This window comes from Alexandriicola marinus, from assembly GCF_004000435.1.
Classification (GTDB): domain Bacteria; phylum Pseudomonadota; class Alphaproteobacteria; order Rhodobacterales; family Rhodobacteraceae; genus Alexandriicola; species Alexandriicola marinus.
On the sequence record NZ_RBVZ01000002.1, the window covers coordinates 1 to 55,650 of the forward strand.

Annotated in this window: 60 protein-coding genes and 1 pseudogene (1 of these 61 only partly in view); 27 read left to right on the forward strand and 34 right to left on the reverse strand. The window is 65.0% G+C overall.

Annotated elements, in window-relative coordinates; genetic code table 11:
- Positions 1-84 precede the first annotated feature (84 nt).
- Positions 85-804, forward strand: coding sequence for an SDR family oxidoreductase (locus EP376_RS06425; protein WP_127654754.1), 720 nt, complete (start codon positions 85-87; stop codon positions 802-804).
- A gap of 4 nt (positions 805-808) precedes the next feature.
- Here the strand turns inward: EP376_RS06425 and ccoS are convergent, their stop codons facing one another.
- The 11 genes from ccoS to fnrL form a co-directional block, all read right to left on the reverse strand.
- Positions 809-988 (reverse strand): cbb3-type cytochrome oxidase assembly protein CcoS, encoded by a 180-nt coding sequence (gene ccoS / locus EP376_RS06430; protein ID WP_127654755.1) that lies wholly within the window; start codon positions 986-988, stop codon positions 809-811.
- The gene (locus tag EP376_RS06435) at positions 985-3,123 is read right to left on the reverse strand and encodes a heavy metal translocating P-type ATPase (protein ID WP_127654756.1); all 2,139 of its coding nucleotides are present in this window, start codon (positions 3,121-3,123) and stop codon (positions 985-987) included. Before EP376_RS06435 ends, ccoS begins: the two co-directional genes overlap by 4 nt.
- The gene (locus EP376_RS06440; protein ID WP_203330968.1) at positions 3,120-3,569 is read right to left on the reverse strand and encodes a FixH family protein; all 450 of its coding nucleotides are present in this window, start codon (positions 3,567-3,569) and stop codon (positions 3,120-3,122) included. Before EP376_RS06440 ends, EP376_RS06435 begins: the two co-directional genes overlap by 4 nt.
- Complete coding sequence (gene ccoG / locus EP376_RS06445; protein ID WP_127654758.1) at positions 3,562-5,130, reverse strand: cytochrome c oxidase accessory protein CcoG; 1,569 nt, start codon at positions 5,128-5,130, stop codon at positions 3,562-3,564. The genes EP376_RS06440 and ccoG overlap by 8 nt, the downstream gene beginning before the upstream one ends.
- 257 nt (positions 5,131-5,387) lie before the next feature.
- Positions 5,388-6,260, reverse strand: coding sequence for a cytochrome-c oxidase, cbb3-type subunit III (gene ccoP / locus EP376_RS06450; protein ID WP_127654759.1), 873 nt, complete (start codon positions 6,258-6,260; stop codon positions 5,388-5,390).
- Complete coding sequence (locus EP376_RS06455; protein WP_127654760.1) at positions 6,253-6,450, reverse strand: cbb3-type cytochrome c oxidase subunit 3; 198 nt, start codon at positions 6,448-6,450, stop codon at positions 6,253-6,255. Before EP376_RS06455 ends, ccoP begins: the two co-directional genes overlap by 8 nt.
- Before the next feature lie 9 nt (positions 6,451-6,459).
- On the reverse strand, positions 6,460-7,185 hold the full coding sequence (gene ccoO / locus EP376_RS06460) for a cytochrome-c oxidase, cbb3-type subunit II (RefSeq protein ID WP_127654761.1): 726 nt from the start codon (positions 7,183-7,185) through the stop codon (positions 6,460-6,462).
- Between the two features lie 12 nt (positions 7,186-7,197).
- Entirely contained in the window at positions 7,198-8,802 is a 1,605-nt protein-coding gene (gene ccoN / locus EP376_RS06465) for a cytochrome-c oxidase, cbb3-type subunit I (protein WP_127654762.1), read from the reverse strand.
- A gap of 99 nt (positions 8,803-8,901) precedes the next feature.
- On the reverse strand, positions 8,902-9,336 hold the full coding sequence (locus tag EP376_RS06470) for a universal stress protein (RefSeq protein ID WP_127654763.1): 435 nt from the start codon (positions 9,334-9,336) through the stop codon (positions 8,902-8,904).
- Between the two features lie 3 nt (positions 9,337-9,339).
- The gene (locus EP376_RS06475) at positions 9,340-9,576 is read right to left on the reverse strand and encodes an HP1242/YdcH family protein (RefSeq protein ID WP_127654764.1); all 237 of its coding nucleotides are present in this window, start codon (positions 9,574-9,576) and stop codon (positions 9,340-9,342) included.
- A 63-nt stretch (positions 9,577-9,639) separates the two neighbouring features.
- Positions 9,640-10,374, reverse strand: a complete 735-nt coding sequence (gene fnrL / locus EP376_RS06480; RefSeq protein WP_127654765.1) for a transcriptional regulator FnrL — start codon at positions 10,372-10,374, stop codon at positions 9,640-9,642.
- Positions 10,375-10,426: 52 nt separating this feature from the next.
- Here fnrL and hemN point away from each other — a divergent pair, with 52 nt between their 5' ends.
- Together hemN and EP376_RS06490 are read left to right on the forward strand one after the other, a co-directional pair.
- Positions 10,427-11,782 (forward strand): oxygen-independent coproporphyrinogen III oxidase, encoded by a 1,356-nt coding sequence (gene hemN / locus EP376_RS06485; protein ID WP_127654766.1) that lies wholly within the window; start codon positions 10,427-10,429, stop codon positions 11,780-11,782.
- Between the two features lie 79 nt (positions 11,783-11,861).
- Positions 11,862-13,112 (forward strand): aminotransferase class V-fold PLP-dependent enzyme, encoded by a 1,251-nt coding sequence (locus EP376_RS06490; RefSeq protein ID WP_127654767.1) that lies wholly within the window; start codon positions 11,862-11,864, stop codon positions 13,110-13,112.
- A gap of 7 nt (positions 13,113-13,119) precedes the next feature.
- On the opposite strand, the gene epmA is transcribed toward EP376_RS06490, so the two are convergent.
- Positions 13,120-14,160, reverse strand: coding sequence for an EF-P lysine aminoacylase EpmA (epmA, locus tag EP376_RS06495; RefSeq protein ID WP_127654768.1), 1,041 nt, complete (start codon positions 14,158-14,160; stop codon positions 13,120-13,122).
- A gap of 64 nt (positions 14,161-14,224) precedes the next feature.
- Between epmA and efp the strand changes: the two genes are divergently transcribed.
- On the forward strand, positions 14,225-14,791 hold the full coding sequence (efp, locus tag EP376_RS06500; protein WP_127654769.1) for an elongation factor P: 567 nt from the start codon (positions 14,225-14,227) through the stop codon (positions 14,789-14,791).
- A gap of 85 nt (positions 14,792-14,876) precedes the next feature.
- Positions 14,877-15,251: a hypothetical protein gene (locus EP376_RS06505; protein ID WP_127654770.1), complete on the forward strand. Its 375-nt coding sequence runs from the start codon at positions 14,877-14,879 to the stop codon at positions 15,249-15,251.
- Here the strand turns inward: EP376_RS06505 and EP376_RS06510 are convergent.
- From EP376_RS06510 to EP376_RS06525, 4 genes are all read right to left on the reverse strand, one after another.
- On the reverse strand, positions 15,243-16,118 hold the full coding sequence (locus EP376_RS06510) for a carbohydrate kinase family protein (protein ID WP_127654771.1): 876 nt from the start codon (positions 16,116-16,118) through the stop codon (positions 15,243-15,245). The genes EP376_RS06505 and EP376_RS06510 overlap by 9 nt on opposite strands.
- A 92-nt stretch (positions 16,119-16,210) precedes the next feature.
- Positions 16,211-18,103, reverse strand: a complete 1,893-nt coding sequence (locus EP376_RS06515) for an acyl-CoA synthetase (protein ID WP_127654772.1) — start codon at positions 18,101-18,103, stop codon at positions 16,211-16,213.
- Between the two features lie 130 nt (positions 18,104-18,233).
- A complete protein-coding gene (locus EP376_RS06520; protein ID WP_127654773.1) occupies positions 18,234-20,027 on the reverse strand; it encodes an ABC transporter transmembrane domain-containing protein in 1,794 nt (597 codons plus the stop codon).
- 96 nt (positions 20,028-20,123) lie between these two features.
- The gene (locus EP376_RS06525; protein ID WP_127654774.1) at positions 20,124-20,879 is read right to left on the reverse strand and encodes an alpha/beta fold hydrolase; all 756 of its coding nucleotides are present in this window, start codon (positions 20,877-20,879) and stop codon (positions 20,124-20,126) included.
- A gap of 78 nt (positions 20,880-20,957) precedes the next feature.
- Here EP376_RS06525 and EP376_RS06530 point away from each other — a divergent pair, with 78 nt between their 5' ends.
- From EP376_RS06530 to EP376_RS06555, 6 genes are all read left to right on the forward strand, one after another.
- Positions 20,958-21,329, forward strand: coding sequence for a hypothetical protein (locus tag EP376_RS06530; RefSeq protein ID WP_127654775.1), 372 nt, complete (start codon positions 20,958-20,960; stop codon positions 21,327-21,329).
- A gap of 1 nt (position 21,330) precedes the next feature.
- Positions 21,331-22,305: a methylmalonyl Co-A mutase-associated GTPase MeaB gene (gene meaB, locus EP376_RS06535; protein WP_127654776.1), complete on the forward strand. Its 975-nt coding sequence runs from the start codon at positions 21,331-21,333 to the stop codon at positions 22,303-22,305.
- Positions 22,302-23,111: an alpha/beta fold hydrolase gene (locus EP376_RS06540; protein WP_127654777.1), complete on the forward strand. Its 810-nt coding sequence runs from the start codon at positions 22,302-22,304 to the stop codon at positions 23,109-23,111. Before meaB ends, EP376_RS06540 begins: the two co-directional genes overlap by 4 nt.
- A gap of 133 nt (positions 23,112-23,244) precedes the next feature.
- Complete coding sequence (gene rpmB, locus EP376_RS06545) at positions 23,245-23,532, forward strand: 50S ribosomal protein L28 (protein ID WP_127654778.1); 288 nt, start codon at positions 23,245-23,247, stop codon at positions 23,530-23,532.
- Between the two features lie 107 nt (positions 23,533-23,639).
- Entirely contained in the window at positions 23,640-26,075 is a 2,436-nt protein-coding gene (gene hrpB / locus EP376_RS06550) for an ATP-dependent helicase HrpB (protein WP_127654779.1), read from the forward strand.
- A gap of 60 nt (positions 26,076-26,135) precedes the next feature.
- Positions 26,136-26,603, forward strand: coding sequence for an NUDIX hydrolase (locus EP376_RS06555; protein ID WP_238928683.1), 468 nt, complete (start codon positions 26,136-26,138; stop codon positions 26,601-26,603).
- A gap of 68 nt (positions 26,604-26,671) precedes the next feature.
- Here the strand turns inward: EP376_RS06555 and argF are convergent, their stop codons facing one another.
- The 4 genes and pseudogenes from argF to EP376_RS06575 form a co-directional block, all read right to left on the reverse strand.
- On the reverse strand, positions 26,672-27,598 hold the full coding sequence (gene argF / locus EP376_RS06560; protein ID WP_127654780.1) for an ornithine carbamoyltransferase: 927 nt from the start codon (positions 27,596-27,598) through the stop codon (positions 26,672-26,674).
- A 66-nt stretch (positions 27,599-27,664) separates the two neighbouring features.
- Positions 27,665-28,847: pseudogene (locus EP376_RS06565) on the reverse strand (acetylornithine transaminase).
- 191 nt (positions 28,848-29,038) lie between these two features.
- Positions 29,039-29,539 (reverse strand): ClbS/DfsB family four-helix bundle protein, encoded by a 501-nt coding sequence (locus tag EP376_RS06570; protein WP_127654781.1) that lies wholly within the window; start codon positions 29,537-29,539, stop codon positions 29,039-29,041.
- A 97-nt stretch (positions 29,540-29,636) separates the two neighbouring features.
- A complete protein-coding gene (locus tag EP376_RS06575) occupies positions 29,637-30,452 on the reverse strand; it encodes an ABC transporter permease (protein ID WP_238928684.1) in 816 nt (271 codons plus the stop codon).
- Positions 30,453-30,589: 137 nt separating this feature from the next.
- On the opposite strand from EP376_RS06575, the gene EP376_RS06580 reads away from it, so the two are divergent.
- The 3 genes from EP376_RS06580 to rimO all read left to right on the forward strand — a co-directional run bounded on the left by EP376_RS06580 (position 30,590) and on the right by rimO (position 33,454).
- Positions 30,590-31,201, forward strand: a complete 612-nt coding sequence (locus tag EP376_RS06580) for a GcrA family cell cycle regulator (protein ID WP_127654782.1) — start codon at positions 30,590-30,592, stop codon at positions 31,199-31,201.
- Positions 31,202-31,310: 109 nt separating this feature from the next.
- Positions 31,311-32,030, forward strand: a complete 720-nt coding sequence (locus tag EP376_RS06585) for a ZIP family metal transporter (protein ID WP_240652439.1) — start codon at positions 31,311-31,313, stop codon at positions 32,028-32,030.
- 53 nt (positions 32,031-32,083) lie between these two features.
- Complete coding sequence (gene rimO / locus EP376_RS06590; protein WP_127655872.1) at positions 32,084-33,454, forward strand: 30S ribosomal protein S12 methylthiotransferase RimO; 1,371 nt, start codon at positions 32,084-32,086, stop codon at positions 33,452-33,454.
- Here the strand turns inward: rimO and EP376_RS06595 are convergent.
- On the reverse strand, positions 33,451-33,987 hold the full coding sequence (locus tag EP376_RS06595; protein ID WP_164744880.1) for a tetratricopeptide repeat protein: 537 nt from the start codon (positions 33,985-33,987) through the stop codon (positions 33,451-33,453). The genes rimO and EP376_RS06595 overlap by 4 nt on opposite strands.
- Before the next feature lie 127 nt (positions 33,988-34,114).
- Between EP376_RS06595 and EP376_RS06600 the strand changes: the two genes are divergently transcribed.
- Both EP376_RS06600 and EP376_RS06605 read left to right on the forward strand, forming a co-directional pair.
- A complete protein-coding gene (locus EP376_RS06600; protein WP_127654785.1) occupies positions 34,115-34,384 on the forward strand; it encodes a hypothetical protein in 270 nt (89 codons plus the stop codon).
- A 39-nt stretch (positions 34,385-34,423) separates the two neighbouring features.
- Positions 34,424-34,819 carry a thiol-disulfide oxidoreductase DCC family protein gene (locus EP376_RS06605; RefSeq protein ID WP_338068382.1) on the forward strand — a complete coding sequence of 132 codons (396 nt, stop codon included), beginning with the start codon at positions 34,424-34,426 and terminating at the stop codon, positions 34,817-34,819.
- On the opposite strand, the gene EP376_RS06610 is transcribed toward EP376_RS06605, so the two are convergent.
- Together EP376_RS06610 and EP376_RS06615 are read right to left on the reverse strand one after the other, a co-directional pair.
- Positions 34,816-35,166: a diacylglycerol kinase gene (locus EP376_RS06610; RefSeq protein ID WP_238928685.1), complete on the reverse strand. Its 351-nt coding sequence runs from the start codon at positions 35,164-35,166 to the stop codon at positions 34,816-34,818. The genes EP376_RS06605 and EP376_RS06610 overlap by 4 nt on opposite strands.
- Positions 35,163-35,525, reverse strand: a complete 363-nt coding sequence (locus EP376_RS06615; protein WP_127654786.1) for a YigZ family protein — start codon at positions 35,523-35,525, stop codon at positions 35,163-35,165. Before EP376_RS06615 ends, EP376_RS06610 begins: the two co-directional genes overlap by 4 nt.
- 101 nt (positions 35,526-35,626) lie before the next feature.
- Between EP376_RS06615 and trhA the strand changes: the two genes are divergently transcribed.
- A complete protein-coding gene (gene trhA / locus EP376_RS06620) occupies positions 35,627-36,286 on the forward strand; it encodes a PAQR family membrane homeostasis protein TrhA (RefSeq protein WP_127654787.1) in 660 nt (219 codons plus the stop codon).
- Between the two features lie 162 nt (positions 36,287-36,448).
- A complete protein-coding gene (locus EP376_RS06625) occupies positions 36,449-36,790 on the forward strand; it encodes a CBU_0592 family membrane protein (protein ID WP_203330970.1) in 342 nt (113 codons plus the stop codon).
- Between the two features lie 3 nt (positions 36,791-36,793).
- Here EP376_RS06625 and EP376_RS06630 read toward each other — a convergent pair whose 3' ends face one another.
- Positions 36,794-37,558 (reverse strand): M48 family metallopeptidase, encoded by a 765-nt coding sequence (locus tag EP376_RS06630; RefSeq protein WP_127654788.1) that lies wholly within the window; start codon positions 37,556-37,558, stop codon positions 36,794-36,796.
- Positions 37,559-37,696: 138 nt separating this feature from the next.
- Between EP376_RS06630 and EP376_RS06635 the strand changes: the two genes are divergently transcribed.
- From EP376_RS06635 to EP376_RS06645, 3 genes are all read left to right on the forward strand, one after another.
- Positions 37,697-37,945 carry a hypothetical protein gene (locus tag EP376_RS06635; RefSeq protein WP_127654789.1) on the forward strand — a complete coding sequence of 83 codons (249 nt, stop codon included), beginning with the start codon at positions 37,697-37,699 and terminating at the stop codon, positions 37,943-37,945.
- An 89-nt stretch (positions 37,946-38,034) separates the two neighbouring features.
- Complete coding sequence (locus EP376_RS06640) at positions 38,035-38,613, forward strand: nitroreductase family protein (RefSeq protein WP_127654790.1); 579 nt, start codon at positions 38,035-38,037, stop codon at positions 38,611-38,613.
- A complete protein-coding gene (locus EP376_RS06645) occupies positions 38,613-39,299 on the forward strand; it encodes an EI24 domain-containing protein (RefSeq protein ID WP_127655875.1) in 687 nt (228 codons plus the stop codon). Before EP376_RS06640 ends, EP376_RS06645 begins: the two co-directional genes overlap by 1 nt.
- A gap of 3 nt (positions 39,300-39,302) precedes the next feature.
- Here the strand turns inward: EP376_RS06645 and EP376_RS06650 are convergent, their stop codons facing one another.
- Positions 39,303-39,593: a DUF1467 family protein gene (locus EP376_RS06650; RefSeq protein ID WP_127654791.1), complete on the reverse strand. Its 291-nt coding sequence runs from the start codon at positions 39,591-39,593 to the stop codon at positions 39,303-39,305.
- Positions 39,594-39,602: 9 nt separating this feature from the next.
- Positions 39,603-40,007, reverse strand: coding sequence for a methylmalonyl-CoA epimerase (gene mce / locus EP376_RS06655; protein WP_127654792.1), 405 nt, complete (start codon positions 40,005-40,007; stop codon positions 39,603-39,605).
- 157 nt (positions 40,008-40,164) lie between these two features.
- On the opposite strand from mce, the gene EP376_RS06660 reads away from it, so the two are divergent.
- The 4 genes from EP376_RS06660 (at position 40,165) to EP376_RS06675 (ending at position 45,429) form a co-directional block, all read left to right on the forward strand.
- Positions 40,165-40,881: a response regulator gene (locus tag EP376_RS06660; protein WP_127654793.1), complete on the forward strand. Its 717-nt coding sequence runs from the start codon at positions 40,165-40,167 to the stop codon at positions 40,879-40,881.
- A gap of 232 nt (positions 40,882-41,113) precedes the next feature.
- A complete protein-coding gene (locus EP376_RS06665; RefSeq protein ID WP_127654794.1) occupies positions 41,114-41,821 on the forward strand; it encodes an ABC transporter ATP-binding protein in 708 nt (235 codons plus the stop codon).
- Positions 41,818-44,181: an ABC transporter permease gene (locus EP376_RS06670; protein ID WP_240652440.1), complete on the forward strand. Its 2,364-nt coding sequence runs from the start codon at positions 41,818-41,820 to the stop codon at positions 44,179-44,181. Before EP376_RS06665 ends, EP376_RS06670 begins: the two co-directional genes overlap by 4 nt.
- A gap of 3 nt (positions 44,182-44,184) precedes the next feature.
- Entirely contained in the window at positions 44,185-45,429 is a 1,245-nt protein-coding gene (locus EP376_RS06675) for an efflux RND transporter periplasmic adaptor subunit (protein WP_127654796.1), read from the forward strand.
- A 6-nt stretch (positions 45,430-45,435) separates the two neighbouring features.
- Here the strand turns inward: EP376_RS06675 and EP376_RS06680 are convergent, their stop codons facing one another.
- Positions 45,436-45,927, reverse strand: coding sequence for a L,D-transpeptidase family protein (locus EP376_RS06680; RefSeq protein ID WP_127654797.1), 492 nt, complete (start codon positions 45,925-45,927; stop codon positions 45,436-45,438).
- A 79-nt stretch (positions 45,928-46,006) separates the two neighbouring features.
- Between EP376_RS06680 and mnmH the strand changes: the two genes are divergently transcribed.
- Positions 46,007-47,059 carry a tRNA 2-selenouridine(34) synthase MnmH gene (mnmH, locus tag EP376_RS06685; protein ID WP_127654798.1) on the forward strand — a complete coding sequence of 351 codons (1,053 nt, stop codon included), beginning with the start codon at positions 46,007-46,009 and terminating at the stop codon, positions 47,057-47,059.
- Here the strand turns inward: mnmH and selD are convergent.
- The 7 genes from selD to EP376_RS06720 are packed head-to-tail and all read right to left on the reverse strand — an operon-like array spanning position 47,046 to position 55,213.
- Entirely contained in the window at positions 47,046-49,211 is a 2,166-nt protein-coding gene (gene selD / locus EP376_RS06690) for a selenide, water dikinase SelD (RefSeq protein ID WP_127654799.1), read from the reverse strand. The two genes, mnmH and selD, sit on opposite strands and share 14 nt — an antisense overlap.
- A 54-nt stretch (positions 49,212-49,265) precedes the next feature.
- Positions 49,266-49,823, reverse strand: coding sequence for a pyridoxamine 5'-phosphate oxidase family protein (locus tag EP376_RS06695; protein WP_127654800.1), 558 nt, complete (start codon positions 49,821-49,823; stop codon positions 49,266-49,268).
- The gene (locus EP376_RS06700; RefSeq protein WP_127654801.1) at positions 49,816-50,847 is read right to left on the reverse strand and encodes a lipocalin-like domain-containing protein; all 1,032 of its coding nucleotides are present in this window, start codon (positions 50,845-50,847) and stop codon (positions 49,816-49,818) included. The genes EP376_RS06695 and EP376_RS06700 overlap by 8 nt, the downstream gene beginning before the upstream one ends.
- Complete coding sequence (locus tag EP376_RS06705; protein WP_127654802.1) at positions 50,837-53,239, reverse strand: ABC transporter permease; 2,403 nt, start codon at positions 53,237-53,239, stop codon at positions 50,837-50,839. Before EP376_RS06705 ends, EP376_RS06700 begins: the two co-directional genes overlap by 11 nt.
- On the reverse strand, positions 53,236-53,904 hold the full coding sequence (locus EP376_RS06710) for an ABC transporter ATP-binding protein (RefSeq protein WP_127654803.1): 669 nt from the start codon (positions 53,902-53,904) through the stop codon (positions 53,236-53,238). Before EP376_RS06710 ends, EP376_RS06705 begins: the two co-directional genes overlap by 4 nt.
- A 40-nt stretch (positions 53,905-53,944) precedes the next feature.
- On the reverse strand, positions 53,945-54,205 hold the full coding sequence (locus EP376_RS06715) for a hypothetical protein (protein ID WP_127654804.1): 261 nt from the start codon (positions 54,203-54,205) through the stop codon (positions 53,945-53,947).
- A gap of 54 nt (positions 54,206-54,259) precedes the next feature.
- Positions 54,260-55,213, reverse strand: coding sequence for a PLP-dependent cysteine synthase family protein (locus EP376_RS06720; RefSeq protein ID WP_127654805.1), 954 nt, complete (start codon positions 55,211-55,213; stop codon positions 54,260-54,262).
- Positions 55,214-55,331: 118 nt separating this feature from the next.
- Between EP376_RS06720 and EP376_RS06725 the strand changes: the two genes are divergently transcribed.
- Positions 55,332-55,650, forward strand: partial view of a hypothetical protein gene (locus EP376_RS06725; RefSeq protein WP_127654806.1) — the beginning only. The gene runs 470 nt beyond the window's last position; the window shows 319 of its 789 coding nt (coding positions 1-319); the start codon lies at positions 55,332-55,334; its stop codon lies off the right edge, out of view.

The window sequence follows — 55,650 nt, forward strand, 5'->3', positions numbered from 1 at the left end:
TCTGCAAACATTATGCAACGGTGATTGCCGACCCGCGGCAGCTCATGATTTGAGTTCAGCGCAACAGGCAGAGGGGCAGCGATCATGACGGACTTGAGCGGCAGGACGGCACTCGTGACCGGTGCGAGCCGGGGGATTGGCGCGGCCATTGCGACCGCCCTGAGGGACGCGGGCGCGGAGGTGATCGGTATCGGGACCTCGATCTCAAAGGCCCCGCCCGAGGGGATCGAACCCATCGATTGCGACCTGTCCGACAGGGCCGCCATCGAAGCGCTTCTGGCACGTCTGGACGGTCGCGAGATCGACATCCTCGTCAATAATGCCGGCATCATCCGCCGCGCGCCCATTGCAGAGCACACGACCGAGGATTGGGACGCGGTGATGGCCGTGAACCTCGACGCGCCGTTCCTGCTGACCCGTGCGCTTGGCGCAAAGATGCTGGAACGCGGCCATGGCAAGGTGATCAACGTGGCGTCCGTCCTGAGCTTCGAAGGCGGCGTGACGGTGCCGGGCTATGCGGCATCGAAGGCCGCGATCGCCAACCTCACCCGGTCCTTCGCGAATGAATGGGCCAGCCGGGGCGTCAACGTGAACGCCATCGCACCGGGCTACGTCACCACCGACAACACGGCCGCCCTGCGGTCAGATCCCGAGCGGGAGGCCCAACTAATGGCGCGCGTGCCGCTGGGCCGCTGGCTGAGACCCGAAGAGATCGCGGCGCCGGTGGTCTTCCTCGCAAGCGATGCGGCCTCGGCGATCCATGGCGCGGTGATGGCCGTCGATGGCGGCTGGGGCGCGCGGTAGCGGCTCAGTTTTCCTTGCTGTCCTCGATCGGACCCGCGTCGGGGCCATCCTCATCCAGAAGGATCCGCGCGGCATCGCCGGCCGGGTCGTCATATTGGTCCGTCTTGAGCGTCCAGATAAAGGCCGCGGCCCCGATCCCGCCAAGGATCAGGGACACCGGGATCAGGAAGACGAGGACATTCATTTGACCCACCTCACGCGGAGCGCATTGAGAAGCACCGTGATCGATGAGGACGACATCGACAAGGCCGCGATGAGTGGCGTGGCAAAGCCCGCGAGCGCGACCGGAACGGCGATCATGTTATAGACCGTGGCGATGCCGAAATTCTGCCGCGACAGATGGGTCGCGGCCCGCGCGGTGCGGAAGGTCTTGGGGATGTCGGCGAAGGTCTCGCGCAGCACGACGATATCGGCCGCGTTTCGGGTTGCATCAAGCGCGCTGGAGGGTGCGATCGAGGCATGGGCCGCGGCCAGCGAGGCCGCGTCGTTCAGCCCGTCGCCGACCATGGCGACCTTGTGGCCCGCCTCCGCCAGACGGCCGAGGATGGCGTGTTTTTCCTCGGCACTGACGCCGGCGTGAAGATCGGGGATCGACAGCCGGGCCGCGACTTCCTCGACGGCGGCGGTGCGGTCGCCCGACATCAGGATGACGTCGTATCCCATCGCCTTCAGTTCTCCGATCGCCTCGGGCGCCCCGGGGCGGAGTTTTTCGGACTGGACGATCTCGGTCGCGGCATCGCCTATCCCGAGGCCGAGGCCCCGGAACGACGCGCCAAGCCACGTCCCGTGGCCAAGGCGCACCGTCTTGCCGTTCCAGCGGCCCACGACGCCGTGGCCGGACACCTCCTCGATATCGGTGACGGTGGCGGGAGCGACCCCGCTCAATGCCTCGGTCAACGCGCGGGAGGCGGGATGGCTGGAAGATTGCGCAAGCGCGCGCGCGACGGCGCGTTGATCGGGATCGAGGTCCGAAACCGTCAGGTCGAACCCGGGCAGCGTCAGCGTGCCTGTCTTGTCGAACACGACCGTATCCACCTCGGCCAGTCGTTCGAGCGCGGTGCCAGATTTCACGAGGAAACCCAGATCGTAGAGCTTGCCGATCGCGGCGGTCGACACGGCGGGCACCGCAAGACCCAGCGCGCAGGGGCAGGTGATGATCAGAACCGCGATGGCGATGTTGATCGCGTGACGGACGTCGCCGGTGGCCGCCAGCCATGCGACGAACGCCGCCAGGGCCAGAAGATGAACGGTCGGCGCATAGACGCGCGCGGCCCTGTCAGCCAGCGCGGTATAGCGGTTGCGCGCGCCTTCGGCCGTCTCGACCAAAGCCGCGACCCGGCGCAGCGTCGTATCCTCGCCCACAGCGGTCGCACGGATGCGGAAGGGCTGACCGAGGTTCACCTCGCCGGCCTGAACCGCCTCGCCGCGCTGCAGATGGACGGCATCGCTCTCGCCGGTCAGGAAGGACCGGTCGGTCCGGGCCTGCCCGCTGAGCAATTCGCCATCGGCGGGAACGCGCACGCCGGTGGGGATCAGCACCTCGTCCCCGATGGCGAGGTCGGTCACGTCGACGATTTCGGTCGCCTCGCCGCGCATCCGGGTCGCTGTCCGCACCTCGAGCGCCGACAATTCACTGGCCGCCGAGCGCGCGGCAGACCTGCTGCGATGATCGAGATATCGTCCGATCAGCAGGAAGAATGTCAGCGACAGCGCCGCGTCGAAATAGGCGTGTTCGCCACCGTTGAGCGTCTCGAACAGAGACATACCCGCCGCCAGCAGGATCGCAAGCGAGATCGGCACATCCATGTTGAGCGTCCGGACCTTCAGCGCGGACCATGCGTTGTGAAAGAACGGCTGCCCCGCGATCAGAACCACCGGTAGCGCGATCGCGGCCGAAATCAGGTGGAACATGTCGCGGGTGACCGCCTCGGCGCCGGACCAGACCGAAACCGACAGCAGCATGACATTCATCATGGCAAAGCCCGACAGGCCCAGCCGGAACAGCAGGGCCCGCCCCTGCGGATCGGCACCGGTGTCCAGCAGCTTGGAATCGAGGGGATGGGCTTCGTAGCCCGCCTTCTCCAGCGTCTCGACAAGGGTGGCGACAGGCAGATCGGTCGCGATCGCCACCCGCTTGAGCGACAGGTTGACCCGTGCGTTGCGCACACCGTCCAACCCGTTCAGCGCGCGTTCGACCTTGCCGATGCAGCCAGCGCAATGGATCTCGGGCAATGACAGAAAGACGTTGGCCTGCGCATCCTCGGCCTGGCTGACCGCCAGAGACGAGGTGGAACAGGCGGGGCAGACAGCGGTTGTCACCTGTGCACCCTCACTACGATACGCTGCTGGAAGAGCGTGCCGTCATCGGCCAGCATCTTGATCCGCAGGTTCCAGTTGCCCGGACCCGCCTCCACCGGGGCGACCCATGCAGAGCCACGGTCCGTAAACTCGGGAACCTGATCCTGCATCACGCTGGTGGCCCGGCCAAAGGTCGCCTCGACGATTTCGGGCGTGATCGCCGAACCATCCTCAAGGATCTCGAGCCGTAGAAGGCCATCCGTCACATCGGCCGAGACATCCCAGCCCAGGGCCAGCTGGGCATCGCGGTTTTCGTCAAAGACCTGACTGGCGACGTAGGAATTCTTGACCTCGAGCCCCGGAAAGGTCCGGACCGCGTTGAAGGCCAGTGTCAGGTTGACGGTGACAATGACACCGAAAGCCAGAATGAATCCCGTCAGAACATGCCATCCCTTGATCTCAGTCATCGCTTTCACCCGTCCCGTTGAATGTGGAGGCCTTGCTGGCCCGTTCGCCGCTTTCGAGGTCCTCGACCCAGAACCGCAGATCCGTCACGTCGGCGTCCGATGCCGGATCCTGATCGCGTGCCGTGACATAGACACGCTGCAGGTAGGTGCTGTTGGCCGGCACCGTGACCACGCGGGTCTGTTCACCCTCAAGCTCGATCCGGAGGATCTCGTCCGAGGTCAGCGACATGCGGAATTGTCGATCACTGCCCGCCTTGTTGCGCAGACGGATGTCATAGATGTTGCGGATCGAACCGTCGGACTGCGTCACGTAGGTGGGATTGCGCACCGGCGCGACGGTCAGCTCGATATCCGTGCGGATGAACAGCGCATAAAGGAGCCCGATCCCCACCGCCGACCAGATCGCGGTATAGATCAGGGTGCGCAGGCGGAAGACGTGCTGCCAGATCGGACGCGGCGGTTCGCCCGCGCGTTCGCGCGGCTCGTCCGACAGCGCGAGGTAGTCGATCAGGCCGCGCGGCTTGCCGACCTTTTCCATCACCTCGTCGCACGCATCGATGCACAGGGCACAGGTGATGCATTCCATCTGCTGCCCGTCGCGGATGTCGATCCCCATCGGGCAGACGTTCACGCAGGCCATGCAATCGATGCAATCGCCGGGCCCGGCGGCTTCGGCAAGCGTCGGCGTCTTCGGTGCCTCTTCCACGGTGCGCTGGCCCGGATAGGGGGTCGCCCGGTAGACGGCCGCCCCACGGCCCCGTGCGGCCTCTTCGGCAGCGATCCGCTCCGCTTCCTCGGCCATGTCACGGCGTTTGCGGCCCTTGGCACGCGGCTCGCCGCGCCAGTCGCGATAGGCCACGGTGATCGTGTCGGAATCCATCATCGCGGCCTGGATGCGGGGCCAGGGGCACATGTAGATGCAGACCTGCTCGCGCATGAAACCGCCGAAGATAAAGGTCGTGGCCGTCAGGATCCCGATCGTGACATAGGCCACGGGCGGGGCGCTGAACTGGACAAGGTCCATCGCCAGCGCCGGCGCATCGGTGAAATAGAATACCCACGCCCCGCCGGTCGCCACGGCAATCAGCAGCCAGACGATCCATTTCGTCAGACGCAGGCTCCATTTGCGGGCGTCCCACTTGGCGTGATGCAGGCGCACCCGCGCGTTGCGGTCGCCCTCGATCCAGCGTTCGACAAGAATGAAGAGATCGGTCCAGACCGTCTGCGGGCAGGTATAGCCGCACCAGACACGGCCCAGCGCCGCAGTGAACAGGAACAGCCCCAGCCCCGCCATGATCAGCAGGCCCGCCACGAAATAGAATTCATGCGGCCAGATCTCGATCCAGAAGAAATAGAACCGCCGGTTCGCAAGGTCGATCAGGACCGCCTGATCGGGGAGTTGCGGCCCTCGATCCCAGCGAATCCAGGGCGTGAGGTAGTAGATGCCCAGCGTCACCAGCATGATCCACCACTTCAGTGTTCGGAACTTGCCTTTGACACGTCGCGGAAAAATCGGTTCCCGGGCGGCATACAGCTTAGGGGCGTCGGGAGTCCCTGTCATTTGGTATCACCTGAATCTGTTCGCACTGTCTGGCCCGGAACCTGCGCGGATGGGCCGGATTTTTCCTTGATGTGGATCAACTGTGCCGGGCTGCGGCGTTTTGCCCGATCCGGTCAGACCCGGACGTCATGAAAAAATCCGCCCGCGCCAGGGGAAGCGCGGGCGGGTGGGTCAAGGCCCCGGGGTCGATCAAAGGTGCGAACAGTATCGCCCCGGGGCACCGGTTCGCCGGGAATGAGCCGACGAACCTGACCGCCTTACTCCCCTCCTCCCAGGGAGTGGACGTAGGCGGATACCGCACGGACATCGGCTTCGCTGATCCGAAGTCCCCAAGCCGGCATGACGCCGAACCGGGAATTCATCACCGTCTCGGTCAAAGTGTCGCGGTCCCCGCCGTAGAGCCAGATCGCATCACTCAGGTTGGGCGCGCCCAGATCGGGATTGCCCATCGCGTTGTCGCCGTGGCAGGCCGCGCAATTGTCGAGGAACAGGGTCGAGCCCGTTTCCGCAAGAGCCGCGTCGTGATCGTCGGACGTGAGGCTGTAGACGTATTCCACGACGGCCTCGGTCTCTTCGCGGCTGAAGATGTCGGCAAAGGCCGGCATCTCGGACCAGCGCGCATCCGGGTCGGTTTCGTTGCGGATGCCGTGGCGCACCGTATAGGCGATCTGGTCGATCTCACCGCCCCAGAGCCAGGCATCGTCCAGAAGGTTGGGATAACCCGCCGCCTGAACGCCCGCCGCACCCGAGCCGTGGCACTGAGAGCAGTTGGCGATGAACACCGCCTGCCCCCGCGATGTGGCATAGCGCAGCAGATCGGAACCGGTCTCGAGCGTGGTCAGATCGGCCGCGACCAGCGCATTGGCCAGATCGGCGTTCAGCGCCTCGTGTTCCTCGATGTCGGCCGCGACATTGGCGCGGGTCGACCAGCCCAGAACACCCTCGGTCGCACCCCTGACCATCGGCCATGCCGGATAGGCGATGGTATAGCCGATGGCCCAGATGATGGTGAGGTAGAAGGTCCACAGCCACCACCGGGGAAGCGGTGAGTTCAACTCTTCGATGCCGTCCCAGCTATGACCTGTGGTTTCGACACCGGTCTCTTTGTCAACTTTCGGAGCGTCACTCATCATCGCTCTCCTCACGGGTCGCACTTTTCTGTGCGGCAGTTTCGTTGCGGAACGGGATCTGGCTGGCATCGCGCCGTTCCGGGGTCAGCCCGGGCCAGAAGGCCCAGACGACGGTTCCCAGGAAGAACGAGAACAAGAACAGAAGAACCCAGCTGTCCGCCAATTGGCGCAGGAGGGAATAGGTATCCATCATATCCTCCTAGCGGCTCGGGACCGGCGTGAAGGTCGAGAAATCGACCATCGTGCCCAGCACCTGAAGATAGGCGATCAGCGCATCCATCTCGGTCAGGGCGTCCTGCCCGTCGAAATTGCTGATCGTCACGTTGCCGTAGCGCTCTTCCAGCCCGTCGATGTCGCCGAAGGGATCGGCCTGGGCGTAGAAATCGGCAGAGGCCTGCTCGATCATCTCGTCGGTATAGGGAACGCCGACGAACCGATGGGTCGAGAGAAGATCCTCGATATGTTCGGGCTCGATCGTGCGGTCCAGAAGGAACCCATATTTCGGCATGATCGATTCCGGCACCACCGACTGCGGATCGGTCAGGTGATCCACGTGCCACGCATCCGAGTAGCGACCACCGACCCGGGCGAGGTCGGGCCCCGTCCGCTTCGATCCCCATTGGAAGGGGTGGTCATACATGCTCTCGGCGGCGAGGCTGTAGTGGCCATAGCGTTCCACCTCGTCGCGCATCGGCCGGATCATCTGGGAGTGGCAGACATAACAGCCCTCCCGGACGTAGATATCCCGGCCTGTCAGCTCGAGCGGGGTGTAGGGGCGCACCCCGTCCACCTCTTCGATCGTGTTCTCGAGCCAGAACAGGGGCGCGATTTCCACGATGCCGCCGATCGTCACGACAAGGAACGAGAAGATGAAGAGGAGCGTCGGGCTTCTTTCGAGAGCCTTGTGCTTGTCAATAACAGCCATTCGTCAGTCTCCTCACTCGGCCGGCGTTGCACTGGGGACGGGCGTCACGGCGGGCTTGGCCCCCCGGATCGTCATCCACATGTTCCAGACCATGATCAGCGCACCGGTGAGATACATCACCCCGCCCAGACCACGGACCACATACATCGGGAACTTCGCGCTGACGGTGTCGGCAAAGCTGTTGACGAGGAAACCCTGGTCATCGACTTCGCGCCACATCAGGCCTTCCATGATCCCGGTGACCCACATCGAGGCGGCGTAGAGAACGATGCCGATCGTCGCGAGCCAGAAGTGCCAGTTGATGGCGGGCATGGAGTACATCTTGTCACGTCCCCAAAGCCGCGGCGTCAGGAAGTAGAGCGCCCCGAAGGTGATCATGCCGTTCCAGCCAAGCGCGCCGGAATGCACGTGCCCGATCGTCCAGTCGGTGTAGTGCGAGAGCGAGTTGACCGCGCGGATCGACATCATCGGACCTTCGAAGGTCGACATGCCGTAGAAGCCGAGCGAGATCACGAACATCCGCATGATCGGGTCGGTGCGCAGCTTGTCCCACGCGCCCTGAAGCGTCATCAGACCGTTGATCATGCCACCCCACGAGGGCATCCAGAGCACGATCGAAAACACCATGCCCAGCGTCGAGGCCCAGTCGGGCAGCGCGGTGTAATGCAGGTGGTGCGGACCGGCCCAGATATACAGGAAGATCAGCGCCCAGAAGTGGATGATCGACAGCTTGTAGCTGTAGACCGGGCGGCCGGCCTGCTTGGGCACGAAATAGTACATCATGCCGAGGAAGCCCGCCGTCAGGAAGAAGCCCACGGCGTTGTGGCCATACCACCATTGCGTCATGGCATCCTGAACGCCGGCAAAGACCTGAACCGATTTGGACCCCCAGATCGAGACCGGGATCGACAGGTTGTTGACGATGTGAAGCATCGCCACGGTGACGATGAAACTCAGCAGGAACCAGTTGGCGACGTAGATATGCTTTTCTTTACGGGTGAAGATCGTGCCCATGAAGACGATGAGATAGACGACCCAGACCAGCGTCAGCCAGATGTCGACATACCATTCGGGCTCGGCATATTCCTTCGACTGTGTGGCCCCCAGAAGATATCCGGTCGCCGCCAGCACGATGAACAGCTGATACCCCCAGAACACGAACCAGGCGGCCTTGCCGCCAAACAGCCGCACGCCGGACGTCCGCTGCACGATGTAGAACGATGTCGCGATCAGCGCGTTGCCGCCGAAGGCGAAGATCACCGCCGATGTGTGCAGGGGACGCAGGCGCCCGAAGTTGGTAAAGGGTTGTCCCCAATCGAAATTAAGCGCTGGAAACGCCAGCTGAAACGCAATGAAGGTCCCTGCAAGGAACCCGACCACGCCCCAGAAGGCCGTTGCGATAACCCCGGCCCGGACGACATCGTCCATGTACCCGGTATCGGTTACCGCCGCCCCGACAGGTTCGTCAGTGCGCCGCAGCGTCCAGATGAACATGCCGGCCGCGACGGCCAGAATGATGAGTGCGTGTACCCGGTAGGCAATGTCGTGCCCCCAGTCCGCTGCGATCGCCGACACTAGCATCACCAGCGCCAACGCAACGAGTTTGAAATAGTCCATAAGACAACCTTTGATTGTTCCCAGCGCTCTGTGGCGCCTGCTGGCAGGATCGAATTACGGTTCCGGTCCTGCCATCGCCTTGATCTGCATCAAGTCCGTTCAGACGATCGACAGACAGGCGCAATGCGCGCCATGAATGATGCGCTGCGAGGTGCTGCCCAGGACGAGGCTTGCCAGCCCCCCCAGCCCGCGCCGCCCTGTCACGATCAGATCGGCGTCGATCTCTTCGGCCAGTTCGATCACCCGCGCGGCGGCATCGCCTTGCCGGACATAGACCTCTGCCGGCATGCCGGCAGCCTTGGCAGCCTGGTCGACGACCTGCTTGCCGGCCTCCATGAGGCCCTCTTCCTGGGGCAGAGGCGTCAACGGCACATAGCCGCCGATGCCCGATGTGACGAGCGCCGTCGTTTCATAGGCCGGGACATTGATGAGGTGCAGTTCAGCACCGCACATCCGGGCCAGCTCGGCGGCCTGCTTGACCGCATGCACCGACGGGTCAGACCCGTCGACGCCCACAACGATTTTCCTGAACATGATCTATGCCGCCAGCATGCCCGCAATCTGATCCTTCAGATGCAGACGCTTCTTGCGCATTTCAGCCATGTGGAGATCATCGGTCGGCTCGACATCCGTCTCGGCCCGATGAATGGCACGGTTGATCTCGTGATAATCATCGGCAAGCCGCGAGAAATGGGCGTCAGACGCCTTCAGCTCGGAGATCCGGTCAGCCTTGTCCGGAAACTCTTCGTGCAGTTCGTGGGGGGTGTGGGACATGTTCGCCTCCTTTGATGTCGAGGCGAACATGCGATGACGGCGCGACAGCCGCCTTGATTCAAGTCAAACCGGAAGCCCGCCGTCGGCGTCATCTCCGGTCGCTTCGTGCAGGGCCAGCAGATCGACCACCTCGAAGTGGCGCCGATCGACGAATCGAATCATTCCCTCGTTCTTGAGCGCGTTGAGCTGTCGGCTCACCGTCTCAAGCGTGAGGCCCAGATAATTGGCGATCTCGTCGCGGGTCAGCGGAAGTGTCAGGTCCGATGAATTGGCATCGATTCCATGCACATTCGTCCGGCGCACCAGCATCTCGAGGAAGGTCGCGATCTTTTCCCGGGCCGTCTTGCGCCCCAGAAGAAGCATCCAGTCGCGCGCCGCATCCAACTCGTCCAGCGCGATTTCCATCAGCCGCTGGGCGATATGCGGGGTGGTCTGGATCATCTCTTCGAAGGGTTTGCGCCGGAAACAGCAAAGCGTGACATCTGTAATCGCGGTAATATCGAATTCGACCGTCTCTCGGCCCGGACGGCCAATAAAATCAGACGGCAGGAGAAGACCCACCATCTGGGTTCTGCCGTCCTCGAGGGTCTTCGACAGGCTCGCCACTCCTTTGACCACGGAGGCCACGAATTGAAGATCGTCGCCACGCCAGAGGATGGTCTCCCCGGGCTTGTAGCTACGGTACATCTTCATCGATTCGAGAAGCGTAATTTCTTCATCATCGCATCTTGAGCATACAGCCCTGTGACGTATCGGGCATTCGCTGCACTTGATGCGCTCATTCAGCATCAGGTTCATCGGTTGATCTGTATCAATGTTCGCACACTGGTATCAGTATACATAAGTTGACATGACAAAACACCTCCTCCTTGAAAAATATGGCCTGTTCTCGGCGAAAGTGCCGCGATACACGAGCTATCCTCCGGCCAATCACTTCCAGGCCGATCTGGGGCATCGCAACCAAGCCAACTGGCTTGCAGCCGTGCCCGAAGGTGCGGCGGTGTCGCTATACTTCCATATCCCCTTTTGCAGAAGGCTTTGCTGGTTCTGCGCCTGCCGAACGCAGGGCACCAGCACGCTGCGGCCGGTCGATGTCTATATCGAAAGCCTGCTGTCCGAACTGCGCGAGGTCCGTTCTCGGCTGCCGGGGCGCGTCGATATGGCGCGGCTCCATCTGGGCGGCGGAACGCCCACGCTGCTGTCGCCCGAGACGATGACACGGCTCCTGACAGAGGTGTTCGAGGCCTTCTCGACGGCACCGGGATTCGAATTCTCGGTCGAGATCGATCCCACCGAGGCCGCGCCCGAACTGATCGACGTGTTGGCCGAATTCGGCATGAACCGCGCCAGCATCGGCGTTCAGGATTTCGAACAGAAGGTGCAGGAGGCGATCGGCCGGCTGCAGACCTTCCAGGAAACGCAGCGGGTCGTGCGCAGGTTGCGCGATGACGGGGTCAAGAGCCTCAACCTCGATCTGCTTTACGGCCTGCCCTACCAGAACAAGTCAACGCTTGGCGCCACGCTCGAGCAGGTTCTCGACCTCGCCCCCGACAGGCTTGCGCTTTATGGCTATGCCCACGTCCCGTGGATGTCGAAGCGCCAGATCATGATCCCCGATGCGGCGCTGCCGTCGACGGAGGAACGGTATGACCTGTCGACATTCGCACGCGACGTGCTGGTCGGCGCAGGATATCGCCCCCTCGGCATCGACCATTTCGTCCTGCCCACTGACAGCCTGTCGCTGGCGGCCGATACCGGTCAGATGCGCCGGAATTTCCAGGGATATACCGACGATCCGGCCGACACTCTGATCGGCATGGGTGCTTCTGCGATCTCGCGCTATCCGCAAGGCTATGTCCAGAATGCCGTCTCGACATCGGCCTATGCCGAACGCGTGGCGGCCGACGGTCTGGCCGGTCACAAGGGATATGTCCTGTCGCCGAAGGACGAGTTGATCGGCGACATGATCGAGGAATTGCTCTGTGACGGCACCCTGACGGAGGCGCGCCTGATCACCAATCACCGCGACATGGCCGCAGAGATTTCGAACTCCATCGCAAGCCTGCACGCGGCCTATCCCGACGTGACGGTCCTCGAGGACGGTGTCCTGAGGCTTTCGGCCGAATACATCGCGCTGAGCCGGGTCATTGCCGGTGCCCTAGATCAGACCATCACGCCCGAGGCCGCGCATTCCGCCGCTGTCTGAAGCTGCGCCGAAATAGCGGTTGCACCCGGGCGAGCCCCGGCGCAGTTTTGCCCCGAACGCAACAAGGCCGGGGCGAAGAATGCTCGACGATACTCTGCTGGACGACGTCCGCGACAGGTTTGCCCATGTCGATCATTGCCCGGTTCAGGGACCACGGATCTTTTTCGAGAATGCGGGCGGTGCTCTGACGCTGAAAACCGCGGTCGAGACCTCGGCCCGTTATGCGGCGATCCCCGACAATCAGGGCCGCGCGAACCCGGGCAGCCTTGCGCTTGTCGATACGATCGCGCGGGCCCGCGCCGATCTGGCAGAGTTCATGAATGCACCCGGCGGACAGTTCTTCGTCGGCGAATCGGGGACGGAGCTTCTGTTCCGGCTCATCATGAATGCCTGTCTTGGCACAGCCGAAGGCGGCGTCGTTCTGGGATCGACGCTCGAGCATCCGGCCACGCGGTCGGCCTGCGCCCGCTGGTCGCGGATCGCCCGTCAGAGCCATGTGCTGATCCCCCACGATGACGCCACCGGCACCGTCACCGCAGAGGCTTATGCCGCGGCCGTCACCCCCGACACAGTGGTCGCCACGATCCTCCATGCCTCGCCCGTGACGGGCATGGGCGTCGATGTGGCCGCCTGTGCGGCAGCGATTCGCAAGGTCGCGCCCGACTGCGTCATCATCGTCGATGGCATCCAGAACGCCGCCCACGGCGGGATCGACCTCACATCCTATGATGTCGATGGCTACGTGATCTCGCCCTACAAGGCCTTCTCGCGCCACGGGTTCGGGCTGGCATGGATCTCGGACAGGCTCACCGCGCTGCCCCACAATGCGCTTGACGGCGGGCCCGAGGACAATTGGGAGATGGGGACGCGCGATACCGGCGCCTATGCCACGATGATCGACGTCGTCGACTACATGGACTGGCTGGGCGGCGCGCTGGGGGGAGGACCCGACCGGCCGGCCAAGTTCCGGGCGGCGAGCGAGGCGATCCACGCTCATGAGACCGCGCTGACAGATGCCATGATCCACGGAACCGGCAACCTGCCGGGCCTCGCGCAATTGCCCGGCGTCACGATCATCGGCGGGGCCGACAATCCCGCGCGCCGGGGGCTGGTCGGATTTGTCCATGACGGGACGCCCTCAGTCGATATCGTCGAGCGGCTGAACGCGGCCGGCATCCGCACGCATCTGCGCAAGGCCGATCATTATTCCGGCAATATCCTCGATCCGCTTGGCTTCGACAGCTGCATCCGGGTGTCGATGTGCCACTACAATTCGCTGGCCGAGGTGCGGCAATTCCTGACCGTGATGCAGGACATCGTGGGAAGCTGAGCCGGGCTCAGTCCCCCGGCGCCCATTGCACCATGTCGATCCGCGGCGCACCAGTCGCCAGCAGGACCAGCCGGTCAAAGCCCAGCGCGATGCCCGAAGCCTCGGGCATGTCGATGAGCGCATCCAGGAACGCCTCGTCCAGAGGATAGCGTTCGCCATAGACGCGATGCTTTTCCTCCATCTCCGCCTCGAAGCGGGCGCGCTGAATGTGCGGATCGGTCAGTTCACCGAACCCGTTGGCCAGTTCCACCCCGCAGGCATACAGCTCGAACCGTTCGGCAAGGCGAGGATCGTCCGGCGCGGGCCGGGCAAGTGCCGCCTCGGCCAGCGGATAGCGGTCGAGGATCGTCATGCGCCCGTGGCCCAGATGCGGCTCGACCTTCGCCACGAGGATGCGTGACAGCATGTCCGACCAGCTGTCATCGGCCGCCACAGAAAGGCCGGCCTGCCGCATCGCCCCGCGCAGGGCATCGGCATCGGTCGTGCCGTCGGGTCGGATCGTGGCCATCAGGTCGATGCCGGCATGGCGCGCCACGGCCTCGGCCAGATCGATCCGTTCGGGCGGCGCGAATGGATCGCATTCCGATGTACGCCACCGAAGCACCTTCGCGCCCGCCGCCCGCGCGGCCAGCGACACGAGGTCTGCGCAATCCTGCATCAGCACCTCGTAACCCTCGCTCGCGCGATACCATTCAAGCATCGTGAATTCCGCGCTGTGAAGCGGCCCGCCTTCCCGGTTGCGCCAGACATGGCCCATGCTGAACAGCCGCCGTTCTCCTGCGGCCAACAGCTTTTTCAGCGCAAATTCCGGCGACGTGTGCAGATAACGCGGCACAGACGTGCCATCCTCCCGGTCGAGCATGGTGGCAAAGGCATGCAGATGCGCCTCGTTGCCCGGTGACACCTGAAGTCCCGGCGGATCGGCCTCGAGGAAATCGCGATCCTCGAACCAGCGACGCAGGCCGGAGCGGATCCGGTTGCGCGCCAGCAGCAGGGGCCGGCGCGCCTCGTGCCGTTCAAGTCGCCACCACGGGTCGTCTGCTTTCATCTGGCGGTTTCTCCCGTAATCGGGTAGTCGAGCCGAAATCGCGTTTCAGCCGAAGGACAAGGTCGTGAAAGTCATCGCATCGAGCATCCGCAAGGGCAATGTCATCGAAGTCGACGAGAAGCTTTATGTCGTTCTTACCGCGCAGAATTTCCACCCCGGCAAGGGCACGCCCGTGACGCAGGTGGACATGCGCCGCATCTCGGACGGGGTGAAGGTGTCCGAACGCTGGAAAACGACCGAGCAGGTCGAACGCGCCCATGTCGAGGAAAAGCAGTACCAGTTCCTCTACGAGGATGGCGAAGGCTTTCACTTCATGGAGCCCGAGACCTATGAGCAGGTGACCGTCACCGAAGATGTGATCGGCGACTCGAAAGTCTATCTCAATGACGGGATGCTGGTGCATCTCGCGCTTCACAACGATGTGGCGATCTCGATCGAGTTGCCGCAGAAGATGACGGTCGAGATCACCGAGACCGAACCGGTGGTGAAGGGTCAGACGGCGTCCTCCTCCTACAAGCCCGCGACCGTGTCGAACGGGCTGCGCGTCATGGTGCCGCCGCACATCTCGGTGGGCACGCGGATCGTGATCAACACCGAGGACAATTCCTACGTGGAACGCGCCAAGGACTGATCGCCGGATCCCGGCCTGGTCACCTGTTAACCTGACTTTAACCACGTCGCGTGCCTCCTGAGCCAGCATTTCGGGAGGCAAAGGCATGCGCCGCACCGCGATCGGGGTCCTTGGCTCCGCCCTTCTGACGGCCTGCACGGCAGGTGTCGTTTCGACCGCACTTCCCGCATCGCCCACCCCGGCGGAGGCGGCGCTCATCGAACGAATTGTCGATGAAACGTCAGGCGCGCGACCCGATCTTCGGCGCCTGAGGATTTTCGCGGCCTCGGACGGCAGCCGGATCGCCTGCGGTGACTGGACAGCGCCCGACGGGATCGGCACGACCGACTGGGCGCCCTTCTATATCCGATGGAAGGACAGCGCGGTGATCCGGGTTCATCTGGATGACGCGACGGGATTTGGCCCCGCGATCCTTGGTTGCAACCAGGCAGAGGCAGGCGCGGTGCGGGTTTCAGGCTGAGCGGGCGGCCTCATGCGTGTCGGCATGCGCGGCGGCGGCACTCGCCCGGATCGCGGCCTCGGCCAGATCGTCGCCCGCGGTCAGCCCGGACAGGAAATACCCGATGAAGACATCGGCATCTCCCGCAAGGCCCGGCCGAAACGGTGCGATGAACTTGCGCCCGTCCGGCCCGGCCAGCCAGACCCCCTCGGCCCCCATCCACAGAACCACGACCCGCGGCCCGCAGGCTGCGAGCATCTGGACAAGGTCTTCGGGCCCCGTAGCCCCCAGCAAGGCCCGCGCCGTCGGCAGATCAGTCGTGACGACATCCGCCTCGGCCAGATGTGCGAGGACCCGTCCGGAACCAGCCTCGCGTGCTGCGGCCGGCAGCCGCAGATCGATCGAAACCCGCGTGCCCCGGTCCCCGGCCTCGAACGACGCCTCGCGCGCCAGAGCCGCAAAACCGGGAGAGATTGCGCAGCCCGTGGCCGAGATATGAAGAAGCCGTGACGCTCCGATGATCTCGGGCGTGATATCGCCGGGCCGCATCAAGGCAGCCGCCGCCCCCGATTCGGCGGGCCAGATCACACCGCCCTGTTCGGACAGGTGGCGAAATCCGTGCGCCGTCGGCGCGGCCTGATCGACCAGGACGGCGGTCTCATCCACCCCCTCGGCCCGGCACATCTCGCGGAACGCGACACCGAAGCCGTCCGGACCCAGCCGGCCCGCCACCGCAGCGACCCCACCGGACCGCGCAACCGTCACCGCAACGCGCGCCGCGTCACCGCCGGGCATCCGCCGGTAGAACCCCGGCGTCGTTTCGACGAATTCCATGACCGGCAGGCCAAGGCATAAAACATCCCAGTTGCGGGTCACGGGTCCGGTCATTTCAGGCCTCGGCGTCGATCATTACCCTGATCGAATAGACCGCGACTCAACTTAAAGGCAAGCGATACCGAAGATTTCGCGCAATGGCTGTGTCAGGCGGCCCATTCCCATGGCCGGGTGTAATCACCGAGCGCGCGAACGACATCGGCATCTTCCGCCTGCCCCGTCTTGCGAAGCCGGGCGACAAGTCCGCGTTTCTTGTCCTCGAACACCTCGGTGACCTCGGCCGCGACCCCGGCGCCTTTCAGCGCCTCGTTGTAGATCCGCGAGATCGCCTTGCGGCGCAGGTCCGGCTTGAAGATCTTGCCCACAGCCGTTTTCGGCAATTCGGGCAGGATCTCGAGGTATTTGGGATGCGCCGCGCGTTCGGCGATCTTGTCCTTCGCAAAGGACAAGAGCTCTTCGGTGCTGGCGGTCGCGCCGTCGACCAGTTCGACATAGGCGCAGGGGATTTCGCCGGAATGGGCATCGGGCTGGCCAATGGCCCCGACGAAAGCCACGTCCGGATGCCCGGCCAGCGCCTCTTCGATCTCGGCGGGGTCGATATTGTGGCCACCCCGGATGATCAGGTCTTTCGCGCGCCCCGTGATCCAGAGATATCCGTCCTCGTCCAGCCGGCCCAGATCGCCGGTCCTGAGGTACCAGTCGTCATTTTCCGGCCAGTGATAATAAAGGTCTTTGTTCTTGTCCGGCTCGGTATAGGTGTCGCCACTGGCAACCCCGGGGTTCGAGATGCAGATTTCGCCGACCTCGCCGACCGCAAGATCGACATGCTTGTCGGGATCGATGATCCGGACATGGGTATGGGGAAAGGGAATGCCGATCGAGCCGACCCTCTTTTCCCCTTCGGGCGGGTTGATCGAGACAAGGCAGGTGGCTTCGGTCAGGCCATAGCCTTCGCAAATCGTGACGCCCGCGGCCTTTTCGAATTTTTTGTAAAGCTCGAGTGGCAGGGGCGCCGATCCGCAGAACGCCAGTTTGAGCGTCGAGATATCCGCATCGACCTTGCGCTGCATCAGCGCCGACATGGCCGTGGGCACGGCAATCATGAAGGTGACCTTGTGGCGTTCGACCAGTTTCCAGAAATTGTCGAACACCCCGTCCCCGCGATAGCCCTGCGGCGTCGGAAAGACGATCTGCGCACCGGATGACAGCGACGCGCCAAGCGCCACGATCGCCGCAAAGACGTGAAACATCGGCAGGGGGCAGATCTGCACGTCCTTTTCGGTAAACAAGAGCCTGTCACCAAGCCACGAGTTGTAGACGATACCGGAGAACCGGTGCTGTGCGACCTTGGGCATGCCGGTCGTGCCGCCGGTGTGGAAATAGGCCGCGGGGCGATCCGCCGTGGCGTCCTCGAAGGTCAGCGTCTTGGGCTGTTTGGCCATCTCGGCATTGAAATTCAGGATTTTGGCCTGATGCCGCGTCGTCACCTTGGGCCGGATCAGGGGAACGATCAGCTTCTTGATACCGGTCAGATACCGGTGCAGATCGACCTCGAGAACGGTTTCGACATTGGGCGCGAGCTTGACCGCCTCGGCCGCCTTTTGCGCCACATCCGTCTTGGGAAACGCGCGCAGCGTGACCAGAACCTTGGCCCCAGTCTCGCGCAGGATGGCTGCAATCTGTTCGGCATCGAGAAGCGGGTTGACCGGGTTCACGATGCCCGCGACCTGCCCGCCGAGATACGTCAGGATGGTTTCATTGCAATTGGGCAGCAGGTAGGCCACGACATCGCGTTCGCCAACACCAAGCGACCGGAACAGGTTCGCCGTCTGCGCGGTCTTTGCCTGCAATTCCGACCAGGTGAAGGTTTCATCCTTCGCCCCCGGATCGGAAAACAGCTGAAACGTCACCGCCTTGCGGCTTCCGAAGCGCTCGGCCGTTCTCGACAACATCCCCCAAGTCGTCTTCGGCAGATCACGTTCTGCGAAAGGCTGTTCCGCCTCGATCGCATCACGATCCGCAACGCCACTAAAGGTCATGGCCGGTCCTCCCCTAACTCTGCTCTGCCCGACCCGAGGCCCGGCTCTCCCAGACCCCACAGAAGCGGAGGTTTCAATTTTGCGCAAGCGTAACGCAGCGAAACTGCAAGAAACGCCGGTCACGAAAGGGTCAGGAGGCAAGCGCCCCTTCGGTGAACTGAAGCCGCGCGAGCCGCGAGTAGAGGCCGCCTTCGGCGACCAGCGCATCATGGGTGCCCTGAGCCACGATCCGCCCCTTGTCGAAGACGACGATCCGGTCGGCCTTTTTCACCGTGGCCAGCCTGTGCGCCACGATCAGGGTCGTGCGGTCCTGTGCCAGCTGTTCGACGGCTTTCTGAACCGCCGCCTCGCTTTCGGCATCAAGCGCGCTTGTCGCCTCGTCCAGCAGCAACACTGGCGCATCGCGCAGGATCGCGCGGGCAATGGCGATGCGCTGTTTCTGGCCGCCAGACAGCATCACGCCCCGTTCGCCCACATAGCTGTCATAGCCGTCGGGCAGGTCGCGCAGGAATTCGTCGGCCGCCGCCGCGCGGGCCGCGGCCTCGACCTCTTCATCGGTGGCGCCGGGCCGGCCGAAGCGGATGTTTTCGCGCGCGGTATCGGCAAAGATCACCGGGTCCTGCGGGACAAGCGCGATATCGTGGCGGAATTCTTCGCGGGCGAGCGTGCGCAGATCGTCGCCATCGAACAGAATCGCGCCCGATTGCGGATCATAGAACCGCTGGATGAGCTGGATGATCGTCGTCTTGCCCGCCCCCGAGGGGCCGACAAGGGCCACTGTTTCGCCTGGCTGGACATCAAGGCTCACGCCGTCCAGCGCCGAGACGCCAGGCCGCGAGGGATAAGAGAAATGCACGTCCCGAAACTCGATCCGGCCCTCGCGGTGCTCCTTGCGAACGGGGGAGGCGACCGGATCCATGACCTCGTCTTCCGCCGATAGCAATTCAACAAGACGCTCGGTGGCCCCCGACGCCCGCTGCAGCTCGCCCCAGATTTCGGTCAGGGCCGCCACGGCCCCCGAGACCATGACCGTATAGATCATGAACTGAACCAACTCGCCCACGGTTATAACGCCGGAGCGCACGTCATTGGCCCCCATCCAGAGAAAGCCCACGACGCCCGAGAACGCGATGAAGATCACGATCGCCGTCATGAGCGCCCGCACCGTGATCCGGCGCTTGGCCGCATCAAAGCTTTTCTCCGTCACGTCCGAGAATTTGCGCCGGCTCAGGGTCTCATGCGTGAAGGCCTGCACGGTCTGCGCCGCCAGAAGCTGTTCGGAAGCATCCCCCGACGAGGCCGCGATCCAATCCTGATTTTCCTTGCTCAGCGCCCGGACCCGGCGACCCAGAAAGATGATCGGCAGAACGATGACCGGGATCGGCCAGAGCACCAGCAGGGACATCTTGACGCTTGTCCAGAGCATCAGCGCGATGCCACCGACAAGGATCAGCGAATTGCGCAAGGCGATCGACACGGACGATCCGATGACCGACAGGATCAGCGTGGTGTCGGTGGTGATCCGGCTCAGAACCTCGCCCGTCATGATCTTTTCGAAGAATGCCGGGCTCATCCCGATCATCCGGTCGAAGACGGCCTTGCGGATATCGGCGACGACACGTTCGCCGAGGCGCGTGACGAGGTAGTATCGAAGCGAGGATCCCACGGCCAGTAGTCCTGCCACCCCGATCGCCGCCACGAAATATCCGGCCAGCAGACCGTCTTCGGCCACGTTGAAATTGTCGACGACCCGACGCGCGGCGATCGGCAGCACGAGAGAGACCATCGCCGTCAGGACCAGTGCGACAAGGGCTGCCACCAGAAGGAGCCTGTAGGGCCGGACAAAAGGCCACAACTCTCGCAGCGCGCCGATATCCTTCGACTTGGCGCGATCCTGTTCGGACTGGACGGGAGGTTGGGCCATGGAACGCGCCTCGGGAAACTGCGGGTTGTGTCGATTTATGGCCTGTCGCGCCGCACCGCAAGCCGCAGACCGGATCTGACCCGCATCCGCCGCGCCTTACTCTGCGTCGAGGAACGCCCGGAGCGTCGCTTCGAACTCGCGGGGTTTCTCGGCATGAAGCCAGTGTCCGGCATCCGGAATGGTGACGAAAGCCGCAGACGGAAACAGGGTCTTGATCCGGGGCCGGGCCTCGGGCCCCACATAGTCGGACGCCCCGCCCGACAGGAACAGCGCGGGCCCGTCAAACCGGCCCTCAACCTCGGGCCAGCCGACGATCTTGGGCATCTCGCGTTCCAGCACGTCAAGGTTCAGCCGCCAACGTTTCTCTGCCATGTCGAGGCTTTGAAGAAGGAATGCGGCAACGTCGGGCTCGTCCAGCGCGAGCGCCTCGGTGGCCTGCGCCCTGCTTTCGATCCGGTCCAGCGGAACCCGGCGCATGGCGTCGATGTTGTGCGACTGGCTGTGACCATAGGACACGGGCGCGATATCGGCGACGATCAGCTTGCGCACCAGATCGGGCCGATCCAGCGCCAGCATCATCGCAGCCTTGCCGCCCATCGAATGGCCAAGAACATCGAACGGCCCCTGCGATCCGATGACGCGGGCCAGATCCTCGGCCATGTCGGAATAATCGTGGCTGTCGAACCACGGGCTTTGCCCGTGATTGCGCATGTCAGCGGCCAGAACGCGCCGGCCCTCGGCGGCCAGCCGCTTGGCGATCACGCCCCAGTTCCGCGCCGAGCCAAACAGCCCATGGGCAATCAGGATCGGGGGATCACCGTCGTCGGTGCCAGTCTCTATCACGTTCAACATGCAACCTCCTTAACGCGGAACGGATGCGGGCTTCCAGAGCCATTGAGGCCGATCGCACCCGGCGCTAGTGTCGCGCGCATGATTGATGATGCCGTTCAGGCCAAACTTGATGAGATCGACACTCTGCTGGCAGAGCGGTTGCACCTGCGCGGCCCGACGCTGGCCGCGAAGGTGCGCAAGGCGGGCCGGTTGTTGCCGCGCGCGGTCTCCCGCGAGGCGGCCTATCTGGCCGAGGCACAGCAATTCGCCCAAGCGCCGAAACTGGCGCGCCGGATCGATGAAACCCGGCTTGAAACCGCCCATCGCACCGTCGCCGAATACCTCAGGACGGTTGACCCGGCGGAAAGGCTCAAAGACCGGATCCTCGGCATTCTCGGGATCGTGGCGTTCAACATCCTGCTCTTTGGCGGGCTGTTCATCTACTACCTCTGGAGCCAGGGGATTGTCTGACATGACGCCCCTTGCGCGCGCCTTGCGCGATGGCGACAGGCGGGCTCTGGCCCGGGCGATCACGCTTGTCGAAAGCGGACGGTCCGATCACCGCGAGGCGGCGCAGGCGCTTCTGGCAGAGTTGGGCACCGAAAAGCAGGCCCTGCGCATTGCCCTGTCGGGCACGCCCGGTGTCGGCAAGTCGACCTTCATCGAGGCGCTTGGCCTGCATCTGACGTCGCTGGGCAACCGGGTGGCGGTTCTGGCGGTCGATCCCTCCTCGGCGCGGTCGGGCGGGTCGATCCTTGGTGACAAGACGAGGATGGAACAGCTCAGCCGCGATCCGCGCGCCTTCATCCGCCCCTCGCCGTCGCAAAGCCAGCTGGGCGGCGTCGCGCGGCGCACCCGCGAGGCGATCGCCCTGTGCGAGGCCGCAGGTTTCGACGTCGTGCTCATCGAGACGGTGGGCGTCGGCCAGTCCGAGACGATCGCGGCCCAGATGTCGGATGTCTTCGCACTTCTTCTGGCACCTGCGGGCGGCGACGAGTTGCAGGGCGTCAAGCGCGGCATCATGGAGATGGCCGACATCATCCTCGTGAACAAGGCCGATGGCGATCTGCGCGCACAGGCGATCCGGACGCAGGCCGATTATGCCGGCGCGCTCAGGCTCCTGCGCAAGCGGCCGCAGGACCCGGAGGGATTCCCCAAGGCGCTGTGCGTTTCGGCGGCAACCGGTGACGGCCTTACCGAGGCATGGTCCGAGATCACCGATCTCGCGCGCTGGCGTCGCGAAAACGGCATCTGGGAGGCGACGCGCGCACGCCAGGCCGAATACTGGTTCGCCGAGGAACTCAAGGCTGAGATGATGGCCCTTCTGACCCGCGACCCCGTGCTGGCCGAACGTCTGGATGAATTGCGGGCACAGGTGGCGCAGGGTGACCTGTCGCCGGGCGCTGCGGCGCGCGAAGCGCTGGCCCCCCTGCTGACGGGCCAATGAAACCGGACATCGTCTTCGATGGAGACAGGCTCCGCGCCAGCCTTCTGCGCACGGGCGCGGCGGGTGGCCCCCTGATCGTGACTTTCGATTTCCGCAAACCGGGCAAGACCGATTTCGGCGCGCCTTCGGCCTCAAAGCAATTCGAAAAGGCAGGCTTTTCGCAATTGTCGATCAAGTCCCGCGCCAATGACTGGTTCATCAATGACGAGACCCCGGCACTTGAGGCGCGGCTGCGCGCGCTTGCCGAGGAATTCGGGGCGGTTCACATGCTGGGATGGTCGATGGGTGGCTATGGCGCGTTCCGTTTTGCGGCCACGATGAGGGCCGCACGGATCGTGGCGATATCGCCCCAGGTCTCGCTCGACCCCGATGTCGCGCCCTACGAATGGCGCTATGGCAAGGAAGCTGCGGGCTTTGATCCCGCGCTCGGCGCGATAACGGCACCACCGACACCGGGTCCCTCGGGGCTGATCCTCGCCGATCCGTTCATTCCGGCCGATCTCGCCCATGCCCACGCGCTTGTCGAACAATTCCCCCAGGTGCAGATCCTGCGGCTGGCCGGCGGTGGCCACCCGGCCTCGCGCCTCTTGCGTGAAAGCGGCAAGGCCTGGCTGATCCAGCGCGCCGCACGGGAAAGCCGGACCGATCCGCAGCCCCTCCGCCAGAGCCATGCCGCCGCGCGACGGATGTCGGCCGGCTACTGGTCGCGCCTCGCCAGCGCCGCGGCGGCGCGCCGTCCGGCGCTTGCCGAAACAGCACGGTCCCATGCGGGCAGGCTTGAACAGGCTGCCCGGTCCGGCACTTAGCGGGTTGACGACTGACGGGAATCTTCGTAATTGCCCGGAACCGAATTCGAGGCCCTGCCCGCGCGGGGCTTTTCCGTTTGAGCCGGGGGCGATTTCTCCCCTACGCGCTCCCACAGATACGAGGACACGTCCAATGTCGCGCCGCTGCGAACTGACCGGAAAAGGCCCCATGACTGGCAACAATGTCAGCCACGCCAACAACAAGACCAAGCGTCGTTTTCTTCCCAACCTTCAGGAAGTCACGCTTCAGTCCGACACGCTGGGCCGGTCCTTCCGGTTCCGCATCTCGTCGGCCGCGCTGCGCTCGGTCGATCACCGGGGTGGTCTTGACGCCTATCTCGCCAAGGCGAAGGACGTCGAACTGTCGCCCAACGCTCTGAAGGTGAAGAAAGAAATCGCCAAGGCAACCGCCGCCGCCTGAGCCGTTCCGGCCCGGTGACGATTTGCTGACAGGCCCGGCGCCATGCCGGGCCTTTGGCGTTTTCGGGACGCTTTACCTTGCTGGGGCTCTGACCGATAACCCCTCTCATGACCGCCCTGCCCATCGACAGCGCCATCCCCGATCTGCTGGCCGCCCTCCGCGACCACGGTCAGGCCGTGCTGCAGGCACCGCCCGGCGCCGGCAAGACGACCCGCGTGCCTCTGGCCCTGATGGAGGCGGGGCTGGCGCCCGGCCGTATCCTGATGCTCGAGCCGCGCCGGATCGCGGCACGCGCGGCGGCCGAACGCATGGCGGACACGCTGGGAGAATCACCGGGCGACCGCGTCGGTTACCGCATCCGGGGCGAGGCCAAAGTCTCGTCACGCACGAGGATCGAGGTCCTGACCGAAGGCATCCTGAACCGGATGCTGCAATCGGACCCGGAATTGCCCGGCATCTCGGCGATCCTCTTCGACGAATTCCACGAACGATCCCTGAATGCCGATCTGGGCCTCGCCCTCGCACTGGAGGTGCGGGCCGCGCTCCGGCCTGACCTGATCCTCTTGCCGATGTCCGCGACACTCGACGCAGGTCCGGTGGCCGAGCTGATGGGTGGCGCGCCCGTCGTCACCTCCGAAGGCCGCCACTTCGACGTGGATATCCGCTGGGCCGAAAGACCCGCTCCCAAGGGCCGCTCCGTCGCGCAGGCGGCTGCCGATCTGGCGGCACGCGCCGCGACCGAAACATCGGGCGGCATCCTCGTCTTCCTGCCCGGCGCGGGGGAGATCCGGACGGCCGCCCGCATACTGACCGACAGCCTCGGCCCGGGCTACGCCATTCGCCCGCTTTATGGCGCGATGCCCTTCAAGGACCAGCGCCGCGCGATCGCCCCGGAACCCGACACCTCGATCCGCAAGGTCGTGCTGGCCACCTCGATTGCAGAGACCTCGCTGACGATCGAGGATATCCGCGTTGTCGTCGACAGCGGCTGGACCCGGCGTGCCCGGTTCGATCCGGGCACCGGCATGTCGCGGCTGGTGACCGAACGTGTCAGCCGTGCGGAGGCCACACAGCGGGCGGGCCGTGCGGGCCGGGTCGCTGAAGGTCAGGCCTACCGGCTCTGGACAAAGGGGGAGGATGGCGCGCTCCTGCCCTATGCTCCGCCCGAGATCACGGTGGCCGATCTGGCGGATCTTGCGCTCGAACTCGCGCTCTGGGGCAGCGCGGATCTGGGCTTTCTGACCCCGCCGCCCGAGGCTGCATTGACCGAGGCCCGCACTCTGCTGCGCGATCTTGGCGCGCTGGACGGAAGCGATCACATCACCGAACATGGCCGCCGTCTTGCCGCCCTGCCAGTTCATCCCCGGCTGGCCCACATGTTGCTCCGGGCCGGTCGCGCGGCCGTGCCGATCGCGGCGCTGATGAGCGGGCGGCACATTCCGGGCATGCCGGGCGCGGACCTCGTGCCGCGGCTGGAGATGATCAGCGGCCGGCGCGCACCCCCGGCCACGGGCCGCGGGGCCGTAGCCGATCTGACCCGCGAAGCACGGCGTCTGACCGCCGGGCTTCCATCAGAGGGCGCATATAGCGCCGGCCAGATGGCAGCGCTTGCCTACCCCGACCGGATCGGCAGGCGCAGGCCGGGCGAGGCACCGCGCTACCTCTTGTCAGGTGGGCGAGGCGCGGTCCTTCCCGAGGATGACAGCCTTGCGAGCAGCCCCTTCCTCGTGGCGACCGACCTCGATGGCGCGGGCCGCGAAGCTCGCATCCGGGGCGCGATCACAATCACAGAGGCCGAGATCCGCGAAATCTGTGCCGATCGCATCACGCAGGTCCACGAATGCCACTGGTCACGCCGCCACAACCGCGTCGAGGCCCGGGCGGAAGAACGGCTGGGTGCGGTCGCCCTCTCGGCCGCGAGATGGACCGACGCGCCGCAGGACGCGCTGACCCGCGCAATGTGCGACGGCATCCGAGAGCTGGGGTTGGCCTTATCGCCCGCGGCGGAGCGGTTCCGCGCGCGGGTGGCGCTGCTGCGCACCGAACGGCCCGACATGCCGGACCTGTCGGACGCGGCCCTTCTGGCGGGTCTCGAGGATTGGCTCGCGCCGCATCTGGGCGGGGTCACGACCGCTGCCGCATGGCGCGCTTTCGATGCCACGGACGCGCTGCGCGCGATGCTGAGCTGGGATCAGCTGCAGGCCGTCGACAAGGCGGCTCCGGCCCATTTCATCACGCCGCTGGGTCGCAAGGTGCCGATTGACTACGGGCAGGACCTGCCGACGATCGAGCTGCGCCTTCAGGAAGTGTTCGGCCAGACGACCCATCCGCGCGTGGGCGGTGCGCCGCTTCGGCTGGTGCTCTTGTCCCCCGCCCAGCGGCCCGTGCAGGTCACGACGGACCTGCCGCGCTTTTGGGCCGACAGCTATGCGGATGTGCGCAAGGACATGCGCGGACAATATCCGAAACATCCCTGGCCCGAAGATCCGACCACCGCGCCACCGACGACACGCACAAAACGCGCATCCGGTCGAGGTCATTGATCTTTTTACCATTTCGCCCTATCTTTTTCTCAAATAAGAACAAGATAACGGGCGCGTTTCATGAGAATTTCTCCGAAATCCGATTTTTCGACCATCGTGGACGAGACAGGCACAGCGATGCACCTTCAACTGGCGGCTCTTTGCCTGCGCAAGGGCAAGAAGGAACCCGAGGTCCTTCTGGTGACGTCCTCGGCCGGGCGCTGGATTCTGCCGAAGGGCTGGCCCATGGACGGCAAGAAGAACAGCGAAGCCGCCATGATCGAAGCATGGGAAGAGGCCGGCGTGCGCAAGGCCAAGGTTGCCCGCAAGCCCGTCGGCAGTTTCATGACCACCAAAGAGCGCGGCCCGAAGTCGCGGCCAGAGCCCTGCCTTGTCAAGGTGTTCGAGCTGAAGGTCTCGGAGACGAAGCGCGACTATCCCGAAGCCGACGACCGGGATCGCAAATGGGTCAGCCTGTCGAAGGCGATCAAGATCGTCGACGATGCAGGATTGCGCGATTTCCTGAAAGGTTATCGAAAATCGCTCTGAGCGAGGACCAAAATTCCAGAATTTTGGTGGCCGCCCAAATTTGGATAAATTTGGGGGCGCTGGCCCTGTCAGACGCCCAGACACCAGCGCATGATCGCCTTTTGCGCATGGAGCCGGTTTTCCGCCTCGTCGAAGATCACGGAATGGGGTCCGTCCATCACCGCGCTCGTGGCCTCGTCGTCCCTGTGCGCCGGCAGGCAATGCATGAACAGGGCATCGGGCTTGGCACGGGCCATCAGGTCTTCGTTTACCTGGTAGCCGCGCAGCTGATTGTGCCGCCGCTCCCGCGCCGAGACGGGGTCATGCATCGAGACCCAAGTATCGGTGACGACGAGGTCCGCCCCCTCGACGGCCTTGTGCGGATCGCGTTCGATCGTGACATTGACACCCTTGGCGCGGGCCTCCTCGAGGAAACCACGCTCAGGGTCGAGCGGCTCCGGCCCGGTAAATGTCAGGTCGAAGCCAAATTGCCCCGCCGCATGTGCAAAGCTGTTGAAGACATTGTTGCCATCGCCCGACCATACGACCTTGCGGCCGGCGATCGGCCCGCGATGTTCCTCGAAGGTCATGATATCGGCCATGATCTGGCAGGGGTGGGTGCGATTGGTCAGCCCGTTGATCACCGGCACATCGGCATGTTCGGCCATTTCAATCAGGGTCTGTTCCTCGAAGGTGCGGATCATGATCAGGTCGACATAGCGGGACAGGACGCGGGCGGTGTCGGCGATGGTCTCTCCATGGCCAAGCTGCATGTCAGCGCCCGACAGGACCATGGTCTGGCCGCCCATCTGGCGGACACCCACGTCGAATGACACACGGGTCCGGGTCGAAGGTTTCTCGAAGATCAACGCCACCATGTGACCGGCAAGCGGGGTCTCGTCATCCGTCATGCCCCGGGGGCGGCCATTGCGCGCATCCTTCATCGCCCGCGCGCCCTCGATGATCTGCCGCAATTCGGCGGCATCGGTCCTGTTGATATCCAGAAAATGGTTCATCGTGTCATCTTTCGTTTCGGGAGAGCCCGCCGGGCGCCCCGGATATGTCCGTGAATGGAAAGTCGATCAGCCGGCCTGCCCGACGCGCGTGGCGGCCCGATCGAGCCGCGCAAGCGCCTCGCCGATATCGGCCTCGGAGATGTTCAGCGCCGGCAGAAGCCGGATGACATTCTCGGCCGCAGCCACCGTCAGGATTTCCTCGGCATAGCAGGCAGCGGCAACATCGCCGTTCGGCGCCTTGCAGACGAGCCCCAGCATCAGACCGGCCCCGCGCACCCCCCTCGAACACGTCGGGGTGACTGGCCACCAGCCCCTCGAGCCCCTGCCGCAAGAGACCCGCGCGGCGGTTCACATCCGCGAGGAACTCAGGATCGCCAACGATCTCGACCACGCGCGCTCCCACGGCGCAACCCAGCGGATTGCCGCCATAGGTGGAGCCGTGCGTGCCCGCGACCATACCGGATGCGGCATCTTCGGTCGCAAGGACCGCGCCCAGAGGGAAGCCGCCCCCGATCCCCTTGGCCACCATCATGATGTCGGGCGTCACGCCCACCCATTCATGGGCAAAGAGCCGCCCCGTGCGCCCCATGCCGCATTGCACCTCGTCGAGGATCATCAGAACGCCGGTCTCGTCGCACAGGTCCCGCAGGCCCTTGAGGCAGGCATCGGGCAACGGCCGGATGCCGCCCTCGCCCTGCACCGGCTCGACCATGACGGCACCTACGTCGGGCGCGCGGATCGCGGCCTCGAGAGCATCGTGATCGCCAAAGCCCAGCTGGGTGAAGCCGGGCAGAAGCGGCCCGAAGCCCTTTGTCATCTTCTCCGATCCGGCCGCGGCAATCGCGGCACTCGACCGGCCATGAAACGCGCCCTCGAAGGTCAGGACACGTGTGCGTTCGGGCTGGCCCTTGTCGTACCAGTACTTGCGCGCCATCTTGACGGCCAGTTCACAGCTCTCGGTGCCGGAATTGGTAAAAAAGACAGTGTCGGCAAAGGTCTTTTCGACCAGCAGATCGGCCAGCCTCTCCTGTGCGGGGATGCGGTAGAGGTTCGACACATGCCACAGCTGGCCCGCCTGTTCGGTCAGAACTTCGACCAGTTCGGGTGCCGCATGGCCCAGCGCGTTCACCGCGATCCCTGCCCCCATGTCCAGAAAGCGTCGCCCGTCAGCCTCCTCCAGCCAGGATCCTTCGCCTTTCACGAAGGACAGCGGCACCCGGTTATAGGTCGGAAGGATCGAGGGGATCATGAGGATATCCTTGGATTTCAAGAAGCCCGAGAAGTGCCGCAGCACATGGGCCAAGTCAACGATTTTGGGATGGCATGACGAAAGCTGCCCAATCGGCGGGCAAGCGGCTGAGCCGATCAGCGTCGGCGTCGGATATGTCGCGTCGTCGTCATGCACGCGGCATTAGGGGAATTCGGTCAGCTTGGGAAGCCCTATCCCGCGTCGGACCGAAGGCAGGCACGAATGAATTTCGCGGCCGACCGGTAATGCGACGGTCCCGCGGCTTCGGCCCAGCGGCCGGGCGACCAATCGTTGTTGGCCCCCGTCATCGGCCCGCCATACAATGTCTTGTCATCCGCCTGTGTCATGAAATCGAGCAATGCGGCATGCCGATCGGCCAGCATTGACCGAGCCCCGGCCCAATCCAGCCCCGATTGTGCGCGGCGCAGATCGGCATTGTAGGCCTTGAGCTGGTTCCACTTGTAGCCGGGGGCGGGAAAAGACACCGGCCGTCCGGCGAGGCCATCGTGATACCAGCCGAGGAACAGATCGATCCAATGGGCACGGTGACCGATGACATCCTTGATCGAGGTGTCGTCCGCGCGCTTTCGCATGGCCTGATCGTCGGGAATGTCCGCGATCAGATCGCGGAGCCTGGCATAATCTTTCTCCGTCACCGCGATCAGCGCGTCTTTCGTTGTGGCAGCAGGCAAGATGCGCCCTCCCCGTTCGATAGATTACGGGGCGTATGCTTGCCGGACGCGTCGGACCTGTCCTTGATATCGCTCAAGCCGGAGGCGTGGTCGCGGCTCAGGCCTTGAGGCGATACCCCCTGCGGAACCAGCTCCAGCAAAGCAGCACCACCGCCGAGGCAGAGGCCAGCACGATCACTGCGCCGCGCAGGGGCGGGCTGTCAGAAATCCCCAGCATGCCGAACCGGACCCCGTCGATGACGTAGAAGAACGGGTTGGCATGGCTGATTGCCTGCAGGACCTCGGGCATCGCCTCGATCGAGTAGAAGGTGCCCGACAGGAAGGCCAGTGGCGTCACGATGAAGTTCGAGATCGCGGCCAGCTGATCGAACTTGTTGGCGAAGATGCCGGCGACGAGGCCAAGGCCGCCCATGAAGACCGACCCGGCAACCACATAGAACAGCACGACAAGCGGGCGTTGCATCCCGATCCCCAGAAGGAGCCAGACCCCGATCGCGATCACCAGAGCCACCAGAAGGCCGCGCGCCACCGCCCCAGATACATATCCGATCACCAGCTCGGCCGCCGACAGCGGCGGCATCAGCGTGTCGACGATGTTGCCCTGCACCTTGGCCGAGGCCAGCGACGAGGAGGTGTTGGCGAACGCGTTCTGGATCACCGTCATCGTAAGGATCCCCGGCGCGATGAAGGTCACGAAGGGCACGCCCATCACCGGACCCCGGTTCGGGCCCACCGCGATCACGAAAATCAGAAGGAAAAGCCCCGCATTGATCAGGGGCGCCATGATCGTCTGGCTCCAGACATTCATGAACCGCCGAATCTCGCGTTCGATCAGTGTGGCAAGGCCCAGCCAGTTGACCCGACCGAACCGGCGGACGCCCATCATCGTGTCTTGGTTGCGTGTCTCTTGCATTTCCCGCTCCCCTCGCTTATCCGCCGGTCGGCTTGTATCCGGCGTATTCGCGCTTAGAATAGGAAAGCGACAGAAGTCTCAAGGCCCCCCTCCCCGATCGGGGAGGTTCCGGGGCCGACCAATCCAAGGGAAGTGCCATGTCCTGGACCGACGAACGCGTCGAGACGCTCAAGAGAATGTGGAGCGAAGGCCAAAGCGCCAGCCAGATCGCCAAGGAACTTGGCGGTGTGACCCGCAATGCGGTCATCGGCAAGGTGCACCGGCTGGGCCTGTCCAACCGTGCGGGCGCCAGCGGCGCCGCGCCGGCCACCGGTTCGGGCAACGCGCAGCCCGCCGCCCCGGCGGCCAAGTCGCAGCCCGCGCCAAAGGCCAAGCCGGAGGCCGCTCCCAAGCCAAAGGCCGAACCCGAGACCGAAGCCGAAACGGCAACCGAAGAGGATACGAGCGAACCGCCGATGAGCGCGGCGCGCCGCGCGATCATCCCGGCGGGTCAGCCGCTCCCGCCGCAACCCTCGGCCAACGAGATCAGCCCCGAAGCCCTTGCCAAGGTGTCGGAGGTAGAGAAATCCGCCAAGAAGCTGACGTTGATGGAGCTGACAGAGAAGACCTGCAAATGGCCCGTGGGCGATCCCGCCACGCCGGATTTCTGGTTCTGCGGCCTGCCCGTTCAGGCCGGCAAGCCCTATTGCGAGGCCCATGTGGGCGTGGCCTTCCAGCCCATGTCGAGCCGCCGCGACCGCAAGCGCTAGGCCGCGACACGTCCGGCCTGCGGCCCGGCCCGACCTGTGCTGAACGGCCGGCCCCCGGGGCCAGTCGTCCGCATGGTGTCGACCGGATGCAGCACGAGGTGTGCACGCCGTGACCGATCTTGTTCTAGCCCTGTGCTACGGCGCTTTCGCCGGGTTGATGATCCCGCTCGGCGGCTATCTCGCGAGCATTGAGCGCATTCAGCCTCGCTGGCTCGAGCAGGAGGTGCGCCACAGTGTCATGGCCTTTGGCGGGGGTATCCTCATCTCGGCCGTGGGCTTTGTTCTGGTTCCCGAAGGTCTCGCGCTCTTGCCGCTCTGGGTCGGGGTTGCAGCATTTTTCCTTGGTGGCGGCCTCTTTGCACTGGCCGAGCGGCTGCGCCGTTCCCGCGCCGGCCAGAATGCACAGTTCCTTGCCATGCTGACGGATTTCGTGCCCGAGGCGATCTCTCTCGGGGCGATCATGGCCAGCCGGTCGTCAGAGGCGGCGCTTCTTGCGCTTCTGATCGGCGCACAGAACCTGCCCGAAGCCTTCAATGCCTGGCGCGAACTGAAGGATCGCGGCCATCATGGCCGGCGGCACATGATGCGCGTCTTCTTCGGGCTCGCGGCCATCGGGCCCGTGGCCGTCGTAAGCGGCTACCTGTTTCTGTCGAACCTCCCCGCTGTGACCGGCGCGCTCATGATGGCGGCCGCGGGTGGCATCCTCTACCTAATGTTCCAGGACATCGCGGTGAAGGCGCATCTGAAGAACCGCCAGGCGCCTTCGCTTGCGGCGCTGTCGGGTTTTGCCTTCGGGATGATCTGCAACGCCGTCGTGGGCGGCGGCTGAGCGGCGCCGATCCCGCGCGGCGCCCTCTTTCCCCGGCTCTCGCCATGGCCTATATGCGCCGGATGCAGAATCCTCCCGATCTTCGACCCGATCTTGCCCGCGCGCGGGTGACAGACGCCCCGCGTGAGGGGCAGCCGACCATTGGCATGGTCTCTCTCGGGTGCCCCAAGGCGTTGGTCGACAGCGAGCGGATCCTGACCCGGCTCAGGGCCGAGGGCTATGGCATCTCGGCCGATTACGCGGGCGCCGATGCAGTGATCGTGAACACCTGCGGCTTTCTCGACAGCGCCAAGGCCGAAAGCCTTGATGCGATCGGCGAGGCCCTGAATGAAAATGGCCGGGTCATCGTCACCGGCTGTCTGGGGGCAGAGCCCGATTACATCACCGGCGCCCATCCGAAGGTTCTGGCCGTCACGGGGCCGCATCAGTACGAACAGGTGCTCGATGCCGTCCACAGGGCGGTACCGCCATCGCCGGACCCGTTCATCGACCTGCTGCCCGCCCAGGGGATCAAGCTGACACCACGTCATTACAGCTATCTCAAGATTTCCGAGGGCTGCAATCACACCTGCAAATTCTGCATCATCCCCGACATGCGCGGGAAACTGGCCTCCCGCCCCCACAGGGCGGTGATGCGCGAAGCGGAAAAGCTGGTCGAGGCCGGGGTGCGCGAGCTGCTGGTGATCAGCCAGGACACATCGGCCTATGGCACGGACTGGAAGGATCGCGAGGCGAAATTCCCGATCCTCGATCTGGCCCGCGATCTGGGATCCCTCGGCGCGTGGGTCCGGCTGCATTACGTCTATCCATACCCCCATGTGCGCGATCTGGTGCCCATGATGGCCGAGGGCGGCGTGCTGCCTTATCTGGATATCCCGTTCCAGCACGCCCATCCGGACACGCTCAGACGCATGGCCCGTCCCGCCGCCGCGGCCCGGACCCTGGACGAGATCGCCGCATGGCGTGCCGCCTGCCCCGATCTTGTCCTGCGCTCGACCTTCATCGTCGGCTATCCCGGCGAGACGGAGGAAGAGTTCCAGACCTTGCTCGACTGGCTGGACGAAGCCCAACTCGACCGGGTTGGCTGTTTCCAGTACGAAAACGTCGAAGGCGCGCGGTCGAACGCTCTCCCGGGTCATGTGGCACCCGAGGTCAAACAGGACCGCTGGGATCGCTTTATGTCAAAAGCGCAGGCCATCTCCGAGGCGAAACTGGCTGCCAAGGTTGGAAAAGTGATGGATGTCATCGTCGATGATATCGACGACGACGGCATCGCCACCTGCCGCACCAAGGGAGACGCGCCCGAGATTGACGGCAATCTCTTCATCGACGAGGGCACCGACGGCCTGTCGGTCGGCGATATCGTCGCGATCGAGGTGGACGAGGCCGGGGAGTATGATCTGTGGGGGCGTCGTCTACCCTAGTAGCGGATGGAACTCGCCCCGGACAGCGTGTCCCGCAATGCCCGGGCCGGCCATGCATCGGCACCAGCGGCCGCGACAATCACCGCAAGCTGCTCTTCGGCGGCGGCACGCTGACCGTCAGATGCAAGACCCATTCCGTAATAGGCGCGGGCCAGGACATTGCCGGGATCAACGGCGAGCGCATCGAGATAGAACCCTTCGGCCGCCTCGAAATCGCCGGTCTGCCGGGCGACAAAGCCGCGATAGGTCAGCGCGAATCCGTCATCGGAGGGAAATCGCTCGAGAAGCGCTGCCGCATCGGCGTATCGTTCGGCATAGGCAAGTTCGCGAATGATCGGCCGGAGCGCGGCATTGTCTTCAGAGACCTCCGCGACAGGCACGCAAAGCTCGGCCTCGCTGTCCCAGACCTGACCTTCTTCGCAGGTGATCGTCGTTTCTGACGGCACAGGCGGCGTATCATCGTCCAAACCGACGGCCCAAACAGGCGCGACACTCATCGAAAGAACGGCAAGAACTGCAATCGTCAGGCGCATCATGGACTCCTCTGTCGGCAGGTCGGAACCTAGATCGCCTGCATGACAATTCCATGTCCGGTATCTTCATTTGGGGCCAAGATGATCCCGTGCTAGGATCCATGATCTGCCACCGAAGGAGACAATCATGACCTTCCGCGTCTTCGCTACTCTCCTCTCCCTCCTTTTCCTTGCCTCCTGCGCCACGGCGCCTCTCGCGATCGAGGGCGCACGAGGGTTCTTCTGGGGTTTGTTCGACGGGGCGGTGGCGCCGATCGCCTTCATCCTTTCGTGGTTTTCCGACAGTATCGCCATCTACGGCGTCCCGAATTCCGGGGGCTGGTATGATTTCGGCTTCCTGATCGGGGTGACGTTCTGGGCCGGTGGCGGTGGGGCTGCGGCGCGCAAGCGGCGCTGAGCGGCCCGCGACGGCAGGACGCAGAGACCGGACAAGGGCGTGTGCTATTTGACGGGCATGACGGTCGAAACCAGAGTTCTCTATAACGACGAATGCCCTATCTGTTCCTTCGAGATCGGACATTATCGCGGCTATGCCAACAAGACCGGCCTGCCGCTGCGCTTTGATGCGCTGTCGGGCCCCGATCTGGCGCGCTGGAAGGTGAGCCGGGACGACGCCGCCCGCCGTCTGCATGTGCTCAAGGATGGTGAGGTTCTGACGGGCGTCGACGCCTTCATCGCGCTCTGGTCCGAAATGCCGCGCTACCGCTGGCTTGCGCGGATCGTGACGCGGCCGGTGATCCGCCCGGCGGCCGCAATGGTCTATGACCGCATCCTCGCCCCGCTCCTGTATCGCGCGCACCTGCGGCGGACGGCGCGGCTGGCGCCGCACTAGCCCAGCAGGATCACGATCCAGGCGATACCGACGGCCACGGCCGAGACGGCGACCACCGCAGAGCCCGCGTCCTTGGCCTGTCGCGCAGCGTCGCGCTGATCGGTCGAGATATCGTCCACGATCCGCTCCAGCGCCGTGTTCAGACATTCGAGTGCGAGGACGATCACCCCACCCATCACAAGGACAGCAGTCTCGGCCGCGCTGAGCGGCAGCGCGATCGCAAGAGCAGCCGAGACGACATTGGCCCAGACCCAGCTGCGAAACGAATGCTCTTCCCTCCAGCACAGAACGAGGCCGGCCCAACTCCAGATGCAGCGTTTCCTGAGTTGTCGGAGGAAAAACATCATTCGGAGGCAGGCTCCGCCTCGGCCAGATAGAATCGCACGGCCTCGGCCACGTGGCGAAACCTGTCGCCGCCCAGATGTTTGCCCCCGAACCAGCGCGTCACGCAGATCAGGTGACCGGTAAGCCCCTCACGTTCGAGCATCCGCAGGATGACGGCGCCGGCTCCCGCCTCTCCGTCATCGTTCTTGAGCGGCCCATCGGGCAGGATGACCGCCCATGTGTTGTGGGTGGCCCGGGCGAATTTCTTGTTCCGGCACAATGACTTGATTGCCGCCTTGGCGGCCTCGGGGCTATCCACCGGCATGCCCGAGACCGCATAGCGCGATCCACGGTCGGTGATGACATTCTCAAATATGGTCATGCGGATATCTGACCCGAACCGGTTACGCCCGGCAAGATGCGGACCGGACCTGACGTAAGGATATGCTTTGCGCGTGGCCAAGGTCACGCTACCTTTGCATCATGCAACGAGACCCGGACCTTTATCCCGACTACACGCTGGCCGAACGGATCGCGGATGGCACGGTGCACGGATTTGGTGTCGCGCTTGCCATCACGGGCGGCATCCTGCTGCTGGTCTTCGGCTCCGCGAGCGGGGATGGCGGCATGATCGCCGGGCTTGCGGTCTATGCCGCGGCCCTGATGGCAACCTTCGTGATGTCGGCCTGCTATCACATGACGCCGTGGGAGCGGGTAAGGCCGGTGCTGCGACGGCTCGATCACGCGGCGATCTATTTCAAGATCGCGGGCACCTATACGCCCTTTGTCGTGATGATCGGATCGGTTTTCGGCTATGTGATCCTTGGCCTGATCTGGACTTTGGCCTTCGCGGGCGCCTTGGCGAAGGTCTTCTTCTGGCGCGCGCCGGGACGATTGGGAACCGCACTTTACCTTGTCCTGGGCTGGTTGAGCGTTGCCCTGATCTGGCCGATGGTGCAGGCCTTGCCCATGACGGCCGTGATCCTCGTGGCGGTGGGCGGTGTCCTTTACAGTCTGGGTGTCGTGTTCTTCACCCGTGAAGACATGCGCTATTCCAACGCGATCTGGCATGTCTTCGTTCTGGCCGCGTCCGGCTGTTTCTTTGCCGCGATCAGCCTCGGGGCCTTTACCTCCGCTGCCTGAACGTCAGGATTTCCTGACTTCCCGCCTGAGCGCCGATCTCTAGGCTCTGCCCCATATTGAACCGGGCGACTCCTTCCTTTTTTTCCGCCCCAACTATTTTGACGGTCCCCGCCTGCCCCTTCGGGTTCGGGGTCTTGATGGATTTACGAGAAAGGATTGCGCGTGCAAAGCCTGCTCCTCGATTGGCCATCCGCGATCTATGATCTGGTCGGGCTTCTGGGCTTCGGGCTTTACGTCGTGTCCTATTTCCTCCTGACGACGCATCGGCTCACCAGTCAGACCTGCACGTATTTCGTGATCAACCTCATTGCCGCGACCCTCGTTCTTGTCAGCCTGTTCGGTGCCTTCAATCTGGCAAGCCTGATGATACAGGTGTTCTGGATCGTGGTGTCTGTTCTCGCGATCTCAAGACGGTTCCGAGACGGTCCTGCGCCGGGCACAGCATCCCCCTATCGGGCCCATTTCGATCCTGAAAATGGCATGGCGAGCCATCCCGAACCCTAGGGCCTAAAGCCCGAGACCGGCCGCCGTGCGCAGCACGATGGCAACCCGTTCGGCATTGGGCGGGTGGGTGCCCAGGAACTGGTCGCCCGGATCGGGGATCCGGAAAAAGAATTCCGCCCCGCGCACCGGATCATAACCCGCCCGCGCCGCGATCACGGTGCCAAGGGCATCGGCCTCAAGCTCGAATTCCTTGCTATAGGTCCGGGCGCCGACCTCGGCGCCGATCTGCTGCGCGGTCCGGATCACCTGTTCATTGCCGCCGCCGCCCACGACACCGGCCAGCTGGCCAAAGACGGCCGCACCCAGCATGGCGTTGCGGCGCTGCTGTTCAAGATGGCCGGCGATGTGGTGGGCGGCCTCATGGGCCATGATGAAAGCCATCTCGTCGGCATTTCGGGCATCCGCGATCAGCGACAGGGTGAAGGCGATGATCGGCCGTCCGTTTTCATCAAGCGTCTGGAACGCATTCGGCGGGGACAGCGGGTTGTCGTCCACCACGATTAGGAAATCGCAATCCAATCGGGGCGCCCGCGCCCGGCATTCCTGCTCGGCGACCGGCTCGACCGTGTCGATCACCTCGATGAAGGTGCGGGCGGCACGGCGGATCGCCTGCTGATCGACCGAGACTTCGGATTGCCGCGTCGTCGAGACTTCGGTCGGAGCCCCCGTGGGATCGAGGCTCGGCGAAACATCGGTAACCGGCGGCGCGGCACAGCCTGCCAGTCCGACGAGGCCGGCCACCAGGAAAGCGCGCGCTAGAAAAGCCATGGTCGACAAACCCCGAAGAACGATCCACCCGGCAATCTAGGCGCTCGCCCCCTCTCTCGCCAGTCGCAATCCGGTGATCGGGCAGGTTTGCGCCCAGCCACTCTTGCCATTTTTCGAGCCGCGCCCCACTCTTTGCCCATGTTCAGCATAGAGCACGATTTCGACGCCACCGTGATCACCCTTCTCGACGAAGGCGACGCCCCCCTGAAAGAGGACGTGACCGTCAATCTTTTCGAAGATTGCGTCACGGTCGAGCAATACGATGCCCGCCGGGATGAGGTCGTGACCCTGACCTTGTCGCTCGCTCAGGCGCGCGATCTTGCGGCGGCCCTGAACCTGCCAGAGGGCATCTATCGCCGCGCCGGGGGAGACACAGACAAGACCTGATCCTGCCCCGAGACTGTCGCCGGGCCACGTGAGCCATGGCATCCGGTCGATTTCGACATTATGTGATCAGCAAAACAATTGGAGACGCAATGCCCACCCCGAACCCGTCAGCGATGGATTTCCTTCTGACCCGCCGGTCCCGCCCGGCCAAGACGTTGACGACCCCGGTACCCGACAGGGCGGCCCTGATCCCGATCTTGACCGCTGCCGCCCGGACGCCTGATCACGGCAAGCTGGAACCGTGGCGGTTCATCGTTCTGGAAAAGGCCGCGCTCGAGCGGCTGTCCCGGCTGGTGGTAACCCGCGGCGAAGCCATGGAAATGGACATGGACCGGATCACCAAGGCCCGCGATCAGTTCGCAGATGCCGATCTGGCCGTCGCCGTGATCTCGTCTCTCAAACCAAGCGAAAAGATCCCCCAGATCGAACAAATCTACTCCGCGGGCGCCGTGTGCCTCGCACTGCTGAATGCCGCTCTGGCCTCGGGCTGGGGCGCCAACTGGCTGAGTTCGTGGGCCAGCCACGACCGTGATTTCGTCCATGACGGGCTGGGGCTCGAGTCGCACGAATCGGTTGCAGGTTTCATCCATATCGGAACCGAGACGCGTGATCCGCCAGAACGCCCGCGCCCCAATCTTGATGAGATCACCACCTGGCTAGCCGAGTGATGATCTTTTCGGACTTCCTGAAAGCCGTGATGCAGCTATCGGATCAGCGGTTCAGGCGGGTCCTGTGGCTTGGCATCGCGCTGTCGATCGCGCTTCTGTTCGGCTGCTATGCGACCCTTCTGTGGCTCGTCGACATGCTTGATCCCGGCAGCCTCGAGATACCGGGCATCGGGCCGGTCACGTGGCTCGGCGATCTGCTCAGCTGGGGATCGCTGTTCCTGATGCTGTTTCTGTCGATGTTCCTGATGATCCCCGTCGCCTCGGCGATCACGTCACTGTTCCTTGACGATGTGGCGCAGGCGGTCGAGGACGAGCATTATCCCCACCTGCCCGTCCCGCCCCGTATCGGCTGGGGCGATGCCTTGCGCGACACGGTGAATTTCCTCGGCATCCTGATCGGGGCCAACGTGCTGGCGATCTTTGTCTATGTCCTGTTCCCGTTCCTGTCGCTGTTCATCTTTTTCGCGTTGAACGGGTTCCTTCTCGGGCAGGAATATTTCCAGATCGCGGCCATGCGCCGCGAGGGCCGGCAGCGCGCCAAGGAGATGCGCCGCGCGCATCGGGGCACGATCTGGGTGGCCGGCTGCCTGATGGCTCTGCCGCTTGCGATCCCGCTGGTGAATCTGCTCGTCCCCGTCTTGGGGGCCGCGACGTTCACGCATCTCTATCATCGGCTCTCGGCCTGACGATCACTTATCGAGCGAGACCTCGGGCGTCGCCATCCGGTTGAACCAGTCGATGTCGCGCACGCTGATCAGGCCCGACATGATCGTGCCCGCGATGATGACCCACAGGACAACCGTCCAGATCGTGATGATCTTGACCTTGTGACCCATGCGCAGATTCGTCGGCGCCGATTTGTGCGTGCCGGGCACGACCTCTCCCTCGTCGCCCTGCGTCGTCAAGTTGAGAGGCAGGACGATGAACAGGACCATGAACCAGATGACGGCAAACAGGACGATGGCTGACGTGATTCCCATTATGCGCCCTCAGACCTGTTCGAGTTCGATGAGGCAGCCGTTGAAATCCTTCGGATGCAGGAACAGGACCGGCTTGCCATGAGCGCCGATCTTCGGCTCTCCGGAGCCAAGGACACGGGCGCCCTGATCCGTCAGCCGGTTGCGCGCGGCCAGGATATCCTCGACCTCATAGCACATGTGATGGATGCCGCCCGAGGGATTTTTCTCAAGAAACCCGGCTATCGGGGAATTCTCGCCCAGCGGATACAGCAGTTCGACCTTGGTATTGGGCAACTCGATGAACACAACCGTCACACCGTGATCGGGTTCGTCCTGCGGCGGGCCCACCTCGGCGCCCAGCGTGTCGCGGTATTGGGCCGCGGCCGCCTCGAGGTCGGGAACGGCAATGGCGACGTGGTTCAGGCGTCCGATCATTATGAACCCTCCGGATTGGTCTTGCCCGACGCTTATGTCGCGTTGCCGGGGCCAACTCAACGCCCCCCTGCGAGGCGAAGCGTCGCGGGCATTAACACGTTCTTCATCATGACCGGCGAAGACTTCAGGGCAGAGCCGCTTGCTTCGGGAGACTGAGATGGATCGACTGGACCAGATGATGACGCCTCCGGCACCTACCAGGTCACGCCCCCTCCTTGGCACGACCTTTCTGCTGGTCGAGGATAGCCGTCTGACGGCCGAAAGCGTCAGGCTGATGTGCCTGCGGTCGGGGGCACGGATACGCCGTGCCGCATCGCTTGAGACCGCGCGGCGGCATCTGCGGGTCTATCGTCCGACCGTCGCGCTCATTGACATGACCCTGCCCGACGGTTCGGGCGCAGAGTTGATCGCCGAGATTGCCGCGACCCCCAATCTGGCCGGAACGATCATCGCGATCAGCGGCGATGCCACGATGGAGGATCAGGCAATCCGCGCCGGTGCTTCGGCCTTCATCCTCAAACCCCTGTCGCGGATCGCGGATTTCCAGGCCGCGATCCTGCCCCATCTTCCGCCCGAACGTCGCCCGGTCGGCCCACGGGCGATCATCGACATCTCGGTCGATCCCGACCCGGTCGCCTATCGCGACGATCTTCATCATGCCGCCGAAACCCTGCGCCAGGCCCGCAGCGAGGAAGACATCGCCTATGTCTCGCAATTCCTGTCGGGCGTTGCAGCAAGTGCCGGCGACAACGCCCTCGCCGATGCCGCCGGATCGCTTGGTCGGGCGGCCTATGCCGATGCGCCCCTGCCCGATCGGATCTCGTCGCTGAACGCCATGGTGCATTCCCGGATCAGCGGCTCCCGGCCGCTGTGATCCGGGCGCGTTCCGGCGCAGAAATCTGGGGCGCCAAGGACGGATCGACCGTGCGATCTTCGGCGCATCGCTGACAAAGACCCGCGCCCCGCCAGGCAGGCACGAGACGGGGCCAACCCCGATCCTGACGGCCACCACGATACCTGCCTGATACGTGCGAACCCTATCTTGATTTGGATCAGGGACGGGGCCCCCGCAAATGGCCAAAGTCACCCTTCAAAGGGGACGCAACATGGCCGAAACAGCCTTTCGGACAAAGGCACTGACCAAGACCTATGGCGAAGGCGCAGCCACCGTCCACGCCCTGCGGGGAGTCGATCTGGAGGTGCCGGCGGGCGAGATCGTTGTTCTGCTGGGCCCGAGCGGATCGGGCAAATCGACCCTTCTGAACATCCTCGGCGGTCTCGACCGGCCAACGGATGGGCAGGCCTTCTACCGCGATCAGGAACTGACCGCGATGACCGACCGCCAGCTGACCCGTTATCGGCGCGATCACGTCGGTTTCGTCTTTCAGTTCTACAACCTCATGCCCAGCCTGACGGCCCACGAGAATGTCGAACTGGTCACCGAGATCGCCCGCGATCCGATGGCCCCCGAAGAGGCCTTGCGCCTTGTGGGCCTGTCGGAACGGGTCGACCATTTTCCCGCCCAGATGTCGGGCGGTGAACAGCAGCGCGTGGCCATCGCCCGCGCCGTTGCCAAACAGCCCGCCGTCCTGTTCTGCGATGAACCGACAGGCGCGCTCGACAGCACGACGGGGCGCGCCGTTCTGAAGGTTCTGACGGATGTGAACGAAACCCTCGGCACCACGCTGATGATCGTGACCCATGCCGCGGCAACCGCCGAACTCGCCCACCGCGTCATCCATTTCGCGGATGGCCGAATCCGCGACGTGGTCACCAACACGACCCGCAAGACCGCCGAAGAGATCCACTGGTGAGCCCGCTGAACCACAAACTCCTGCGCGACCTGTGGCGCATGAAGGGACAGGCGATCGCCATTGGCCTCGTGATCGCGATGGGCGTGATGCTTCAGGTCATGATGTCGGGTCTCGTGACGACGCTCGACGGCACGCGGGCGGCCTATTACGACCGTTACCGCATGGCAGAGATCTTTGCCCCCGTGACCCGCGCGCCGGGGCACCTGGTCGATACCCTCGCCGCGATCCCCGGCGTGGCGCAGGCCGAGGGTCGGATCATCGGCGCGGCCCTGGTCGATCTGGAGGACAAACCCGCCCCGGTGCAGGCGCAGGCCGTCTCGCTGCCTGAACGGGGCGATCCGCGGCTCAACGCGATCTATCTTGCGGCGGGTCGCATGCCCGACCCGCTCAAACCGTCCGAGATCCTGCTTCTCGACGGGTTCGCAAAGGCCCATGACCTTGAACCCGGCGACACGCTGCGCGCCACGCTGAACGGAACCCGACGGGCTCTGAATATCGTGGGCCTCGCCCAGTCGCCTGAATTCCTCTACACGGCCGCCCCCGGCGAGCTTGTGCCCGACGACAGCCGCTTTGGCGTGATCTGGATGGGCCATTCCGGGATGACCGCGCTTTTCGACATGGACGGCGCCTTCAACGAGGCCGTCCTGAGGATGAGCCGGGATGCCAATGAAAACCGGATCATCGACGCGGTCGACCGGATCCTCGCACCCTATGGCGGGCGGGGCGCCTATCCGCTGGCCGATCAGTTCAGCCACAATTTCGTGGAGCAGGAGATCTCGGGATTGCGCGATGCCTCTTCGACGGTGCCGCCGCTGTTCCTTGCGGTGGCAGCCTTTCTGCTCAACATCGTGGTCAGCCGGATCGTGCAATCCGAACGCGAAGAGATCGGCCTTCTCAAGGCATTCGGCTATACCAACTTCGAGGTCGGCGCGCATTACTTCAACCTGATCCTTGTGATCGCCCTGGGCGGCGCACTTGCGGGCTGCCTTCTGGGGATCGGGATGGGCCGGCTGATGGTCGGCATCTACCTGCAATTCTTCAAATTTCCCTTCCTCGTCTTCCGGCTGGATCCGGCCTCTTTCGCGATCGGTGTCTCGGTCAGCGTGCTCGCGGCCTCGGCAGGCGGCATCTTCGTTCTGCGCAAGGTCTTCGAACTGACACCGGCCGTGGCGATGCGCCCGCCCGCGCCCGCCGATTACAGCCGGACGGGACGGGTCGGACGTCAGATCGCGTCATGGCTCGATCAACCCAGCCGCATGGTTCTGCGCCGGATCACGCGACAGCCGATCCGCATGGCCGGCGCAATGATCGGCGTGGCCTGCGGCATGGGGCTGTCTGCGGCGATGCTGTCGACCTATGCGGCCTTTGACGAAACCCTCGATCTGACGTTCAATGTGGTCGACCGTTCCGACCTTTCGGTCAGTTTCGCGGGGCCTGTCAGCGAAAGTGCGATCTTCTCTCTCATGTCGCATGACGGGATCATCCGGGCAGAGCCGGTGCGCCATGTCCCGGCGGTTCTGCGCAACGGACGGCACGAATACCAGGGTGCGTTGACCGGGCTCAGCACCGAGGCGCGGATGAACCGCGCCATTGACGCAAACCACGACCCGATCGTGATGCGCAGCGACGGGGTGATCCTGTCCTCGACGCTTGCCCGGATCCTGCGGATCGAGCCGGGCGACACGCTGGCCGTCGATGTCCGGGACGGACGGCAACCGGTGCTGGAGCTGCCCGTGGTGCAGGTCGCCGAAAGCTTTCTCGGCGCGCCCGCCTATCTGGAACTCGACGCGCTGAACCGCGCGCTGCGCGAGCCGGGCCGGATCACGGGCGCCTATCTGCGGATCGACGAGGCACAACAGGACGACGTGACCGAATGGCTCAAGAACCTGCCGGGGGTCGCGGGGGTCAGCCTGAAATCCGAGGCGCTTGCCGCGTTTGAGAGGCTGATGGACGAAGGGGCCGGATCGACCCGCTATGTCATGGGCACGCTCGCCTTCATCATCACCTTCGGCATCGTCTACAACGCAGCCCGCATCGCCTATGCCGAACGCGCGCGGGATCTGGCCTCGCTGCGCGTCATCGGCTTTACCCGGGGCGAGGTGGCGTTTGTGCTGCTGGGCGAGGTGGCCGTCGTCACGCTGGCCGCAATCCCCGTGGGTGCCGCGATTGCAATCGGCCTGTCGCGCCTGATCGCCACGGCCTATTCCAACGACATCTATTCGTTGCCGGTGACCATCGCGCCATCGGCCTTCGGCAACGCGGCGCTTGTCGTCGTGGGTGCCGCGATCTTTTCCGGTCTGATCGTCAAACGCGATCTTGATCGTTCCGAACTTGTGACCGCATTGAAGACAAGGGAGTAAATCATGGCTCGAGCACGGAAACGGTCTCGCCTGATACTGACCGCGATTGCCGCCCTGATCCTTGGTGCGGCCCTCGTCGCGGCCTTCTGGCCGCAGCCGATCCTTGTCGATTTCGGCGAGGTGACGCGGGGGCCGATGCGGGTGACGATCGACGAAGAAGGTCGCACCCAGGTCGAGGATATCTACGTCGTCTCGACCCCGGTCTCGGGCTTCCTCGAACGGGTGGCCGTCGAGGCCGGAGAACCCGTCATCGCTCGTGAGACCGTCGTGGCGAATATGCGCCCCTCGAATCCGGCCGCGCTTGACGTGCGGACCCGCGAACAGGCCCGCACCGCTGTCGACGCGGCGCAGGCCGCGCTGCGCCTGGCCCAGGCCGACAAGGCCTCTGCCGAGGCCGCCAACGAGCTTGCGATCATCGATCTCGACCGGGTCCGCCAGCTGGCCTCGACCGGCACGGCAAGCCAGGCCGCGCTCGACCGAGCCCAGACCAATGCCCGCGCCTCCGCCGCCGCGCTCCAGACAGCCGAGGCCGCGATCGCGATCCGCGAGGCGGAACTGGCCAATGCCCGCGCCCAGCTGATCGGTTTTGACGATCTGGCGCTTGCGCAGGCGATCAACGAAGGCTTCGGAGACGAGACCCCGCTTCACGCGCCGGTCAATGGCCGCATCCTGCGCATCCTGCAGGAGAGCGAGGGCGTTCTGCCCGCCGGCACCCCGATCCTCGAGATCGGCGATATCGAGACGGGTCTGCGCGTGGTGGTCGACCTGATTTCGTCAGACGCCGTGCGGGTCGAGGTTGGCGACCCGGTCGAGATCGTCGATTGGGGCGGGGATCTCACGCTACTGGGCACCGTTGACCGCATCGCGCCCTTCGGCACCACCAAGGTCTCGGCCCTGGGTGTCGAGGAACAGCGGGTTGGCGTCACCATCCGGTTCGAAAGCCCTGTCGAAGACAGGCCAAGCCTTGGCCATGGCTACCGGGTCGAGGCGCGAATCATCGTCTGGTCGGAGGATGATGTCCTGCGCGCGCCAAGTGCCGCGCTGTTCCGCGACGGCGATGGCTGGGCCGTCTTTCGGGTCGACGAGGCGGGCACGGCGCGCATGACGCCCGTCACGATCGGGCGCAACAACGGCATCCATGTCGAGATAACCGAAGGTCTGGACGGCGGGGAAGTGCTTGTTCTCTATCCGCCGGCAGGCCTTGCCGAAGGGGAACTGGTCGCCTCGCGCGCACTGGGCGACGGCTGAGGCCGGTCACACGATCACGCGCGATCCGATGCGGATGTTAGCCGCGATCCAGCGCAGGTCGTCGCGCGAGAATGCGATACAGCCCGCGGTGGGATAGCCCGGCCTGCGCCATTGATGCAGAAAGATCGCCGATCCCGCGCCACGCCGCGCGCGCGGCCAGTTCCAGTCGGTGATCAGGATCAGATCGTACATCCGATCGGCGCGGCGCAGCGTCTCGTGCGAATGGGGATAGGGCACCCGCACCATGAGGTTATAATCCTCGTGCCCCGGATCGTCGGACCACAGGTCGCCGGGCCGGATCGGCACCGCCCAGTCGTTGGGCCGCGCCATCCTGTCGGGCCGGTAGAGGCATCCCACGAGATCATGCACGCCGCGCGGCGTCGCGCCATCGCCCTCGCGCTTGGCGTCCGTCAGCCCCCCACGCCCGATCGAGCAGGGAAACCGGCGGCCCATGAACCGCAGATGGGTCGGGGTGAGGACAAGATCACTTGCGCGCATGGGTCAGAGATAGTCCTCTTTTCGCCAAGCCGCCAGTTGGGGCTTTCGAACCGGAAGCGCTCGGTCTAGATCCCGCGCCATGGCCATTTCATTCCCCTCGCTCGACGCGTTCCTCCAGCACGGCTTCGACTGCCTGATCGACGTCCGCTCCCCGGCCGAATACGCTGAGGATCACGTGCCCGGTGCGATCAACCTGCCCGTCCTGTCGAACGAGGAGCGGGCCGAGGTCGGCACGATCTACAAACAGATCAGCCCGTTCGATGCGCGCAAGATCGGCGGAGCGCTGGTCGCCCAGAACACCGCGCGCCACCTGCGCGACAGCCTTTCCCATCACGACGGATCATGGCGGCCGCTGGTCTATTGCTGGCGCGGCGGGCAACGCTCGGGGTTCTTCGGCTCCTTCCTGCGCGAGGTGGGCTGGCGCGCCGAGACGGTCGAGGGCGGCTACCGCAGTTTTCGGCGGCTCGTCCACGATCTGCTCTACGGAGAGACGTTGCCGCACCGGATCGTCCTGCTGGACGGCAATACCGGAACGGCCAAGACCGAGATCCTCAAGAAACTGCGCGACATGGGCGAACAGGTCCTCGACCTTGAGGGGCTGGCCGTTCACCGGGGCTCTTTGCTGGGGGGCATGTCGGACCCGCAGCCCGCGCAGAAAGGCTTCGAGACGGCCCTTGCCGCCCGGATCGCAGCGCTCGATCCCGCGCGCCCCGTGCTGGTCGAGGCCGAAAGCAGCAAGATCGGCCGCATCAATCTGCCGCCCGCGCTGTGGTCGGCGATGATCGCCGCGCCACGGATCGAGGTTTCGGCCCCGATGACGGCCCGCGCGGCGCATCTCGCACAGGATTATGCCGAGCAGCTTGATGATACTGAAGGTTTCATCGAGAAGCTTCAGCCTTTGCGCCAGTTTCGCAGCCATGCCGCGGTTGATCGCTGGGCCACGCTCCTGCGCGGCGGCGACAGGATCGGACTCGTCACCGCGCTGATGGAAGAGCATTACGATCCGACCTATGCCAAATCGCGCGCCGAAAAGGCGCCCGAGGTGATGGCGACACTACGCTCGGGCACGCTTGATCAGGCGGGGCAAATGGCGCTTTGCGCCCAGATCCAGAGCCTTCTCAAAGGAATGTGACGGCAGGCGGCCCTTCGACGATCCGACCGATCCGCGCGGCAGGATAGCCCTCGGCCAGCAATTGGCGAATCACCTCGTCGGCCCGCGCCTCGGGGATCGCTGCAAGCAGTCCGCCTGCCGTCTGAGGATCGAACATCAGATCCCCACGCGGGCCGTCGGCCCCGATGATGACGCCCGCGCCCTGCCGGTTGGCGGGCAGAAGGCTGCTGGATTGACCGGCCTCCGACAGGGCAAGCGCCCCATCCATCAGCGGCACATCGGCAAGGACGACTTCGGCCGCGACGCCCGAGGCTGCACATATCCCGGACAGGTGGCCCGCAAGGCCAAAGCCCGTCACATCGGTCATCGCCGAGGCACCGGCGAGACACCGACTGGCCGCCCCCTGAGGCTGCTGCATATGTGCGAGGCAGGCCGCCACGACCCCGCCCGGCGCGGCCGAGGCCATCTCGGCGGCGAAGATCACCCCCGATCCCAAGGGCTTGGTCAGGATCAGAACGTCACCGGGCCGGGCACCCTCAAGCGTGATCGGAGGCGCCTCGCACAGGCCCGTCACCGTAAACCCGATCGTCAGCTCAGAACCGACCGAGGAATGCCCGCCCACGATCGCGGCACCGGCCTCTGCCATGACCTCACCCGCGCCATCCATGATCTCGGCCAGCGTCCGCCGCTGAAGACCATCCGACAGGCGCGGCAGGATCACGCTTGCCGTGGCGGCCTGCGGACTGGCACCCATGGCCCAGACATCGCCCAGCGCATGAAGCGCCGCGATCCGGGCCATGACATAGGGATCGAACGTCAGCGCGCGCAGATGATCCGTGCTGATGACCTGCCGCGCGTCCGCAAATTTCAGGATCGCGGCATCGTCGCCCGCGACGCTTTCGACATCGGGCCGCGTCGCGCCCCGGGACCGCGCCAGCACCTCGGTGAGCGCGCCGCGACCGACCTTCGCACCGCAGCCGCCGCACATCGGCTTGGGGCCCAGCGCCTCGGCCATCCCCTCGGCGTAAAGCGAGGGCAAATCGGGTTGCCCCATGACCGGCAAATCCCTGAACTTGTTCATGAACTTGCGGTCGATCCGATCCTTCAACCGCCAGAGGGTCGCCCCGGAATAGCCGCGGCCCCACTTTTCAGCCATCGCCGTCTTGTCGCCAAGGGACACCAGCTTGAGGTAATCCGATTGCGGCCGATAGGGCCGCATGACCCCGCCGGCCAGCGAGGCCTCGAGGTTTTCCAGCAGGATCGGTGCCTGCCGCACCGCGTAGACGCCGGCCTTGGGCCGCGGCGCATGGGACAGGTGGGCACAATCGCCCACGGCAAAGACCGCCGGATCGCTGGATTGCAGGGTCGGCCCGACCGAGATGAAGCCCCCCTCAAGACCCAGCGCCAGTTTCGTCTGCCAGTCATGCGGCCGCGCCCCCGCTGCCCCGACCGTGAAGTCCGACGCAATGCGCCGCCCGTCCTCCAGCACGACTGCATCTGCCCGAACCTCGGCGACGGACGCATCCTCGATCACCGTGACGCCCAGACGCACGAGCGCATCGACCAGGATGCGCCGTCCCGTGACGGTCGCCTCGGTCAAGGCGCGGGATCTGTCGATCAAATGAATCTCTGCCTGCCTGCCGCGCTGGTTCAGGGCATGCGCCATCGCCATCGCCAGTTCCGCCCCCGCGACACCGCCTCCGATCACCGCGACCCGTGCGGGCCCCTCTGCGGCGCGGAACGCATCCCAACGGTGGGCAAACGGGGTCAGCGGCTTGGCCGGAACGCCATGTTCGGCGAAACCGGGCAATGCCGGCATGGCCGAGGTGATGCCCACATCGAAAGAGGCCACGTCGAAGGCGACCGGCGGGCGCCCCTCGACCGTGATCGCCCTCGCCTCGAGGTCAAGGCCAGTCGCCCGCGCCATGATCAGCCGCGCCCCGGCAAACCGGGCCAGCTGAACCAGATCGATATCCAGTTCCTCCCGGGTGTAGTGGCCCGCGACAAATCCCGGCAGCATGCCCGAATAGGCCGCCGTCGGCGCCGGGTCGATCAGCGTCAGGCGCGCACCCGCCAGCGGGTTCATGCCCCATTTGCGCAGCACCAGCGCATGTGTGTGCCCCCCGCCCACAAGGACGAGGTCGCGTGTCATCGGAAGGTCAGCTTTCATCATGACCCGGATCTACCTCGCCACGGCAGGCTGAACCATGCAAAGTTTCGTCATGTCTCAGGGGCTGATCCAGTGGCCTTGCCAGTCGCCGCGATCTTCGAAGATGGCACGCTTGTGAACGTCGCCCAGATAGAGAAAGTCGAACCGGATGACGCGCAGGTCGATCACGACGAAACTGTCGGGATCGGACGTCACCTCATAGCCGAGTGCGGCGTCAATCGCCGTGCCCGCGGGCGGCGCCTTGCCATAGGACGTGCGCGCGGAGGCTGGCATCGCCGACCATGCCGCGCCGACGGCCGCCCCATGGCGCAGCCCGGCCTCGCAGCGCAGGCGCAGCTGGTGGCACGTCTCCGGGTGCCAGACATGGACCTCGGCCCTTGGGAGCGCGCGAAGCGCGGCCACCTTTTCCGTCGCGAGATCGGTCTGGATCGTCAACCGGCCCGCATCCAGATCCGCGGCGCGGAGAGCGACTGTCCGTGCCTCGGGCCAGCCGTCGGGGCTATGGGTTGCAAAGGTCACGTGTCGCGCGCCCGGGCCGCGATCGGCCACGGCGCGCGCAAGCGTCGTGCGGGCCGCATCCAGCGCGGCGCCAAGGTCTGCGGGTCCGTCACTCATAGCCTGTCATCTCCAGATATCCCCGGCCCGAATGGCTCCCCTCGAAGGAGACCGGCCCTTCCCAATAGGGCACCGTCACGTCCATCCAGGCATCCTGCCGCACCGCATCGACACGAATGTCGACGCCCTGATCTTCAAGCGTCACGCGCCAGCCGACCGGCACGTCCCGGCCCGCGACACGGACTTCTTCCAACGGCTCGACCGCGAAGGCACCATCGGGGTAGGCCGTCAGGCTGCCGTCCGGCGCGATCCAGGACGCGGCGGTGAAATCGGTCTCACCGCGCAGCCGGAACCCCATCAGACGCGCGCCGTCGTCAAAGACAAGCGAAAACCAGTCCCATCCGTCCTGATCGTCCGACAGCGGCTGCGACGACCATTCCCGGTCAAGCCAGGCGTGGCCCTCAAGGGCGACTTCGCCATCGGGCAGAACAAGCTCCCCTTCGATGCGGAAAAACGGCTGGGAATAGTAGTAGGAGGCCTGACCGTCGCCGGACTTGACCGAGTAGCCATCCTGCCCGTGAAAGACCAGCGGACCTTCGGCCACAAGGGTCATGTCATAGGCGAAATCGGGGGCCGAGGCGCGCAGGCGCATCCGGTCGAAGTCCGGGCCCGTCATCTCCCAATCGTCGATCCAGGCTGAAAACGGCGCGGCCTGCACCCCGGCCTGACCTGTCCCGCCCCGGGCAAAGCGTTCGGTCGACAGATGCGCCTGAGGCGTGGTGACGGCAGCATGGCCCATCCAGATCTGACGCTCATCCCCGAGCGGCAGGTCGGGGGCGAGGGCAAAGCGGAACAGCGTCCATTGCAGGCCGTACTGGCTCCCATCGGGGGCGTCGAGATTGGCCGTCAGATACCACCATTCGATGCGGTAGTCGGGATGCGCGCCGTGATCGGCTGGAAAGCTGAAGACCCGGCCCGGTTCAGGATCGGAGAAGCCCTCGGCATCGGTGCCAAGCCCGCCAAACCCCTGCGCCGCGGCCGCGAAGGGCCACAGGATCAGGAAGAGGAGGAGCCTAACGTTCATTGGAGAACACCTTCAGCAGCTCGGCCGGTGGGGTCCGCGACAGCCGCCGTGCCGGCCAGAGGGCCGCAAGGACAGAGGCCAGAAGCGCAAGCGCCCCCAGCCTGAGATAATCCAGCGGGAACAGATACATCGGCAACCGCCAGCCGAAGGCCTCGACATTGACAACCGCCAGAAGAGCCCAGGCCAGCGCAAGCCCCAAGGGAAGCGCGGCCAGCGTCGTGAGTGCCGCGAGCAGGACCGCGCGCGCCAGCTCGATCCGACCGATCACGCGGCGGCCCACGCCAAGCGCCCAGACCGGGGCCAGCTGCGGCACGCGCAGGGCGGCCAGCGTCAGAAGGCTCATCAGGATGGCAAAGCCCGCCACGGCAAGCGTCAGAACATTCAGCGCACCGGTCACGGTGAACGTCCGGTCAAAGACGCTCAGGGACAGGGCCTTGATCGAGGCCTGATCGACAAAGGCCTGCTCGGGCAGATCGAGACTCTCCCGCGCTTCGGCGACGAAATCCGGCACCTCTGCTGGCGGCAGGCGGATGCCGAAATTCAACGGCTCCACCTCGGGCCAGAGGCTGCGGAAAAGGGCCTCGCCCATGATCACCTGACCGATCGGATTGCCGTAATCGCCATAGACCCCGAGGATCGGCAGCCCTTGTGCCGGCCCGACATCGACCGCGTCGCCCAGCGCCAGCCCGGCCCGTCGGGCCAGCTGTTCATTGACCAGCACGCCCGCCCCACGGCCCAGTTCGTCCCATGCCGCGCCGGTTTCGGCCAGCAGGGCCCAATTCTCGCGATAGGTCGCGTCATCGCGGGCGCCATAGACCTCGGACGGCAGCCCAGCCACGGTCTCATCGACCGACATCAGGGGCAGGATCGCGCGGGCACGGCCCTCGGCGAAATCGGTGAAGGCCGCCGCCTGTCCGGGGCTGTCCGTCCGGACATACAGCTCCGACGCAAGCCGCTGGTCGAGGAAGCCCACGAAGGTCAGCCGGAACGACGACACCATCGTCGAGACGCCCACATTGGCCGCCATCGCCAGCAAGAGCGCCATCAGTGCCAGCGACAATCCCGGCACCTGCTGCCGCGTGTCGGCCCAGAACCATTGCCGAAGCCCCGGTTCGGCCCGGCCCAGCCCGATCGCCAGAACCAGATCGATGATGCCGGGCAGCAGCAGCGCCGCCCCGATCAGCATCGCCCCCAGAAGCCCGAACCCGGCGGCCAGCCCCTCGCCCCAAAGGGCCAGCGCGCCCGCGCCTGCCAGAAGCGCCAGACCCGCGGCCCATTGCAGCCTGAGCCCCCGTCCCGAGGCCATCGACCAGGCCCTCGGTCTTGCCGAGGCGAGGATCGGCATCCGCGCGATCCGCCACAGGGCCGCGCCAGAGGCCGCCGCCGTACCGGCCAGCGCGATGCCCAAGCCCGAGATCCACCATTCGGGACGCAACGACACCGCGCCACCCACCTCGGCGCCATATAGGCCGCGCAGCGTGGCGGCCACATCGGGCAAGAGCGCTGCGGCGATCAGATAGCCAAGCGCCACGCCGATCCCGCCGGCGACCAGCGCGATCAGAACCAGCTCCACCGCAAGCGCCGCGACAAGCCGGCCAAGCGGCACGCCCAGCGCCCGCATGGTGCGCACCATCCCACGCCGCTGTTCGAAGGTCAGCCCGATCGCGCCATTCACGATGAAGAGCCCGACCGCGAAGCTGAGAAACCCAAAGGCCGTGAGGTTGAGATGGAAACTGTCGGTCAGCTGCGCGACATCCGTTTCACCCGCCGCACGTGTCAGCCGCAGCCCCGGCGCCACCTCGTCAAGCGGCGGGCGGCCCAGCGGCTGATCGGGCAAGAGTATCAGGCTGCCCACAACATCGCCCCGGCCCATGATGCGCTGCGCGAGGCGGAGATCCGTCAACACGGTTCCCGGGGCAGCCTCCGGCAGGATGACCGTCTCGGGCGTCGGGTCCAGCGCGGCCGCGACCGCCCCGACCGTGGCCTCCGCGCCCCAGACCACGCCCCGTTCGGGCGGAATGACCTGCGGCGCGTCGCCCTGTGGTCCGGTCGCCGGAGCAAGCCCAGCGGGGGCTGTCAGCGGATCGATCCCCAGAACGGTGACCCCGGCGACCTCGGTCTCGATCACCGGACTGACAAGCCAGCCCGCCCGGCGCAGTGCCACGAAGGTGTCGAATGGGATCGAAGCGCCCGACGGATCGTCAAGCCTGTCGAACAGGCCCTGATCCAGGGTCCGCGCCGCCCCGTCGTAGCTGGCCCGCGCCTCGGCATTGATCGCCTGCACCCCGGACCAGAGCGCTGTCGCCAGCGCGAGCCCTGCCAGAACCGTGAACAATTGCAGGGGATTGCGTCGCCAGTGACCGACAAAGCCGCGCAGGATCGTGGGGATCACGCCGCTGCCTCCGAGATGCGGCCACCGCTCAGGCGGACCCGCCGGCCCATGCGCGCGGCCACCTGATCGGAATGGGTCACCACCAGCAACGACACGCCGGTCGCGGTCACGAGATCGAGCATCAGGTCCAGCACGTCACCGGCGCTTGCCTCATCAAGGTTGCCCGTCGGCTCATCGGCCAGAAGAAGCCTTGGCCGCGCGGCAAGCGCCCGCGCGATCGCGACCCGCTGCTGCTGTCCGCCCGAAAGCGTCTCGGGATATTGGTCACGCTGCGCAGCAATGCCCAGCGCCTCGGCCAGTTCGGTGGCGCGGGCGGGATCGTAACGGCCGGCAAGGCGCGCCTGAAAGGCGATGTTGTCGGCCACGGACAGAGACGGGATCAGGTTGAACTGCTGAAACACGATGCCAACGGTTTCGCGGCGGAACCGGGCGCGCCCGGCCTCGCCCAGACCGGCAAGCGCCGTGCCATCGACCTCGATCGTGCCGTCATCGGGAGCATCCAGCCCGCCGATCAGGTGAAGAAGCGTGCTTTTACCGCTCCCGCTTTCGCCGGTCAGGGCAAGCGTCTCACCACCGCCGAGCGTCAGGCTGATACCCTGAAGGACAGGCACCGGGCCTGCCGCACCGGCATAGGATTTCCGCACATCGCGCACATCAAGAAGCATGGTCGTGACTTAACCCATTCTGGCAGGGGGGAAAGGGGCGTCATGCCGCGGCGGCGATCATCCACATCTGCAGGAAGATCGACCCGAAAAGGACAAGCGTCAGAACCAGAAGCCTGCGCCTTTCGGGCCGGGTGTCGGGGTCTTTCAGCCAGATCCCCCAATATCGCAGCGTCGAGAACGGGCCGGGGAAGGTCACGCCCAAGTCGCGCGCCGCGCGTTTGCGCAGGCGGAACATCGCGACGAACATCTGCGCCGCCCAAAGCACGAAGACGACGCCTTGCAGGATCATGAGCCACGGCATGCCCGATCAAGAGCGGCCTTTGCCCGTGGCGTCAAGGCGTCGCGTGCCGGGCGCTCATAGCCAGAGGTCGGTCGAGAGATACTTCAGGCCGCTGTCGCAGATCACCACCCCCACGACACCGCCCCGCTCCGGCCCGGCCAGCAGGGCAGCCGCTGCCGCCACGTTCGCGCCTCCGGAAAAGCCGCCGAAGATACCCTCTTCCCGGGCCAGCGCGCGGGCAGTGTCGCGGGCCTCGTCGCCCGTCACGGTGACGAAGCCATCGATCCGCGCGCCGTCGAGGAATGTCAGATCGGCCCGCGCATAGCCGCCGCCCTGTATCGGATGGCCCGGCGCCGTGACCGGTGCGCCGGAGGCAGCGGCAGCACCTTCGGGCTCCACGACGTAGCCGCGCACATCGCCCAGCCGGCCCAGCGCCGCGATGGTGCCCGCATAGGTGCCGCCCGAGCCCACGAAATCCGCGAAAGCCGTCAGGGTGCCGCCACTGTCGGCCCAAAGTTCTGGCCCCGTCCCTGTCTCATGTGCCGCCGGATTGCCCTGCCGTTCGAACTGATCGGCCCGAAACGCATCCCGGGCCCGGGTGATCCGTCTGGCCGTCGCCTCCACCAGATCGAGATCGGCACCCGAGACTTCGCCCACGCGTGACCCGGGCGCCTGATCGACGAGCACGACCTCGGCCCCCAACGCGGCCATCATCCGCGCCCGCTCGACCGAATTGCCCCGCGACATGACGGCGACGAAGGGATGGCCCAGCTGAGCGCAAACGATGGCAAGGCCGGTGCCCATATTGCCCGATGTCAGCTCGACCACCGTCTGACCGGGCACAAGCGCACCCGAGGCGCGGGCCTCGTTGATCACGCCAAGGGCGGCGCGGTCCTTTTTCGAGAAGCCGGGATTGAGGTAGTCGAGCTTGGCCAGTATCCGCCCCTCCAGCCCGCGCGCGGCGGTGAACCGGTCAAGCCAGACCGACGGCGTGTCGCCAATGACATCCAGTATCGAAGCATGAGCCACGTCCAGTCTCCTCCGGGCATTTTCAGGGCCGACAGGCGGCCGCGTTGACCTGCATCATGTCCGGTCGGACGGCGTCATGCCAGTAGTGGGATGAGTTCAAGAACCTGAGCCCGGCCCAATGACCGAATCCACGACCCTGCCGCTGATCCGCAACCTGAGCCTGGCCACCGCCGCACTTGCCGCCCTCGTTGCCGGATACTCGCTTGCCGATCCCGGCATCTACCGGCCATTGACGCCCGATCCGCTGATGCCGGGGAGCCTGTCGCAGGACATCGGGACGCTGATCTGCGCGGGCCTTGTTGCCTTTACGGTCGCCGACAAGGCGCGAAACGCGGCCTGGTGGCTGATCTGGGCAGGTGCGATGGCCTATCTCGCCTATGGATATGCGCTCTATTCCTTCGAGGCGCTCTACAATCCGCTCTACCTCGGCTACATCG

Coding starts and splice junctions, on each gene's coding strand:
- EP376_RS06425 (WP_127654754.1), top strand. CDS start 85: ATGACGGACTTGAGCGGCAGGACGGCACTCGTGACCGGTGCGAGCCGG.
- ccoS (WP_127654755.1), bottom strand. CDS start 988: ATGAATGTCCTCGTCTTCCTGATCCCGGTGTCCCTGATCCTTGGCGGG.
- EP376_RS06440 (WP_203330968.1), bottom strand. CDS start 3,569: ATGACTGAGATCAAGGGATGGCATGTTCTGACGGGATTCATTCTGGCT.
- ccoG (WP_127654758.1), bottom strand. CDS start 5,130: ATGACAGGGACTCCCGACGCCCCTAAGCTGTATGCCGCCCGGGAACCG.
- ccoP (WP_127654759.1), bottom strand. CDS start 6,260: ATGAGTGACGCTCCGAAAGTTGACAAAGAGACCGGTGTCGAAACCACA.
- EP376_RS06455 (WP_127654760.1), bottom strand. CDS start 6,450: ATGGATACCTATTCCCTCCTGCGCCAATTGGCGGACAGCTGGGTTCTT.
- ccoO (WP_127654761.1), bottom strand. CDS start 7,185: ATGGCTGTTATTGACAAGCACAAGGCTCTCGAAAGAAGCCCGACGCTC.
- ccoN (WP_127654762.1), bottom strand. CDS start 8,802: ATGGACTATTTCAAACTCGTTGCGTTGGCGCTGGTGATGCTAGTGTCG.
- EP376_RS06470 (WP_127654763.1), bottom strand. CDS start 9,336: ATGTTCAGGAAAATCGTTGTGGGCGTCGACGGGTCTGACCCGTCGGTG.
- EP376_RS06475 (WP_127654764.1), bottom strand. CDS start 9,576: ATGTCCCACACCCCCCACGAACTGCACGAAGAGTTTCCGGACAAGGCT.
- fnrL (WP_127654765.1), bottom strand. CDS start 10,374: ATGAACCTGATGCTGAATGAGCGCATCAAGTGCAGCGAATGCCCGATA.
- hemN (WP_127654766.1), top strand. CDS start 10,427: ATGACAAAACACCTCCTCCTTGAAAAATATGGCCTGTTCTCGGCGAAA.
- EP376_RS06490 (WP_127654767.1), top strand. CDS start 11,862: ATGCTCGACGATACTCTGCTGGACGACGTCCGCGACAGGTTTGCCCAT.
- epmA (WP_127654768.1), bottom strand. CDS start 14,160: ATGAAAGCAGACGACCCGTGGTGGCGACTTGAACGGCACGAGGCGCGC.
- EP376_RS06505 (WP_127654770.1), top strand. CDS start 14,877: ATGCGCCGCACCGCGATCGGGGTCCTTGGCTCCGCCCTTCTGACGGCC.
- EP376_RS06510 (WP_127654771.1), bottom strand. CDS start 16,118: ATGACCGGACCCGTGACCCGCAACTGGGATGTTTTATGCCTTGGCCTG.
- EP376_RS06515 (WP_127654772.1), bottom strand. CDS start 18,103: ATGACCTTTAGTGGCGTTGCGGATCGTGATGCGATCGAGGCGGAACAG.
- EP376_RS06520 (WP_127654773.1), bottom strand. CDS start 20,027: ATGGCCCAACCTCCCGTCCAGTCCGAACAGGATCGCGCCAAGTCGAAG.
- EP376_RS06525 (WP_127654774.1), bottom strand. CDS start 20,879: ATGTTGAACGTGATAGAGACTGGCACCGACGACGGTGATCCCCCGATC.
- EP376_RS06530 (WP_127654775.1), top strand. CDS start 20,958: ATGATTGATGATGCCGTTCAGGCCAAACTTGATGAGATCGACACTCTG.
- meaB (WP_127654776.1), top strand. CDS start 21,331: ATGACGCCCCTTGCGCGCGCCTTGCGCGATGGCGACAGGCGGGCTCTG.
- EP376_RS06540 (WP_127654777.1), top strand. CDS start 22,302: ATGAAACCGGACATCGTCTTCGATGGAGACAGGCTCCGCGCCAGCCTT.
- rpmB (WP_127654778.1), top strand. CDS start 23,245: ATGTCGCGCCGCTGCGAACTGACCGGAAAAGGCCCCATGACTGGCAAC.
- hrpB (WP_127654779.1), top strand. CDS start 23,640: ATGACCGCCCTGCCCATCGACAGCGCCATCCCCGATCTGCTGGCCGCC.
- EP376_RS06555 (WP_238928683.1), top strand. CDS start 26,136: ATGAGAATTTCTCCGAAATCCGATTTTTCGACCATCGTGGACGAGACA.
- argF (WP_127654780.1), bottom strand. CDS start 27,598: ATGAACCATTTTCTGGATATCAACAGGACCGATGCCGCCGAATTGCGG.
- EP376_RS06575 (WP_238928684.1), bottom strand. CDS start 30,452: ATGCAAGAGACACGCAACCAAGACACGATGATGGGCGTCCGCCGGTTC.
- EP376_RS06580 (WP_127654782.1), top strand. CDS start 30,590: ATGTCCTGGACCGACGAACGCGTCGAGACGCTCAAGAGAATGTGGAGC.
- rimO (WP_127655872.1), top strand. CDS start 32,084: ATGCGCCGGATGCAGAATCCTCCCGATCTTCGACCCGATCTTGCCCGC.
- EP376_RS06595 (WP_164744880.1), bottom strand. CDS start 33,987: ATGCGCCTGACGATTGCAGTTCTTGCCGTTCTTTCGATGAGTGTCGCG.
- EP376_RS06600 (WP_127654785.1), top strand. CDS start 34,115: ATGACCTTCCGCGTCTTCGCTACTCTCCTCTCCCTCCTTTTCCTTGCC.
- EP376_RS06610 (WP_238928685.1), bottom strand. CDS start 35,166: ATGATGTTTTTCCTCCGACAACTCAGGAAACGCTGCATCTGGAGTTGG.
- EP376_RS06615 (WP_127654786.1), bottom strand. CDS start 35,525: ATGACCATATTTGAGAATGTCATCACCGACCGTGGATCGCGCTATGCG.
- trhA (WP_127654787.1), top strand. CDS start 35,627: ATGCAACGAGACCCGGACCTTTATCCCGACTACACGCTGGCCGAACGG.
- EP376_RS06630 (WP_127654788.1), bottom strand. CDS start 37,558: ATGGCTTTTCTAGCGCGCGCTTTCCTGGTGGCCGGCCTCGTCGGACTG.
- EP376_RS06635 (WP_127654789.1), top strand. CDS start 37,697: ATGTTCAGCATAGAGCACGATTTCGACGCCACCGTGATCACCCTTCTC.
- EP376_RS06640 (WP_127654790.1), top strand. CDS start 38,035: ATGCCCACCCCGAACCCGTCAGCGATGGATTTCCTTCTGACCCGCCGG.
- EP376_RS06645 (WP_127655875.1), top strand. CDS start 38,613: ATGATCTTTTCGGACTTCCTGAAAGCCGTGATGCAGCTATCGGATCAG.
- EP376_RS06650 (WP_127654791.1), bottom strand. CDS start 39,593: ATGGGAATCACGTCAGCCATCGTCCTGTTTGCCGTCATCTGGTTCATG.
- mce (WP_127654792.1), bottom strand. CDS start 40,007: ATGATCGGACGCCTGAACCACGTCGCCATTGCCGTTCCCGACCTCGAG.
- EP376_RS06660 (WP_127654793.1), top strand. CDS start 40,165: ATGGATCGACTGGACCAGATGATGACGCCTCCGGCACCTACCAGGTCA.
- EP376_RS06665 (WP_127654794.1), top strand. CDS start 41,114: ATGGCCGAAACAGCCTTTCGGACAAAGGCACTGACCAAGACCTATGGC.
- EP376_RS06675 (WP_127654796.1), top strand. CDS start 44,185: ATGGCTCGAGCACGGAAACGGTCTCGCCTGATACTGACCGCGATTGCC.
- EP376_RS06680 (WP_127654797.1), bottom strand. CDS start 45,927: ATGCGCGCAAGTGATCTTGTCCTCACCCCGACCCATCTGCGGTTCATG.
- mnmH (WP_127654798.1), top strand. CDS start 46,007: ATGGCCATTTCATTCCCCTCGCTCGACGCGTTCCTCCAGCACGGCTTC.
- selD (WP_127654799.1), bottom strand. CDS start 49,211: ATGATGAAAGCTGACCTTCCGATGACACGCGACCTCGTCCTTGTGGGC.
- EP376_RS06695 (WP_127654800.1), bottom strand. CDS start 49,823: ATGAGTGACGGACCCGCAGACCTTGGCGCCGCGCTGGATGCGGCCCGC.
- EP376_RS06700 (WP_127654801.1), bottom strand. CDS start 50,847: ATGAACGTTAGGCTCCTCCTCTTCCTGATCCTGTGGCCCTTCGCGGCC.
- EP376_RS06710 (WP_127654803.1), bottom strand. CDS start 53,904: ATGCTTCTTGATGTGCGCGATGTGCGGAAATCCTATGCCGGTGCGGCA.
- EP376_RS06715 (WP_127654804.1), bottom strand. CDS start 54,205: ATGCCGTGGCTCATGATCCTGCAAGGCGTCGTCTTCGTGCTTTGGGCG.